The 56,236-nt window shown below is 65.6% G+C and carries 52 protein-coding genes (1 of these 52 cut by a window edge); 26 read left to right on the top strand and 26 right to left on the bottom strand.

Annotated features, from left to right (window positions below; translation table 11 throughout):
* Nucleotides 1-232: 232 nt before the first annotated feature.
* The 14 genes from ROZ37_RS16045 to ROZ37_RS16110 all read left to right on the top strand — a co-directional run bounded on the left by ROZ37_RS16045 (nt 233) and on the right by ROZ37_RS16110 (nt 17,918).
* Entirely contained in the window at nt 233-2,296 is a 2,064-nt protein-coding gene (locus ROZ37_RS16045; RefSeq protein WP_312660820.1) for a hydantoinase/oxoprolinase family protein, read from the top strand.
* 2 nt (nt 2,297-2,298) lie between these two features.
* Nucleotides 2,299-4,059, top strand: a complete 1,761-nt coding sequence (locus tag ROZ37_RS16050) for a hydantoinase B/oxoprolinase family protein (RefSeq protein WP_312660821.1) — start codon at nt 2,299-2,301, stop codon at nt 4,057-4,059.
* A gap of 51 nt (nt 4,060-4,110) precedes the next feature.
* Complete coding sequence (locus tag ROZ37_RS16055; protein ID WP_312660822.1) at nt 4,111-5,304, top strand: AMP-binding protein; 1,194 nt, start codon at nt 4,111-4,113, stop codon at nt 5,302-5,304.
* Between the two features lie 125 nt (nt 5,305-5,429).
* Nucleotides 5,430-7,811, top strand: coding sequence for a 3-hydroxyacyl-CoA dehydrogenase NAD-binding domain-containing protein (locus ROZ37_RS16060; RefSeq protein WP_312660824.1), 2,382 nt, complete (start codon nt 5,430-5,432; stop codon nt 7,809-7,811).
* A gap of 13 nt (nt 7,812-7,824) precedes the next feature.
* On the top strand, nt 7,825-9,021 hold the full coding sequence (locus ROZ37_RS16065) for an acetyl-CoA C-acyltransferase (RefSeq protein ID WP_312660826.1): 1,197 nt from the start codon (nt 7,825-7,827) through the stop codon (nt 9,019-9,021).
* A gap of 3 nt (nt 9,022-9,024) precedes the next feature.
* Complete coding sequence (locus tag ROZ37_RS16070; RefSeq protein WP_312660827.1) at nt 9,025-9,909, top strand: electron transfer flavoprotein subunit beta/FixA family protein; 885 nt, start codon at nt 9,025-9,027, stop codon at nt 9,907-9,909.
* Complete coding sequence (locus ROZ37_RS16075; protein ID WP_312660828.1) at nt 9,906-11,009, top strand: electron transfer flavoprotein subunit alpha/FixB family protein; 1,104 nt, start codon at nt 9,906-9,908, stop codon at nt 11,007-11,009. The genes ROZ37_RS16070 and ROZ37_RS16075 overlap by 4 nt, the downstream gene beginning before the upstream one ends.
* The gene (locus ROZ37_RS16080) at nt 11,006-12,310 is read left to right on the top strand and encodes an FAD-dependent oxidoreductase (RefSeq protein WP_312660829.1); all 1,305 of its coding nucleotides are present in this window, start codon (nt 11,006-11,008) and stop codon (nt 12,308-12,310) included. Before ROZ37_RS16075 ends, ROZ37_RS16080 begins: the two co-directional genes overlap by 4 nt.
* Entirely contained in the window at nt 12,307-12,624 is a 318-nt protein-coding gene (locus tag ROZ37_RS16085) for a ferredoxin family protein (protein WP_312660831.1), read from the top strand. Before ROZ37_RS16080 ends, ROZ37_RS16085 begins: the two co-directional genes overlap by 4 nt.
* Before the next feature lie 206 nt (nt 12,625-12,830).
* Complete coding sequence (locus ROZ37_RS16090) at nt 12,831-13,436, top strand: UbiX family flavin prenyltransferase (protein ID WP_312660832.1); 606 nt, start codon at nt 12,831-12,833, stop codon at nt 13,434-13,436.
* 230 nt (nt 13,437-13,666) lie between these two features.
* On the top strand, nt 13,667-14,065 hold the full coding sequence (locus tag ROZ37_RS16095; RefSeq protein WP_312660833.1) for a thioesterase, FlK family: 399 nt from the start codon (nt 13,667-13,669) through the stop codon (nt 14,063-14,065).
* Between the two features lie 59 nt (nt 14,066-14,124).
* Entirely contained in the window at nt 14,125-15,021 is an 897-nt protein-coding gene (locus tag ROZ37_RS16100; protein ID WP_312660984.1) for a xanthine dehydrogenase family protein subunit M, read from the top strand.
* A 33-nt stretch (nt 15,022-15,054) separates the two neighbouring features.
* Nucleotides 15,055-15,510, top strand: coding sequence for a 2Fe-2S iron-sulfur cluster-binding protein (locus ROZ37_RS16105; RefSeq protein ID WP_312660835.1), 456 nt, complete (start codon nt 15,055-15,057; stop codon nt 15,508-15,510).
* Between the two features lie 2 nt (nt 15,511-15,512).
* On the top strand, nt 15,513-17,918 hold the full coding sequence (locus tag ROZ37_RS16110; protein ID WP_312660837.1) for a molybdopterin cofactor-binding domain-containing protein: 2,406 nt from the start codon (nt 15,513-15,515) through the stop codon (nt 17,916-17,918).
* A gap of 221 nt (nt 17,919-18,139) precedes the next feature.
* Here the strand turns inward: ROZ37_RS16110 and ROZ37_RS16115 are convergent, their stop codons facing one another.
* The 3 genes from ROZ37_RS16115 to ROZ37_RS16125 form a co-directional block, all read right to left on the bottom strand.
* On the bottom strand, nt 18,140-21,019 hold the full coding sequence (locus ROZ37_RS16115; RefSeq protein ID WP_312660838.1) for an adenosylcobalamin-dependent ribonucleoside-diphosphate reductase: 2,880 nt from the start codon (nt 21,017-21,019) through the stop codon (nt 18,140-18,142).
* A 423-nt stretch (nt 21,020-21,442) separates the two neighbouring features.
* On the bottom strand, nt 21,443-22,294 hold the full coding sequence (locus tag ROZ37_RS16120; protein ID WP_312660840.1) for an HDOD domain-containing protein: 852 nt from the start codon (nt 22,292-22,294) through the stop codon (nt 21,443-21,445).
* Complete coding sequence (locus ROZ37_RS16125) at nt 22,294-23,346, bottom strand: cation diffusion facilitator family transporter (protein ID WP_312660841.1); 1,053 nt, start codon at nt 23,344-23,346, stop codon at nt 22,294-22,296. The genes ROZ37_RS16120 and ROZ37_RS16125 overlap by 1 nt, the downstream gene beginning before the upstream one ends.
* A gap of 77 nt (nt 23,347-23,423) precedes the next feature.
* On the opposite strand from ROZ37_RS16125, the gene ROZ37_RS16130 reads away from it, so the two are divergent.
* Nucleotides 23,424-24,275: an endonuclease/exonuclease/phosphatase family protein gene (locus ROZ37_RS16130; RefSeq protein ID WP_312660843.1), complete on the top strand. Its 852-nt coding sequence runs from the start codon at nt 23,424-23,426 to the stop codon at nt 24,273-24,275.
* A 118-nt stretch (nt 24,276-24,393) separates the two neighbouring features.
* On the opposite strand, the gene ROZ37_RS16135 is transcribed toward ROZ37_RS16130, so the two are convergent.
* From ROZ37_RS16135 to ROZ37_RS16150, 4 genes are all read right to left on the bottom strand, one after another.
* Nucleotides 24,394-25,194 (bottom strand): DUF2189 domain-containing protein, encoded by an 801-nt coding sequence (locus ROZ37_RS16135; RefSeq protein ID WP_312660845.1) that lies wholly within the window; start codon nt 25,192-25,194, stop codon nt 24,394-24,396.
* A gap of 64 nt (nt 25,195-25,258) precedes the next feature.
* A complete protein-coding gene (locus ROZ37_RS16140; protein WP_312660846.1) occupies nt 25,259-26,068 on the bottom strand; it encodes an alpha/beta hydrolase in 810 nt (269 codons plus the stop codon).
* A 2-nt stretch (nt 26,069-26,070) separates the two neighbouring features.
* The gene (locus ROZ37_RS16145) at nt 26,071-27,375 is read right to left on the bottom strand and encodes an O-acetylhomoserine aminocarboxypropyltransferase (RefSeq protein ID WP_312660847.1); all 1,305 of its coding nucleotides are present in this window, start codon (nt 27,373-27,375) and stop codon (nt 26,071-26,073) included.
* Nucleotides 27,376-27,402: 27 nt separating this feature from the next.
* On the bottom strand, nt 27,403-27,618 hold the full coding sequence (locus tag ROZ37_RS16150) for a DUF465 domain-containing protein (RefSeq protein WP_312660848.1): 216 nt from the start codon (nt 27,616-27,618) through the stop codon (nt 27,403-27,405).
* 233 nt (nt 27,619-27,851) lie between these two features.
* Between ROZ37_RS16150 and greB the strand changes: the two genes are divergently transcribed.
* The 3 genes from greB (at nt 27,852) to ROZ37_RS16165 (ending at nt 31,718) form a co-directional block, all read left to right on the top strand.
* Nucleotides 27,852-28,406, top strand: coding sequence for a transcription elongation factor GreB (gene greB / locus ROZ37_RS16155; protein WP_312660849.1), 555 nt, complete (start codon nt 27,852-27,854; stop codon nt 28,404-28,406).
* 98 nt (nt 28,407-28,504) lie between these two features.
* The gene (gene htpG, locus ROZ37_RS16160; RefSeq protein WP_312660850.1) at nt 28,505-30,451 is read left to right on the top strand and encodes a molecular chaperone HtpG; all 1,947 of its coding nucleotides are present in this window, start codon (nt 28,505-28,507) and stop codon (nt 30,449-30,451) included.
* Nucleotides 30,452-31,202: 751 nt separating this feature from the next.
* On the top strand, nt 31,203-31,718 hold the full coding sequence (locus tag ROZ37_RS16165; protein ID WP_312660852.1) for a MarR family winged helix-turn-helix transcriptional regulator: 516 nt from the start codon (nt 31,203-31,205) through the stop codon (nt 31,716-31,718).
* Between the two features lie 87 nt (nt 31,719-31,805).
* Here the strand turns inward: ROZ37_RS16165 and ROZ37_RS16170 are convergent, their stop codons facing one another.
* Genes ROZ37_RS16170 through ROZ37_RS16180 form a run of 3 tightly spaced genes read right to left on the bottom strand, consistent with a single transcriptional unit; the run spans nt 31,806 to nt 35,231 of the window.
* A complete protein-coding gene (locus tag ROZ37_RS16170; RefSeq protein ID WP_312660854.1) occupies nt 31,806-32,984 on the bottom strand; it encodes a VWA domain-containing protein in 1,179 nt (392 codons plus the stop codon).
* Complete coding sequence (locus ROZ37_RS16175; RefSeq protein WP_312660855.1) at nt 32,978-34,381, bottom strand: HDOD domain-containing protein; 1,404 nt, start codon at nt 34,379-34,381, stop codon at nt 32,978-32,980. The genes ROZ37_RS16170 and ROZ37_RS16175 overlap by 7 nt, the downstream gene beginning before the upstream one ends.
* Before the next feature lie 7 nt (nt 34,382-34,388).
* The gene (locus tag ROZ37_RS16180; protein WP_312660858.1) at nt 34,389-35,231 is read right to left on the bottom strand and encodes a MoxR family ATPase; all 843 of its coding nucleotides are present in this window, start codon (nt 35,229-35,231) and stop codon (nt 34,389-34,391) included.
* Between the two features lie 178 nt (nt 35,232-35,409).
* Between ROZ37_RS16180 and ROZ37_RS16185 the strand changes: the two genes are divergently transcribed.
* The gene (locus tag ROZ37_RS16185) at nt 35,410-35,751 is read left to right on the top strand and encodes a cytochrome c (protein ID WP_312660860.1); all 342 of its coding nucleotides are present in this window, start codon (nt 35,410-35,412) and stop codon (nt 35,749-35,751) included.
* Complete coding sequence (locus ROZ37_RS16190) at nt 35,748-36,077, top strand: cytochrome c (protein WP_312660863.1); 330 nt, start codon at nt 35,748-35,750, stop codon at nt 36,075-36,077. Before ROZ37_RS16185 ends, ROZ37_RS16190 begins: the two co-directional genes overlap by 4 nt.
* Before the next feature lie 67 nt (nt 36,078-36,144).
* Here ROZ37_RS16190 and ROZ37_RS16195 read toward each other — a convergent pair whose 3' ends face one another.
* From ROZ37_RS16195 to ROZ37_RS16250, 12 genes are all read right to left on the bottom strand, one after another.
* On the bottom strand, nt 36,145-36,576 hold the full coding sequence (locus ROZ37_RS16195) for a DUF1841 family protein (protein ID WP_312660866.1): 432 nt from the start codon (nt 36,574-36,576) through the stop codon (nt 36,145-36,147).
* A gap of 14 nt (nt 36,577-36,590) precedes the next feature.
* A complete protein-coding gene (gene nth / locus ROZ37_RS16200; RefSeq protein ID WP_312660868.1) occupies nt 36,591-37,223 on the bottom strand; it encodes an endonuclease III in 633 nt (210 codons plus the stop codon).
* A gap of 9 nt (nt 37,224-37,232) precedes the next feature.
* Nucleotides 37,233-37,931 (bottom strand): electron transport complex subunit E, encoded by a 699-nt coding sequence (locus ROZ37_RS16205; RefSeq protein WP_312660870.1) that lies wholly within the window; start codon nt 37,929-37,931, stop codon nt 37,233-37,235.
* 15 nt (nt 37,932-37,946) lie between these two features.
* Nucleotides 37,947-38,609: an RnfABCDGE type electron transport complex subunit G gene (locus ROZ37_RS16210; RefSeq protein WP_312660872.1), complete on the bottom strand. Its 663-nt coding sequence runs from the start codon at nt 38,607-38,609 to the stop codon at nt 37,947-37,949.
* Complete coding sequence (locus tag ROZ37_RS16215) at nt 38,609-39,616, bottom strand: RnfABCDGE type electron transport complex subunit D (RefSeq protein ID WP_312660874.1); 1,008 nt, start codon at nt 39,614-39,616, stop codon at nt 38,609-38,611. Before ROZ37_RS16215 ends, ROZ37_RS16210 begins: the two co-directional genes overlap by 1 nt.
* Nucleotide 39,617: 1 nt before the next feature.
* Nucleotides 39,618-41,261 carry an electron transport complex subunit RsxC gene (gene rsxC, locus ROZ37_RS16220; RefSeq protein WP_312660876.1) on the bottom strand — a complete coding sequence of 548 codons (1,644 nt, stop codon included), beginning with the start codon at nt 41,259-41,261 and terminating at the stop codon, nt 39,618-39,620.
* Nucleotides 41,258-41,809 (bottom strand): electron transport complex subunit RsxB, encoded by a 552-nt coding sequence (rsxB, locus tag ROZ37_RS16225; protein WP_312660878.1) that lies wholly within the window; start codon nt 41,807-41,809, stop codon nt 41,258-41,260. The genes rsxC and rsxB overlap by 4 nt, the downstream gene beginning before the upstream one ends.
* A gap of 92 nt (nt 41,810-41,901) precedes the next feature.
* Nucleotides 41,902-42,486, bottom strand: a complete 585-nt coding sequence (gene rsxA / locus ROZ37_RS16230) for an electron transport complex subunit RsxA (protein ID WP_312660880.1) — start codon at nt 42,484-42,486, stop codon at nt 41,902-41,904.
* Nucleotides 42,487-42,589: 103 nt separating this feature from the next.
* A complete protein-coding gene (locus ROZ37_RS16235; RefSeq protein WP_312660883.1) occupies nt 42,590-43,645 on the bottom strand; it encodes a quinone-dependent dihydroorotate dehydrogenase in 1,056 nt (351 codons plus the stop codon).
* A gap of 92 nt (nt 43,646-43,737) precedes the next feature.
* Nucleotides 43,738-44,478, bottom strand: a complete 741-nt coding sequence (locus ROZ37_RS16240) for an arginyltransferase (protein ID WP_312660884.1) — start codon at nt 44,476-44,478, stop codon at nt 43,738-43,740.
* A 22-nt stretch (nt 44,479-44,500) separates the two neighbouring features.
* Nucleotides 44,501-45,199: a leucyl/phenylalanyl-tRNA--protein transferase gene (aat, locus tag ROZ37_RS16245; protein ID WP_312660885.1), complete on the bottom strand. Its 699-nt coding sequence runs from the start codon at nt 45,197-45,199 to the stop codon at nt 44,501-44,503.
* On the bottom strand, nt 45,196-46,314 hold the full coding sequence (locus ROZ37_RS16250) for an ABC transporter ATP-binding protein (RefSeq protein ID WP_312660887.1): 1,119 nt from the start codon (nt 46,312-46,314) through the stop codon (nt 45,196-45,198). The genes aat and ROZ37_RS16250 overlap by 4 nt, the downstream gene beginning before the upstream one ends.
* A gap of 128 nt (nt 46,315-46,442) precedes the next feature.
* Here ROZ37_RS16250 and ROZ37_RS16255 point away from each other — a divergent pair, with 128 nt between their 5' ends.
* Entirely contained in the window at nt 46,443-48,125 is a 1,683-nt protein-coding gene (locus tag ROZ37_RS16255) for an iron ABC transporter permease (RefSeq protein ID WP_312660889.1), read from the top strand.
* Between the two features lie 47 nt (nt 48,126-48,172).
* Nucleotides 48,173-48,484 carry a hypothetical protein gene (locus ROZ37_RS16260; RefSeq protein WP_312660890.1) on the top strand — a complete coding sequence of 104 codons (312 nt, stop codon included), beginning with the start codon at nt 48,173-48,175 and terminating at the stop codon, nt 48,482-48,484.
* Between the two features lie 633 nt (nt 48,485-49,117).
* Here the strand turns inward: ROZ37_RS16260 and ROZ37_RS16265 are convergent.
* The gene (locus ROZ37_RS16265) at nt 49,118-50,137 is read right to left on the bottom strand and encodes a Fe(3+) ABC transporter substrate-binding protein (RefSeq protein ID WP_312660891.1); all 1,020 of its coding nucleotides are present in this window, start codon (nt 50,135-50,137) and stop codon (nt 49,118-49,120) included.
* Nucleotides 50,138-50,258: 121 nt separating this feature from the next.
* Between ROZ37_RS16265 and ROZ37_RS16270 the strand changes: the two genes are divergently transcribed.
* Together ROZ37_RS16270 and ROZ37_RS16275 are read left to right on the top strand one after the other, a co-directional pair.
* Entirely contained in the window at nt 50,259-50,588 is a 330-nt protein-coding gene (locus tag ROZ37_RS16270) for a DUF2325 domain-containing protein (RefSeq protein WP_312660892.1), read from the top strand.
* Between the two features lie 48 nt (nt 50,589-50,636).
* Nucleotides 50,637-51,515, top strand: a complete 879-nt coding sequence (locus ROZ37_RS16275) for an alpha/beta hydrolase (RefSeq protein WP_312660894.1) — start codon at nt 50,637-50,639, stop codon at nt 51,513-51,515.
* A 49-nt stretch (nt 51,516-51,564) separates the two neighbouring features.
* Here the strand turns inward: ROZ37_RS16275 and ROZ37_RS16280 are convergent, their stop codons facing one another.
* The 3 genes from ROZ37_RS16280 to ROZ37_RS16290 are packed head-to-tail and all read right to left on the bottom strand — an operon-like array spanning nt 51,565 to nt 54,670.
* Nucleotides 51,565-52,134, bottom strand: coding sequence for a C40 family peptidase (locus tag ROZ37_RS16280; protein ID WP_312660896.1), 570 nt, complete (start codon nt 52,132-52,134; stop codon nt 51,565-51,567).
* Nucleotides 52,131-52,775, bottom strand: coding sequence for a 3'-5' exonuclease (locus ROZ37_RS16285; RefSeq protein ID WP_312660898.1), 645 nt, complete (start codon nt 52,773-52,775; stop codon nt 52,131-52,133). The genes ROZ37_RS16280 and ROZ37_RS16285 overlap by 4 nt, the downstream gene beginning before the upstream one ends.
* Nucleotides 52,772-54,670: a DUF294 nucleotidyltransferase-like domain-containing protein gene (locus ROZ37_RS16290; protein ID WP_312660900.1), complete on the bottom strand. Its 1,899-nt coding sequence runs from the start codon at nt 54,668-54,670 to the stop codon at nt 52,772-52,774. The genes ROZ37_RS16285 and ROZ37_RS16290 overlap by 4 nt, the downstream gene beginning before the upstream one ends.
* 238 nt (nt 54,671-54,908) lie before the next feature.
* Here ROZ37_RS16290 and ROZ37_RS16295 point away from each other — a divergent pair, with 238 nt between their 5' ends.
* Both ROZ37_RS16295 and ROZ37_RS16300 read left to right on the top strand, forming a co-directional pair.
* The gene (locus tag ROZ37_RS16295) at nt 54,909-55,424 is read left to right on the top strand and encodes a PilZ domain-containing protein (protein ID WP_312660902.1); all 516 of its coding nucleotides are present in this window, start codon (nt 54,909-54,911) and stop codon (nt 55,422-55,424) included.
* Between the two features lie 108 nt (nt 55,425-55,532).
* Nucleotides 55,533-56,236, top strand: the 5' portion of a protein-coding gene (locus ROZ37_RS16300) for a flagellin (protein WP_312660903.1). The gene runs 124 nt beyond the window's last position; only the first 704 of its 828 coding nucleotides appear in the window; it begins with the start codon at nt 55,533-55,535; the stop codon falls past the right edge of the window.

Genomic DNA, 56,236 nt, shown 5'->3' on the forward strand with positions numbered 1-56,236 from the left:
CCGCTGCGACGTCAATCCGCAGATGGGCCGCGAGAAATACAACCCCGATTACCTGCTCAAGGAAGGCTTCCGCGGCCCGGCGATGCTGCCTCACGTGCTGAGGAAGTAAGCCGACGTCCGTACCGTTGTCCGGAGTGCCGCCGCCAGCAGGGGGAGACAACCCTGCGGTTGCGGAACCTGAAGTGCGTCCGTCCAGAGACGCACCAAAAGAAGGAAGGTAGGAGACAACAGAATGTTCAAGGTATGCGTCGATATCGGCGGGACCTTCACCGACTGCGTCGTTTGCGACGACCAGGGCCGGCTGCGCCAGTTCAAAGCGCCGAGCACTCCGAAGGACTTCGCGCAGGGCGTCATGGACGTGCTCCGGGAGGCGGCTCCCGCGTACGGCCGTTCGACCGAAAAATTCATTGGCGAGATCGACCTGATCATGCACGGCTCGACCGTCGCCACGAACGCGGTCGTCACGCGCAATCTGTCGAAGACGGCCCTGATCACGACCAAGGGCTTCCGCGACATCCTCGAGATGCGCCGCGCGAACAAGATCGAGACCCGTTCGATGTACGAGGCGCAGATCCCGCCGTACGAGCCGATCGTTCCGCGCTACCTGCGCTTCGTGCTCGAAGAGGAAACGCGCCCGACCGGCGAGGTCGTCAAGCCGATCAACCGCGGCGAACTGAAGCTCGTCATCGAGCAGTTGAAGCGCGAGAAGGTCGAGTCGCTGGTCATCTGCTTCATCAACTCGTACGCCAACCCGGAAAACGAGCGCCTGACCGCCGAGCTGTGCCGCAAGTACCTCGATGAGGACGTCTTCATCACCTATTCGGCGGACATCGTGCCGACGATGGGCGAGTACGCGCGGCTCAGCACCGCGGTGATCAGCGGCTGCATCGGGCCAATCGTGTCGCGTTACATGACGCGGCTGGAGAACGGGCTGAAGGCGGCGGGTTTCGGTGGCCAGCTGCTGATCATGCAGGCCAACCAGTTCGCGCAGTCGGTGGAGGCGCTCAAGCGCAAGCCGGTGTACCTGATCGGTTCGGGACCGTCCGCGGCGCCGGCCGGCGGCGCCTTCCTCGGCAGCATGATCGACGAATCGAACTTCATCACCGCCGACATGGGCGGCACGACCCTCGACGCGAGCCTGGTGCGCAAGGGCGAGGTGTCGCTGACCGCGAACGAATGGCTCGGCGACGAGCTGATGGGCATCAAGGTGGTGGACGTCAAGTCCGTCGGCGCGGGCGGCGGCAGCATCGCTTGGATCGATTCGCTGGGCCTGTTGCGCGTCGGCCCGCAGAGCGCGGGCGCGGACCCCGGGCCGTGCTGCTTCAACAAGGGCGGCACCTTGCCGACCGTCACCGACGCCGCCGTCGTGCTCGGCTACATCCCGACCGGAAACTTCTGGGAAGGCAAGATGGCGCTCGATGTCGAGCTGTCGAAGGCGGCGATCCAGCCGCTCGCGGACAAGCTGAACATGACGCTGGAAGCGACCTCGCAGGCGATCTTCACGACGGTCAATTCGAACATGGCCGATGCGATCACCGAGATCTCGACGCGCAAGGGCTTCGACGTCCGTGATTTCAGCATGATGGCGTTCGGTGGCGCGACGCCGCTGTGCGCGGCCTTCATGGCCGACCTGCTGAACATGAACAAGGTCGTGATTCCCAACTACGCCGCCACCTTCAGCGCGTGGAGCATGTTCTCGCTCGACATCGGCCGCGACTTCGTGCGTTCGTACATCTGTCCGCTGAGCGGGGCCAATCCTGCCGACATCAACCGGCTGTACGACGACATGCTCGCCGAGGCGCTGACGGACTTTGCCGCGCTGGGCGTGACGCGGGGCGATCTGACGCTGGTCAAGTCCGCGGACGTGCGCTACGTCGGGCAGTACCACGAGGTGGAGCTGAACCTCCCCGAAGGCGAAATCTCCGCGAGCGACATCCAGTCGCTGGCCGAGGAGTTCCACGAGCGGCACAAGGAGTTGTACACGTTCTCGCTGCCGTGGGTCACCGTCGAGTTCCGCAATGTGCGCCTGATCGCGAAGGTCAAGGGGCAGAAGATCGACATGTCCCGCATCGACGAAGGCGGCAGCGATTCGGCCGCGGCGCTGAAGGGGACGCGGCAATGCTACTTCGGCAGCGGCTACCGACGGACGCCGATCTACGACGGCGACCGCCTGCTCGCGAACAACACCGTCGCCGGGCCCGCGGTCATCGAAGAGCCGCTGACCACGCTGGTGATTCCCGAGAACTTCAACTGCTCGATCGACGCCTACGGCAACTACCTTATCGAGAGGGTGTGACGATGACTCAGATTGATCCCATCACCGTTGCGACGACCTGGCACGCCCTGCAGCGCATCTGCAAGGAGATGCGCCAGACGATCGAGCGGACGGCTACCAACGTCCTGGCGACCACGCTGCACGATCTGGCCTACGGCATCTGGGACGCCAAGGGGCAGGCGATCGCGATTCCCGAAGGCTTCCCGTGCCGGCTGGTGTCGAGCTCGTTCCAGATCAAGGCGGTGCAGAAGCAGTTCGGCGACAAGATCTATCCGGGCGACGTGTTCCTGACCAACCACCCGTTCGACGCCGGCGCGGTGCACCTGCCGGACTGGGTCTTCGTGCGGCCGATCTTCTACGGCAACGAACTCGTGCTCTTCACCTGCATGGGCACCCACGTGCCGGACAGCGGCGGGGCGATGCCGGGCGCGTACTTCCTCGCGCACGATTCGATCGCCGAGGGCCTGAACATTCCGCCGGTGAAGCTCGTCGAGCGCGGCGAGGTGCGCGAGGACGTGCTCGGCCTGCTGCTCGCGAACAACCGCCTGCCGGACATGATGCGCCGGGAAATCCGTTCGCTCGTCGGCAGTACCGCGCTGGCCGAGAAGCGCGCGGTCGAGCTCTTCGACCGCTATGGCCGGGACACCGTCTTCGCCTGCCTCGACGAGATGATCCGGCGCACCGAGAAAGCGGTCCGCTCGGAGATCACGAAGTGGCCGGACGGCTCGTGGTACGCCGAGGCGCAGACCGACGACGACGGCGCCGAGATCGGCAAACCGGTGACGGTCCGCTGCCGGCTGACCATCAAGGGCGACGAGGCGACGTTCGACTTTTCCGACAGCGACGAGCAGGTCAAGGGTTATGCCAACGTCGGGTACTCGGTCACGCAGAGCATGGCGCTCGCGACGGCGTTCATGTTCCTCGATCCGGCGCTCGCGGCGTATCACAACGAAGGCACCTTGCGGCCGTTCAACATCGTGGCCGCCGAAGGCACGGTGACGAACTGCCGTCGTGGCAGCCTCGTGGCGGCAGCGCCGTCGCTCGTCGGTCACAAGATCATCGAGTGCGTGCTCGCGACCCTGTCACAGGCCTTGCCGCAGCGCGCGCTGGCAGCCTACCCGGGGCCGTTCGAGCTGATGTTCCTCGGCAACGACCCGCGCACGAACGAGTTCTACGTCTATGTCTCGTTCTGCCCGGACGCCGGCGCCGGTGCGGTGTATGGGCACGACGGCTACCAGTGCTTCGCGTGCGGCCCGACGCTGGGCGTCGCGGCCAAGGCGGACGCCGAGGAAGAGATGGTGCGGTTCCCGTGGCGGGTCACGCGTTACGAGTTCATGACCGATTCGCACGGGGCCGGCAAGTGGCGCAGCGCGCCCGGCGTCATCTGGGAAGGGGTCAATGAGGGCTCGGACTGCGTGTCGAACCTCGGCCCCGCCGATGGCTGGCATACGCAGGGCCAAGGGCAGCAGGGCGGGTCGCCGAGCGTCCTGAACAAGGGCTACATCGTGCGGGGCGAGGACCACATCGAGATCAAGGAGCCGCACGTCGGGCAGCAGCTGAAGACCGGCGACGTCTTCGTCGCGAAGGCCGGCGGCGGTGCCGGGGTCGGACGTCCGGAGGAGCGGGATCCCGAGGCGGTGCGGATGGACGTCAAGAACGAGCTCGTCTCGATCGAGATGGCGCGCAACGTCTACAAGGTCGTGCTGGACCCGGGGACCTTCGAGATCTACGAGAGCGCGACCGCGAAGCTCCGGGCTTCCGCGGCTGCCGGCCAGGCCGTCTGAGCCGTCCGTTGCCGTCTGCCGATAGATACGTAAATGGCGTCCATACAGAAAATGAAACGTGCCGAACTGAAGCAATGGGTTCTGACGACCGGCCGCGCAGAGGAACACGGCGGCATCCTGTTCCTCTGTGATCCCGGCTGGAGTGCCGCGGAGAAATCACAGGTCGCCGAGTTGCAGTGCCGCGCGAGCGAAGACGGTGATGGCGGCAATGGCGAGACCGGCTGGCTGTGCCTGCCGACCGGCGGGACCAGCGGCAGCATCCGCTTCGCCCGCCACGACGAGCACACCTTGAGCGCGTCGCTCGCCGGGTTCTGCGCGCACTTCGGCGTCGCTCAGGTGAATGCGCTCGATGTCCTGCCGGCGTCCCACGTCAGCGGCCTGATGGCGCGCATCCGCTGCGCAGCGACCGGCGGCGAGCACGTCGCGTGGTCGTGGAAGCAGCTCGAGGCCGGTGAATGGCCCGAGCTCGCCGACAAGCCCGACGCGTGGTTCATCTCGCTGGTGCCGACGCAGTTGCAGCGACTGCTGCGCAGCGAAGCCGCCGTCGATCGGCTGCGGCGGTTCCGCGCGGTCTTCGTCGGCGGCGGGCCCTTCTGGCCAGAACTGGCGGAGTCCGCAGCCGCAGCCGGCGTGCCGGTCGTGACCGCCTACGGCATGACCGAGACGGGGGCGATGGTGGTCGCCCAGCTGCCGTCCGACTTTGCCGCCGGCGACCGCAGTTGCGGCCGGCCGATGCCGCACGCGCGGGTCGAGATCGTCGATGACGTGTCGGGCGAGGTCCTGCCGCAAGGCGCGACGGGGCTCGTGCGCATCACCGGCGACAGCCTGTTCCACGGCTACTGGCCGGAGCGACGGCCGACGCAATCCGTGCTGACCGACGATCTCGGCTGCTTCGATGCGCAGGGAAGGCTGACGATCCTCGGTCGACGCGATGCCGTCATCATCACGGGCGGCAAGAAGGTGCATCCGGCCGAGGTCGAAGCGGCGTTGCGGTCGAGCGGCGAGTTCTCCGACGTCGCGGTCGTCGGCGTGCCCGATACCGACTGGGGCAGCGTAGTCGTCGCCTGTCATCCGCGGGATGCCGGAACGCCGGATCGACGAAAGGTCGATTCGGCGCTGGCCGGACTCGCCGCATACAAGCGGCCGAAGAAGATCCTCGGCATTTCGCCCTGGCCGGTCAACGCGGTCGGAAAGCTCAACCGAGCGGCCCTCCTCGCGTCCGCATCCGCCGGAATCAATCACTGATCACGGGAGCGGGGCGGCAGTTCGCGTCCCGCGTCGCACACACCACCGGTCCCGGCCTGTCGCCGGGCCCGCAGGGCCCGTGCGCCCATCCCGAGCGTCGCTTTATCAAACTTCAGGAGGCATCGTTGATGAATCTCATCATTCGCAAAGCCGCCGTCCTCGGCGCGGGGGTCATGGGCCGGCAGATCGGCGCCCATCTGGCAGCCTGCGGCGTGCCGGTGGTCCTGTTCGACCTTCGCGCCGACAAGGGCGACCCACGCGGCATCGCCAGGAAGGCGATCGACGAGCTGGTGCGTGCGCGGCCCGCACCGCTGCTCGGCAAGGGGCTCGCCCCCTACATGGAGCCGGCCAACTACGACGACGACCTGGCGCGCCTGCGCGACTGCGACCTCGTCATCGAGGCGATCGCGGAACGCAGCGACTGGAAGCGTTCGCTCTACGAGCGCGTCGTGCCGTATCTCGACGAGAAGGCGGTCCTCGCGAGCAACACCTCCGGACTGTCGATCGACTTGCTTGCGCAGGTGCTGCCGGCGGAACGCCGCGCGCGCTTCTGCGGCATGCATTTCTTCAACCCGCCGCGGCTGATGCGGCTCGTCGAACTGATTCCCGCGCGCGACACGGCCCCGGCGCTGCTCGACGCGCTCGAAAGCTTCGTCACGTCGCGCCTCGGCAAAGGCGTCGTGCGGGCGAAGGACACGCCGAACTTCATCGCGAACCGCGTCGGCACGTTCGCGTTCGCCGCGGCGATGTATCACACGCGCCGCCTCGGCTTGAGTTTCGACGAAGTCGATGCGCTGACCGGCCCGCTGATCGGGCGCCCCGGCAGCGCGACCTATCGCACGCTCGACCTGATCGGCCTCGACACGCTGCGCCACGTGCTCGGCGGCCTGCCGCAACTGCTCGCGGACGATCCGTGGCACGAGCACTTCGGCGTGCCGGCGTGGATGGACGTTCTCGTCGAACGCGGCGCGCTCGGACAGAAGACCCGGTGCGGCATCTACCGCAAGGACGCGCAGGGGAACAGCGTGTTCGACCTCGACGCGCAGGACTACCGCCCCGTGGCGGGCCGCGTGGATGCCGCCCTGCAGAAGATCCTGAAGATCGCGGCGCCCGGAGATCGCCTCGCCGCACTCCGCGCGTGCGATCACCCGCAGGCGCAGTTCCTCTGGAGCGTGCAACGCGATCTGTGGCACTACTGCGCGGTTCATCTCGGGAACATCAGCCCGAGCGCCCGGGAAGTGGACCTCGCGATGCGCTGGGGCTACGGCTGGGAGCAGGGGCCGTTCGAGAGCTGGCAGGCGGCCGGGTGGTCCGACGTCGCCGCGGCGATCGGCGACGACATCCGGGCCGGCAAGACGATGGCCGATGTGCCGCTGCCCGCGTGGGTGTCCGACGGGCGCAGCGGCGTGCATGGCGCGGGCGGCTCCTACTCGGCGCTCGACGAACGGGACAGCCCGCGCAGCGCGCTGCCGGTCTACCGCAAGCAGCCGTATGCGTTGCGCCTGCTCGGCGAGCCGGCCGCGGACGACGGGGTGACGCTGTTCGAGAGCAATTCGGTGCGCCTGTGGCATCGCGCCGGGGACGTCGACATCGCGATCCTGAGCTTGAACGGCAAGGGCGCGACGCTCTCCCCCCAGGTCGTCGAAAGCATGCAGGAAGCGGTGGCGCGCGCCGAGCGCGGCTGCAAGGCGCTGGTCATCTGGCGGCCGCAGTCCGACTTCTCCTTCGGCGCCGACCTCAAGGCGCTGTGGGCGAGGATGGACGCTAAGGATTGGCCAGGCGTCGAGGGGATGCTCAAGCAGTTCCAGACGCTGACCGGCGCAATCAAGCATGCCGGCGTGCCGGTCGTCGCCGCGGTCGCGGGCAGGGCGCTCGGCGGCGGCTGCGAACTCGTGATGCACTGCGCCGCGGTGGTCGCCGCGATGGAAAGCCAGCCCGGGCTCGTCGAAGCGGGCGTCGGACTGATTCCCTCCGGTGGCGGTTGCAAGGAGCTCGCGCTGCGGGCGAGCCGCCGCGCGCTGCGGGCGCTGCAGAACGAGCCACTGCCGTTCATCCAGCCCGCGTTCCAGACCGTCGCCGGCGCCATCACGGCCGACAACGCGCTGGATGCGAAGCGCCTCGGTTACCTCGCGCGGCGCGACGTCGTCGTGCCGCACTCGGACGAAGTGCTCCATGTCGCGCTGGCCCACGCCCGCGCGCTGGCCGAGTCCTGGCAGCCGCCGCTGCCCGCGCGCGACATCCAGGTCGCCGGACGCGGCGGCATCGCGACGCTCGAAGCCGGCCTCCTCAACCTGAGGGACGGGGGAATCATCTCCGCGCACGATTTCCGCGTCGGACGCGCGCTCGCGGTCGCGGTGTGCGGCGGTGAGATCGAAGGCGGCGTGACCGTCGATGAACAGTGGCTGCTCGACGTCGAGCGGCACGAATTCCTCGAACTGCTGAAAACCGAGGCGACCCGGCAACGCATCGTGCAGATGCTGGAAACCGGCAAGCCGCTTCGCAACTGAACCGGAGACAGACATGGGGAAACAGATTCAGGAAGCCTATATCGTCGCGGCGCTGCGCACTCCGGTCGCGAAACGGCGCGGCATGTTCCGCTACGTGCGTCCCGACGACATGCTCGCGCACGTCATCGCCGGCGTCGTCGCGCAGGTGCCGGGGCTCGATACCGCCGAGATTGCCGAAGTCGTCACCGGCTGCGCTAACCCGGAAGCCGAGCAGGGTTTCAACGTTTCGCGCGTGGGCAGCCTGATAGCCGGCCTGCCGGTCGGCGTTCCGGCCTACACCGTCAATCGCTTCTGCTCGTCCGGCCTGCAGGCGGTCGCGCTCGCGGCCGATCGCATCCGGCTCGGCGAAGCGGATGTCGTCCTCGCCTGCGGCACCGAATCGATGTCGGTCATGCCGACGATGATCGGCAACAAGACGGTCCAGAACCCGGCGATCGTCGGGCAGGATCACCTCGTCCCGGTGGCCTGGGGCATGGGACTGACGGCCGAGCGGGTCGCGACGCGCTGGAACGTGTCGCGCGACGCGCAGGATGCGTTCGCCGCCGCGTCGCACGAAAAAGCCGTCGCCGCCATCGCCGCCGGAAGTTTTCGCGACGAAATCCTGCCCTACGCGGTGCGCGACCACCTCCCGGGCGAGGGCGGCGCGGTTCGCGTCGTCGAGCGGCTGTGCGACACTGACGAAGGGCCGCGGCCCGGCACGACCGCCGAAGCGCTCGCCCGGCTCAAGCCGGTTTTCGCGATGGGCGGCAGCGTGACCGCGGGCAACTCGTCGCAGATGTCGGACGGCGCCGGCGCGGTGATGCTGATGAGCGAAGCGGCGCTGCGGCGCTACGGCGTGCAGCCGATTGCCCGCTTCGTCTCCTACGCGGTCGCCGGCGTCGAGCCGGAAGTGATGGGCGTCGGGCCGATCGAGGCGATTCCGCGGGCGCTCCAGCGGGGCGGGCTGAAGCTCGACGACGTCGACTGGATCGAGCTCAACGAGGCGTTCGCCGCCCAGGCGCTCGCCGTCATCGATACGCTCGGCATCGACGGCAAGCGGGTGAACCCGCTCGGCGGAGCGATCGCCCTCGGCCATCCGCTCGGCGCGACCGGCGCGATCCGCACCGCGACGATCATGAACGCGATGCGCCGCGGCGACGCGAAGCTCGGCATGGTCACGATGTGCATCGGCACCGGCATGGGCGCCGCCGGCATTTTCGAGCGGGTGTAAGCCATGTCCCGCGCACTCGACTCGATGCCGATGCACATCGTCGTCTGCATCAAGCAGGTGCCCGACAGCGCGCAGATCCGCGTGCATCCGGTCACCAACACGATCATGCGCCAGGGGGTGCCGGCGATCATCAACCCCTACGACCTCTTCGCGCTCGAACAGGCGCTGCGGATCAAGGACAGCGCGGACGCGCGCGTGACGGTGCTGTCGATGGGCCCGTTCCAGGCCGAGGAGGCGCTGAAGAAGTGTCTGTCCTACGGCGCGGACGACGCGATCCTCGTCACCGACAAGAGTTTCGCCGGGGCCGACACGCTGGCGACGACCTACGCGCTGGCGGCGGCGATTCGTCAGCTCGACCGGCAGCATCCGGTCGATATCGTCTTCACCGGTAAGCAGACGATCGATGGCGACACCGCGCAGGTCGGCCCCGGCATCGCGGTGCGGCTCGGGTGGCAGCTCCTGACCTACGTGTCCCGCTTGCGCGAATTCGACGCCGCGGCGAAGACGATCACCGTCGAGCGCCGCGCCGAAGGTGGCGTCCAGGTGCTCGAATCGCGCCTGCCGTGCGTCATCACGATGCTCGAAGACACGAACGAAATGCGCTTCGCCGACATGGCCGGGATGTTCCGCGCGGAGCGTTACGAGGTGCCGCGCTGGGACCGCAGCGCCGCCGGCATCGAGGACGTCTCGCGGATCGGGCTGAAGGGTTCGCCGACGGTCGTCGCGCAGGTCTTCGCGCCGAAGCCGAAGGACGTGCGGGCGGTGACGATCGAAGGCGAGACGCCGCGGGACAAGGCCGATCGCCTGCTCGATCGGCTGTTTGCCGACAACCCCGCACTCGAGGCCACGCTGCTGGACCATCTCGAAACCGTGGAGACCGCGAAATGAGCGATGCCCCCGATACGGCCAGGCAGATCAAGAAGCCCAAGCGCGCCCTCGATCCCAAGTACGCGAACTATCGCGGCGTCTGGGTGTATGTCGAGCACGAGCACGGCTACGTCCATCCAGTGAGCTGGGAACTGCTCGGCAAGGGGCGGCAGCTCGCCGACAAGCTGCAGGTCCCGCTCGCCGGGATCGTGCTCGGCGGCACGGACGCCGGGATCCGCGCGCTATGCGACGAGGCCGCGCGGCATGGCGCGGATCTCTGCTATCTCGTGCAGGACGACGTGCTGCACGACTACCGCAATCAGGCCTACACGAAGGGCATGGCGGACCTCGTCGAGCGCTTCCAGCCCGAAGTGCTGCTGCTCGGTGCGACGACGCAGGGACGCGATCTGGCCGGATCGCTCGCCTCGACCTTGCTGACCGGGCTGACCGCCGACTGCACCGGACTGGACATCGACGCCTCCGACCGCACGCTGCTGTCGTCGCGCCCGACGTTCGGCGGCAGCCTGATGTGCACGATCGTCAATATGGCGACGCGCCCGCAGATGGCGACCGTGCGTCCGCGCGTGATGCCGATGCCGCAGCGCGACCCCGCGCGGACCGGGGAAGTCATCGAGCACGCGCTCGGCTTGAGCGAAGCCGAGGTCGTCACGAAGGTCGTCGACTTCATCCCCGACGCCCAGGCCGACAAGCCGCAGCTCGCGTTCGCCGATTTCATCGTTGCCGGCGGCCGCGGCATGGCGAAGCCGGAGAACTTCGGCCTGCTGTTCGACCTGGCGAAGGAACTCGGCGCGGAGGTCGGCGCATCCCGGCCTGCCGCGCACGCGAAGTGGGTCGAAGCGGATCGACAGGTCGGGCAATCGGGCAAGACCGTTCGACCCAAGCTGTATATCGCGGCCGGCATTTCCGGCGCGGTGCAGCACCGGGTGGGGATGGAGGGGGCCGACATCATCGTCGCGATCAACAACGACGAGAAGGCGCCGATCCTCGATTTCTCCAATTACGCGCTGATCGGCAACGCGATGGAGCTGCTGCCGGCACTGACCGAAGCCTTCCGCGAGCGTATCGCCGCCGCCAAAGCGAAGAGGGGAGTGGTCGCATGAGCGAAAAATTCGACGTCATCGTCGTCGGCGCCGGCCCGTCGGGCAACGCCGCCGCCTACACGCTGGCCCGCGCGGGCCTGTCGGTGCTGCAGCTGGAGCGCGGTGAAAGCCCCGGGACGAAGAACGTCCAGGGCGCAATCCTCTACGCGCACGCGCTGGAGAAGATCATTCCCGATTTCCGCGACCACGCGCCGCTCGAGCGCCACGTCGTCGAACAGCGGATGTGGCTGATGGACGAGGCGCAGGCCTGTAGCGGCATGACCTACCGCGACGAACAGTTCGCGCAGCCGCCGCATTACCGCTACACGATCGTCCGCGCGCGCTTCGATCGCTGGTTCTCCGAGCAGGTGCGCGAAGCGGGCGCGACGGTCATCAACGAGACGACCGTCACCGGCCTGTTGAAGGACAAGAACGGCAAGGTCGTCGGCGTGCAGACCGAGCGCGACGGCGGCGAGATCCGCGCGGACGCGGTGATCCTCGCCGACGGCGTGAATTCGCTCGTCGCGCAACGCGCGGGTCTGCGCGAGGACATCCGCGCGGAACACGCCGCGCTCGCGGTCAAGGAAATGCTGTTCCTGCCGCGGGAAACGATCGAGCAGCGCTTCGGCATCGGCGAAGAGCAGGGCGTCGTCATCGAGATCGCCGGCCGGATCACGCACGGCATGGTCGGCACCGGCTTCCTGTACACGAACCATGATTCGCTCGCGATCGGCATCGGCTGCATGCTTTCGGACCTGCGCCGGCAGCAGCTCTCGCCGTACCAGCTGCTCGAAGGGTTGAAGCGCCATCCATCGATCCGGCCGCTGATCGAGGGCGCCGAGATGAAGGAGTACGCGGCGCACGTGATCCCCGAAGGCGGCTACAAGGCGCTGCCGCGACTGTACGGCGACGGCTGGATGATCGTTGGCGACTCGGCCGGCTTCGTCAATGCGGTGCATCGCGAGGGGTCGAACCTCGCAATGACCTCGGGCCGCCTCGCCGCCGAAACGCTGATCGCGCTGAAGACGCGGGACAAGCCTTTTACCGCGTCGAACCTGTCCGCGTACAAGGCGGCGCTCGACGGCAGCTTCGTGATGAAGGACCTGAAGAAGTACGCCGAAGTGCCGAGCTTCCTGCACGGCAACCCGCACATGCTCGGCACGTATCCGAGCCTGCTCAACACCGCCGCGCGCGAGATGCTGATGGTCGATGGCACCGACAAGCGCACGAAGCAGCGCCGGATCTTCGCCGAAGTGCGCGAGAAGCGCTCGCTGCTCGGCTTGGTCGGTGACTCCTATCGTTTCTGGAGGGCTTTCAAATGAGCGCCGCGAACAATGCGCCCGCAGCGACGCCTCCGGGGATCAACGTCGAGGAGAAGCTGTTCCAGAACCGTTACCGCGTCGATCCCGGCCGGTCCCACATCCGCATCAAGGATCCGGTCGCCTGCGACGGTTGCGCGCCGAAACCCTGCGTCGTCTGCTGTCCGGCGGGCGCGTGGCGGCTGGAGGAGGGGAAGGTCGATCTCGTCGTCGACGGCTGCCTCGAATGCGGCAGCTGCCGCATCGTCTGCGACCGCGACAACGTCGATTGGAATTACCCGCGCGGGGGCTTCGGCATCCTGTTCAAGTTTGGCTGAAACGGCAATGACGCGTTTCCCTGGACGTGCACCAAAACCGCAATTGCATGCGGAGTCCGGCTCCTCCCCTTTACCCGTCCCGATTCTCCTTGGGTAAAGGTTTTTCCCCCGCTCGACGGAGCGGGGGATTTTCTGCCGGCGATTTCAGTGCCTGACGAGGAGCGTGCCGGTCCCGAGTAGTTCATTAAAACGCTGGAGGAGGAGTCATGAAACTGGTCGTCGGCATTTCGGGCGCAAGCGGCGCGATCTATGGAATTCGCATCCTCGAGGTACTGAAGAAGGCGGGCGTGGAAACCCACCTCGTGATCTCCGATTCGGCAAAACGGACGGTCGCCTACGAGACCGATTACAGCATCGAGGCGATCAAGGATCTCGCTTCCTGCGTTCATGACATCAACGACGTCGGCGCCTGCATCGCGAGCGGCTCGTTCAAGCATGCGGGCATGGTGATCGCGCCGTGCTCGATCAAGACGCTTTCGGCGATCGCGAACTCCTTCGACACGAACCTGCTGATCCGCGCCGCCGACGTGACGCTGAAGGAGCGGCGCAAGCTCGTGCTGATGATCCGCGAGACGCCGCTCCATCTCGGGCACCTGCGGCTGATGACCCAGGTCACCGAAACCGGCGCGGTGCTCGTGCCGCCGATGCCCGCGTTCTATCACCGTCCGCAGACGATCGAAGACATCGTGATGCAGACGGTCAACAAGGCGCTCGACCAGTTCGACCTGAATCTCGATCTCTTCAACCGCTGGACAGGGAACGAGGAGCGCGAGGTGCTGAAGCAGCGCGCGCGGCAGAAGCTGCCAGCGTAAGGCTCGCCGGCCGACTGCGATCGGCGCGGATTTACGACCGTATTTTCGACCGGTCGCTCTCCGCGTGCGCCGGCTACGCGCGACGGCCGGGCGAAGAACGATCGAAGCAGCGCGGGGGTGACTTCGACGACGCCCCGCGCAATGTCGAACACATCCTTCGGACCGTTCGCGCCACCGGCCGCGCGATCGATGTCGTTCCCGATGATTGGCCGGTCAATAGGCGGAGAACCATGAAAAGAACGCTTCAACCGGGACTCGTCGCGAATCGGCGCGTCACCGTGGACCGCGCACGCACGATCGATTTTCTCGGCGAATCGCTGCGCGTCTACGCGACGCCCCGTCTGATCGAAGATTTCGAGAGCACCTGCCGCGACTTCCTGCTGCAGTACGTCGATGCCGGAGAGGATTCGGTCGGCACCGAAGTGAGCGTCACCCACAGCGGAGCGACCTTGCTCGGGATGGCGGTCGATATCTCCGTGACCATCGCCGAGGTCAACGGGCGCCATGTCGCCTTCGAACTTGTCGCGTGGGATGCTGCGGAAGAGATCAGCCGAGGTCGACACAGCCGCTTCGTTGTCGGCATCGCGAAACTGCGCGAACGAGTCGCCGCCAAGGCGCAAAGCCTTTAAGACACGACGAACTGTTCACCGGCACCCCATCCGGTTCATCTCAACACGGAGATTCGCCGATGTCTTTACCGAAGTTCACTTACGTCGCTCCCGCGAGTCTCGATGAAGCGGTGACGCTTGCTGCGGATCTGGGCGACAAGTGCGTATTCATCGCGGGCGGAACGGACATATTGGTCGCGATGAAAGATCGCGTGATCACGCCCGAATGGGTCATCGATCTCAAAGGCATCCCCGGAATGGACGAGCTCTCGTACATCCCGGGTGAAGGACTGAAAGTCGGAGCGCTCGCAAAACTCCGTGCGATCGAAACCTCGGAGATCGTTCTGGAGAAATATCTCGCCGTTGCCGACGCAGCGCATTCCATGGCGTGCAGGCAGATCCGCGCGAAGGGAACGATGGCCGGCAATCTCTGCAACGCATCGCCTTGCGCCGACATGACGCCGATCCTTCTGGCGCTGAACGCTTCGGTGAAAACATTCCGAAAACATCCCGAATGCGGGCGGACGATTCCCCTCCAAGACTTCTTCATAGGTTTGAAGAAGACAGCCCTCACGCGCGACGAGATCGTGACGCAAATCGAAATCCCGGAGCCGGGCCCGCGGGAATGCGCCGCCTACGTCAAACATACCTTCAGGAAAGCAATGGACATCGGGATCGTCGGCGCGGCTGCGTGGCTGAAGATGGACGGCGAGACTTGCGTCGACTGTCGTATCGCGCTCGGCGGCGCCGGGCCGACTGCAATCCGCGCCTATGGCGCCGAGGCGTTGCTCGTCGGGCAAAGACTCACCGGTGCACTGATCGATGAAGTCGGTGTTCGGGCCGCCGAGTGCTGCTCCCCGCGCCGCGACGTCGGACCGCGCCGATACCACCGGGTCCACCCCGAATACCGAAAAGACATGATCAGGGTGTTTACCGTGCGCTCGATCAGAAGGGCCCTCGAACGCAGAGGCATCTAAATCGACAGGGGTGACACGATGCGCATCATTCGGATGAAGCTGAACGACGAGCAGATCGAAGCGCTGGTCCAGGAAAACTGCACCTTGCTGGATTTTCTACGCAATCAATTGGGCGCGACCGGGACCAAGAAAGGTTGCGAGGAAGGCGAATGCGGCGCCTGCACGGTGCTGATCAATGGCGTGCCGATGAATTCCTGTCTGATGCTGGCGGTCGAGGCCGACGGACAGGAAATCACGACCATCGAAGGCATTGCAAGGAACGGGGAGCTCAGCCCGCTGCAAAAGGCCTTTATCGAGAAGTGGGGGCTTCAGTGCGGGTTTTGCACGCCGGGCATGATCATGTCCGCCACGGCCCTGCTCAAGGAAAACCCCAGTCCCACCGAATTCGAGATCAGGGAGGCCATTGCCGGAAATCTTTGCCGTTGCACGGGCTATGCAAAGATCGTCGAAGCGATCTCGGCAGCGGCCGACGCGATCAAGGAGGCCTGAAGATGTCGACGGAAAGGTCCGAGAACCTGAAGTACTACGACGGTCTCAGGAAGATCTACAAGAAGCCCGAAGACTACGAATTCGTCGGCAAGAGCTATAACCGAATCGATGCCGAGGACAAGGTCACCGGAAGGGCCAAATGCACGGCGGATATCTACCTGCCCGGAATGCTCTACGGCAAGCTCAAACGCAGCCCGTTCGCTCACGCGAAAATCATCAGCATCGATACCTCCAGAGCCGAGGCGCTTCCGGGAGTGAAATGCGTCATTACCGGCAAGGATTTCCGCGGCGGCAAGCTCGGTAATCCCGAGGCATTCAAGGAACTGGCCGACAAGGAATCCCTTTGCAAAGACAAGGTCCGGTTCGTCGGCGACGAGGTCGCTGCGGTGGCCGCGGTCGACGAAGAGACTGCAATAGAAGCAGTTGAACTCATCGACGTGGTCTACGAGGAGTTCCCCTGCGCGCTCGATCCGGTCGAAGCGATGAAAGAGGACGCTTCGGTCATCCACGAACCGGGCACGCAAAATCTCAGCATGCTCACGACGATGCAGAGCGGTGACTGCGACAAGGCTTTTTCCGAGGCGGATTACACCGACAAGCATCGGTACAGCACGCAGATGATGGTACACGCGGCACTGGAGCCGCATGGCGCGGTGGCGACGTGGGAGAACAACGAGATCACGATCTGGACGACGACTCAGGGGGCTCACGTCAGCCGCTTCTGGATCGCACACGGTCTCGGTATTCCTCAAAGCCAGGTCAGGGTCATCAAGCCGTATCTGGGTGGCGGCTTCGGCGGCAAGCTGGATGTTTTTCCCCACGAGCTGTGCGCGTGCCTGATGTCGATGAAAACGGGGCGACCGGTAAAGATCATCCTCGACAGGAAGGAGGTTTTTTACGGCACCAGAACCCGCCACCCGATGGAACTCGAGATCGAGACCGCGTTCAGGAAGGACGGCACGATGCTCGCGAAGCGCTGTCGCCACGTACTGGACGGCGGCGCGTATGGCGGATCGGGCGTCGCGGCCAATGTCCTGTCACTCATTTGGGCGACGCTCCCGTACAAGGTCGCCAACATAGACATGATGGCCCGCCGGCCTTATACCAATAAGCCCGCGGCGGGCGCGATGCGTGGCTATGCCGCGTCCCAGGTCCATTTTGCGAATGAAGTCCATATGGACGAAGTCGCCGAGGAGCTCGGTATCGATCCGGTCGAGCTTCGTCGCATCAACGCTTGCGTTCCGGGCTATGAAGGACCGACGGGGCTACAGGTTACGAGCTGCGCTTTCAAGGAGACGCTCGACAAGGCGGCGGAGGCGATCGGTTGGGAGGAGCGAAAGAACGGCCTGAAGCGCGGAGAAGGCATCGGCTTTGCGGGAAGCGGCTTCGTCTCCGGCACCGGGTTTCCAGTGCTGGAGACGCCCAAATACCATTCCGCGAGCACGACGGTCAGACTGAACCGCGAGGGTTACGCGACGATATTCACCGGCGCGAACGATATCGGTCAGGGCTCCGATACGGTCATGACGATGATCGTCGCCGAGGAACTCGGTCTGAAAATGGATGAGGTCAAGATCGTTCAGTCGGATACCACGCTCACGCCTTTCGACTCGGGTTCGTTCGGCAGCCGCGTGACCTTTCTCGCCGGCAATGCTGCTCGCCGAGCCGTGGGTGACGCAAAGCTCAGCTTGCTGGAGGTTGTCGCCGAAAACTGGAACTGCCAGCCTGAAGATATCGTCATGAAGGATCACCGCGTATTCAAAAGGGGCGATTCAACGAACGATATTTCCTTCAGTGAAGCGGTCTGGATGTACGAGGAAAAGCATTACGGTAAATCCGTTGTCGGCGTCGGTTCATTCGCGCACGACGGCGACAAGGAGATTTACAAGAAGAACCGCGGCAATTATGCGGCCGCCTACAGTTTCAGTACCGGTGCAGCGAGCGTCGAGGTCGATGAAGAAACCGGCTGCATCGATTTATCGGAACTCGTTCTTGCACATGATTGCGGCCAGCCGCTCAACCTCCGTGCGGTCGAGGGGCAGGTGGAAGGATCCGTCCATATGGGGCTCGGGTTCGCGTTGTTCGAAGAGTGCCGGTTCGACGAAACCGGAAAAATGCTGAACCCGACCTTCCTCGACTATCGCTTTCCGACCGCTCTCGACATGCCGCGGATTCGAACCATCACTTGCGGACAACCCGACGAGGAAGGCCCGTTCGGCGCAAAGGAGGCCGGAGAGGGCAGCACGCCGCCTGTTGCACCGGCGATCGTCAACGCGATCAACCGAGCGACCGGGCTCAAGTTTCACGATTTGCCGATCACTCCCGAAAAGGTATGGCGAGCGCTGAAGGCAAGAAAGGCCGCAGAAGCTGCCGGCGTTCAAGAGGGACGAAACTGCGGTAAGCCTTGACCAAGGCTTGGGGGAGGCGCAGGCCGCTCGCGTAGCGACGCGGTGCGTTCGATGGCGTTTGGCGAAGTCCCGTACGAGGCGGCCGCGCGGGTCTTGTGCCGCCTTGCAGCGGGGGCGGGCGTTTTTGCAGGGCGGCGATTTCCGGCCGGTGACATACAGCCGGTCCGAAAATCCCCGCGCGCTTCACTCCCGGTGGTGCTCTTACGTGTGTGCCCTGGCGCTCACCCGCAGGTGCCGACCGCGCCGCAGGCGGTGCAGAAGTCGCAGCCGTCCTTGCGGATCACCGAGTAATTGCCGCATTCGGTGCACAGCGCGCCCTGCATCACTTTCGGGTCGCTGGTTTCGCGCGGAGCTTCGAGGATCCCCATTTCACGCACCGGGTATCCCTTTTCGTCCAGTACGCCGAGCATCGCGTAGCGGTGGATGATCAGTTGCGCCATGTACGCGACGGTGCTCGGGTAGTTCTGCTGGCGCTTCGTGCCCGGGACGAACGCCATGAAATCGCCGAGCGGTTCCGGGTAGTTCAGCAGCTTGCGCAGCTTCATGCCGACCCACGCCGGATCCATCACGCGCATGTCGAGCGACAGGATGCGGGTGAGTCCGTCGAGCGCCCGCGGGTAGTTGCCGGACAGCCACACCGAGTACGGGCGCGTCATGCCGACCGAGAAGCCGTCCTGCGCGGGCAGGGTGATTTCCTTCAGGCCGAGCACGAAGTCTTCGCCGGTGGCGGGGTTCTGGATATCCACTGTCCAGGACAGCGTGCCGTCGGTGCCGGTCTTCGGTTCCTGCAAGCTGAACAGCGTGTCCAGAACCGGCGTCGCGCCGCCGTCGGTCAGCGCGCCGAGCTTCTCGCAGCGGTAGCGGACGACCTGGGCGAAAGCGGAGACGGTGCCGGGGAAGAGCGTCTTCTCGCCGTGCGGCGGGAAGGGCATCTCGAAGGACTTCTCGCCGATCGTCTTCGCGAGCGTCTCGAGCTTGAGCTTGAGCCAGCCCTGGTCGTTCGCGCGCATGTCCATCGACAGCGTCTTCGCGACCGCGCCGAGGCCGCGCGGCTGGTCCGCGCCGTTGACCCACACCTCGAACGGGAAGTTGCCGTGGCCGTTGTTCTCGATGTGGCCGACGAACAGCGCGAAGTCGCCCTGCGGCGTGTCGAGCATGTAGGTCCAGGCGAGGTTGCCGTCGGGCAGTTCCGGGCGGCCCGGCCAGCGCAGGCTGGACAGGACCGGCGCCGGAAGACTCTTGATCGCGAGACGCTTGTTCGGGCCGGACAGTTCGACGTCCTGCGGTTGCTTCTGTTCGTTCGTCGGCGTGACCGACAGGACCGCGCCGAGCACCGAGTTCGGGCGGTAGGTCGCGAGCCCCTTCAGCCCGGCCTTCCATGCGGTGAGGTAGAGGTCCTCGAATTCCGCGTACGGGTAGTCCTCGGGGACGTTCACCGTCTTGGAGATCGACGTGTCGACGTACGGCGCCACCGCGGCAACCATGTCCTTGTGCGCCTGCGCGGAGATTTCGAGCGCGGTCACGAAATACGTCGGCAGCTTGTCGACGTTGCCGCCGATGTGGCGATACAGCCGCCACGCGTAATCCTCGACTGCGTATTCCTTGTACGTGCCGTCGGCCATGCGCTTGCGGCGCGTGTAGGTGTACGAGAACGGCGGTTCGATGCCGTTCGACGCGTTGTCGGCGAACGCGAGCGAGATCGTGCCGGTCGGCGCGATCGACAGCAGGTGCGAGTTGCGCAGGCCGTGCTTGCGGATCTTGTCCTTGACCTCGGCGGGCAGCCGCGACGCGAAGTTGCTGCCCGACAGGTACAGGTCGGCATTGAACAGCGGGAAGGCGCCGCGCTCGCGCGCGAGTTCGGCCGACGCGAGATAGGCGCGGTCGCGCATGTATTCGGAGATTTTCGCCGCGACGGTGCGCGCCTCGGCGGTGTCATAGCGCTTGCACAGCATGATCAGCGCATCGCCGAGGCCGGTGAAGCCGAGGCCGACGCGGCGCTTCGACTGCGCTTCGTTCTCCTGCTGCTCCAGCGGCCAGTGCGTGACGTCGAGTACGTTGTCGAGCATGCGGATCGCGACGTCGACGACTTTGCCGAACGCGGCGTAATCGAACTCCGCCTTGTCGGTGAACGGCTGCTTCACGAACGGCGTCAGGTTGATCGAACCGAGGTCGCAGCAGCCGTACGGCGGCAGCGGCTGCTCGGCGCATGGGTTCGTCGCCTCGATCGTCTCGCAGTAGTACAGGTTGTTGTCCTGGTTCATGCGGTCGAGGAACAGGATGCCCGGCTCGGCGTGGTTGTACGTCGAGCGCATGATCTGGTCCCACAGCTCGCGCGCCGGCAGCTTGCGGTACACCCACAGCCCGTCGTCGCGCTGGTAGGCGCCGCCCGCCTTGAGTTCGTCGATCGGCTCGGCCTTGTGCGTGAGTTCGACGTCGGTGTTCGAGTCGACCGCCTTCATGAACGCGTCGGTGACGCCGACCGAGATGTTGAAGTTGGTGAGGTCGCCGTGGTCCTTCGCGTGGATGAATTCCTCGATGTCCGGATGGTCGCAACGCAGCACGCCCATCTGCGCCCCGCGGCGCGCGCCGGCGGACTCGACGGTCTCGCACGAGCGGTCGAACACCCGCATGTACGACACCGGGCCGGACGCGTTCGACAGCGTTCCCTTGACCAGCGCGCCCTTGGGACGAATGCTCGAAAAGTCGTAGCCGACGCCGCCGCCGCGGCGCATCGTCTCCGCGGCTTGCGCGAGCGCGGTGTAGATTCCCGGCCGGCCATCGACCGCTTCGGTCACCGAGTCGCCGACCGGTTGCACGAAGCAATTGATCAGCGTCGCCTGGAGGTTCGTGCCGGCAGCGCTGTTGATGCGCCCGGCCGGGACGAAGCCGCGCTCCTGGGCCTCGAGGAACTTCGCCTCCCAATGGGCGCGCTTGTCCTCTGCTTCGACGGCAGCGAGCGCGCGGGCCACCCGGGCGCGCACTTGCGCCACGCTCTGCTCGTCGCCCTTGGCGTATTTCTCGACGAGAACTTCACCGGAGATTTCCTGCGCCGCCAGCGTCGATGCGTCCTTCTTGCCCTTTGCCTGGATCGTCGAGTTCATGTCTTCTTGTCGTCCGTCGTGGGTGTTTGCGATGTCGCGAAGCATAGCTGCGAGCGCAGGTTTGTGCAAAAAAATAAAAATTAAGAAAAACAGATAGTTAATATTTAATTCGGTGTGTCAATAGCTTGATGGGCACAACATCTAGTAGCCTGAAGAGACCCTCCAAAGCGTGAAAAGCCAGGCAGGGTAAGGGGTTCACGGTAGAAACCCGGAGTGCCGGGAGGATCGCAAAAAAAATTTAATATCTCGCCCGGTTCGATGGACCCCCGGCGCGACGCGGACAGCGAGGAGGTGCGAGGGGACGAATGGAACGGCCGGGACGGTGCCCGACGAGTCGGCGGTATTGCGCCGAAGACGGCGAACGCACACTCACGCCCCCGCCGCGGCAGGCGGCTGGAAGCCGCCCGGCGGATCGAAGCGCCGTCAGTGCAGCTCGGGGAAAAACAGCGCGACGTACGCCGCGAGGTTCAACTCCGCGTCCTCGCGGACCTTGGCCAGCGCTTCCGGAGCCATATCGAGCTGGGACCAGATCACCGGGTCGATCCCTGCGAGGGCCGTCTCGGCCGTGTCGCCGTTCAGGTCGGCCGCAGCGAGGTGAGCGGCAACATGGACGATCGCGGCTTCATAGGCGTGTTCGCCGCCGAGCCGCGGATTGAACTGCGCGCCGGTGATTTGCGCGAAAGCCCCCGGCAGCTTCCATCGCTCCATCAGCGCGGCGCCGACCTCGGCGGAATCGCAGCCGACGATACGGCGTTCCGCGTCGTGAAGGCGCTCGCCGCTTTCTTCGCTCGCCGCCCGCGATGCGCTGGCCGCGTCGGGCGCGGCCTGGTACATCACGAGGTGGCCGAGGTCGCTGAGCAGTCCGATGACGAAGAGCCGTTCGGCGGACGGGAGTCCGCAGGCTCGTCCGATCGCTCTCGCGGCGAGCCCGCGCATCACGCTGCCGCGCCAGAAGCGGGAGAGATCCACGTGGGCCGGGTCGAGCTGCGCGAACGTCGCGCCGAGCGACATCGCGAGAACCAGATCGTGCACCTGCTGCAAGCCGAGCAGCACGACCGCCCGTTCGGCAGTCTCGATCGGCCTGCCGTAGCCGTAGAACGCGCTGTTGACGACGTGCAGCAGCCGCGCCGTCGTCGCCGGATCACCGGAGATCGCCGTGGCGACTGCGGTGAGGGAGCCGTCCGGAGCGTCGAGTTCCTCACGGATGCGCAGATACACCGCCGGCAGCGATGCGAGCGTGGCGAGGCCGGTGACGAGTTCTGGGGCGGAAGGCATTAGGCGTGTCCTTGTCCTGGAAGGTCTGCCGCCCTTGCCGGCGGGCGGGCAGTGAAAGTGACGACCTGGCCGGGAAGTGATTCGGGCTGGAGTGTGACGTGCGAGATGCCGAACCGTTCGTCCAGCAGATTTTGCAGGCGCGCGAGCGTGTCCGGCCAGTTCCGGCCGGTGCGCAGGATCACGTGGGCCGAGAGGGCCGCGTGGTTGGAGTCGAGACTCCAGACATGGAGGTCGTGAATCGAATGGACGCCGTCGACGCCGGCCATCGTGCGGCCGATTTCGGACAGCGAAAGGTCGTCGGGGACCCCTTCGAGCAGCGTATGCGCCGCGGTGCGGAGCAGCTTGAGCGTCGACGCGAGAATCAGGCCGCAGATCAGCATCGACAGCAGCGGGTCGACCGGGAACCACCCCGTATAGGTGATGACGACCCCGGAGATGAGGGCCGCCACCGAGCCGAGCACGTCGCCCATCACGTGCAGCAGCGCGCCTCGCGTGTTCAGGTCGTCCTCCCCGTGCGACAGAAGCCACGCCACGAGGAGATTGATCGCGAGGCCGATTGCCGCGACGAGCGTCACCGCCGCACCGGCGACCGGCCGCGGGTCGAGCAGCCGTTCGACCGCGTGCCAGCCGATCAGAACCACGAGAATCAGCATGAACAGCCCGTTGAGCAGGCCGGCAAGCGTCTCGAATCGGCGCAGACCGTACGAGTGTCGCTCACTGGCCGGGCGACGGGAAACGACGGTCGCGACGGTCGCGAGCGCGAGCGCGAGGCTGTCGGTGAGCATGTGGCCGGCGTCGCCGACCAGCGCGAGGGATCCCGACCACCAGCCTGCGACCGCTTCGACCGCCGCGAAGGTCAGCGTCATCGCGAGTGCCCACGGGAGCGCACGCCCCGCGCCGTGCGCGTGGCCGTGGTGAGAGCGGGTAGAGTGGGCGTGGCCGTGGTGCGAATGGCCGGGGTTTGGGTGATCGTGGGAGTGCGGCGAAGCCATCGTCGTCGTCAGAAGGGGCGGAAGGAAGCGCCCATTCGGCCGGTGGAGCACGACGGGCATTGGAATTGCCGGAATCCGGGGGCACGCGGTGGCAGCGTGCCGAGGGGCCGGTTTGCTATCGAGGCGGAGACTACACCATGCGTATCATCAGCTGGAACATTCAATGGGGTCGCGGCGCCGACGGTCGGGTCGATCTCGGATGGACGATTGCGGCGATCGGCGAGGCCGGCGGCGCCGATGTGATTTGTCTGCAGGAAGTCGCGCAGAGTTTCCCGGGCCTCCCGGGGGGACACGGCGAAGACGACATCGCGATACTCTCGGAGGCGTTTCCGGATCACGAGGTCGTCTTCGGACCGGCGCTCGATGTCGCAAACGGTGGGCGGGCGCGGGCGCGTTTCGGCAATCTGATCCTGTCGTCCCTGCCGGTCGAGCAAGTCTTCCGGCACCTGCTGCCATGTCCGGCCGACCCCCGTGTCCCCGGAATGCAGCGCAGCTGCGTCGAAGTGGTGCTGAGCGCACCGTTCGGGCCGCTCCGCGTTCTCACGACGCATCTCGAGTATTACTCGCAGCGACAACGCGCCGCGCAGATCCGCGCGCTCGGTGCGCTGCAGGACGAGGTCGTCGGCCACGCTGGGGCGCACACGACGGGCAAGGAGGCAAACCCGGTTTTCGCCCCGCGTCCCCGTCCGGCCAGCGCGGTCGTGTGCGGCGATTTCAATTGCGAACCGGGGTCCGCCGAATACCTGCTGATGAGCGCCGGTGCGGAGGGCGCCGAGGCACGCTGGCGGGACGCGTGGGGTGTCGTGCACGGTGCCATCGCGCACGCGCCGACGGTCGGGCTGCACGGCGCCGAGTGGCCCGACCGGCAGTACTGCTGCGACTACGTGTGGGTGACGGAGGATCTCACGCCGCGCGTGCTCGACTTCGGAGTCGCGACCGCGACCGCCGCGTCCGATCATCAGCCGATCTGGCTCGAACTGCGCGACTGAAGGGGAGCCTGCCTTCGTGGCTCCCGCAACCTTTTCGCGGGTCTCGGCTAGTGCGCGCCAACGGGCAGCGCCGCCGGCGGTCAAGGCGACTGCCGACAGCAAGTCGGGCTGGAACGCTTCAGCTTCGCACCGACGACGGCAGCGGTTCGACGAGGTCGCGGTACGCGTGCCACGTGGCGTGCCCGACGATAGGCATCAGCACGACCAGTCCGAGGTGGAAGCTCAGGAATCCGATCACCGTCAGCATGACGATGATGAGCGCCCAGACGATCATCGCGGCCGGATTGCGCGCGACGGCGCCTATGCTCCCGAGCATCGACGAAACCGCGTCCTGGTTCCGGTCGAGCATCAATGGAACGGAGATCACGCTGACGGCGAACACGACCGCCGAAAACAGCAGTCCGACGCCGAAATAGACGAGCAGGAATTCGAGGTTTTCGAGCGCGAACAGCTGTGTCAGGAAGCCCGAGAGATTCGGCATCTCGTTCGTGTAGAACAGCGCGAAGACGACGAGCGAGGCGCGCGCCCAGACGAGAAACACGATTCCCAGCACGACTGCGAAGATGCCGATGTTGCCGGCGTTGTGCTTCCAGACGGTGAGCGTCGGCGCGAGCGCGCAGCGGCTGCCCTGTTCGCGGCGACGGCTGATGTCATAGAGCCCCATCGCGAGGAAAGGGCCGAGCAGCAAGAAGCCGGAAGTCAGCGCCGCGGTGTATTGGTAGGCGTGCTCGAACACGAACGTGATCAACAGGCCCATCGCCGAGAAGCAGAAGCCGTAGAACAGGCTCGGCACCGGGCAGGCCGCGAAATCCGCGAATCCTTTGCGGATCCAGCTCAAGGGCGCGATGGCCCGTACGTCGCGGACGGTCGGAAAGACCGGTTCGTCCACGGCGAGTTTGGCATCGTTGGGCTGGGACATGTCTCTCTCCTGGGGTCGTTATTGTCCGTACAGCGCAGGCTTGCCGCCTTCTTGTCGTTATTCGTTATTTTTCGTCGAGCATTCTCCGCATCGCAGCGCCGACGGCCCCCGGCGCCTCGGCCATCATCGCGTGTCCGGCCCGGGGGATGATGGCCACGCGGGCACCTCCCGGCACTTTCGCCAGCGCCTCCTGCAAGGGTTTGACCGCCCGCCGTGGCGTCATCTGGTCGCGCTCGCCGCACAGCAGGAGCGTCGGGCAGACGACTTCCGCTGCCGCGTCGAAGCCGCGGTGGTAGCCATTGCACGCAGCCAGATCGTTTGCGAGCACGCCTTCGGGCTGGCGCGCCATCAGGCGCAGGTTCATCGCGGTCAGCCGAACGCCGGGAGAGGCGCTCGCGCCGAGTTGGGATGCCGGCGTATACGACCACTGGTTGATCATCGCGTGGGCGAGGTCCGGCGTTTCACGCGCGGCGCGGAGCAGCGGGTCGGCCACCGGCATCGGTACGACACTGCCGATCAGGATCAGCCGGCTGACGCGTGAGGGCATCTGCGCCGCGGCATGGAGGGCGACGAGCGAGCCCATGCTGTGGCCGACGAGGGCCGCGCGCTCGACGCCGAGCGCATCGAGCAGCGCACCGACCCAGTCGGCGAGCGCTTCCACCGACGCGAGCGGAAGCCCGCGCGAGCGGCCATGGCCCGGCAGATCCGGCGCAACGGCCGAAAAACCGTGATGGGCGAGCTGGCGCGCCTGGAAATTCCACACGCTGTGGTCATGACCGGCGCCGTGGATCATCACGACGACCGGCAGCGCGGGGTCGAACGGGCGTCCGCCGGTATAGACGAAGACCGAAGACGAGGCGATCGCGATTTCCATCGCTATCTCTGCATCGCCCGTTCCGCGGCGTACAGCCCGCGATTCAGGTCTTCGATCAGGTCGTCGAGGTTTTCGAGGCCGACCGACAGGCGAACCGTGCCTTCTCCGATTCCTGCCGCTTCCAGGTCCTGTGCCGACATCCGGAAGTGGGTCGTGCTCGCCGGGTGGATCACGAGCGATTTCGCGTCGCCGACGTTTGCGAGGTGCGAAATGACTCGCACGCCTTCGATGAAGGCACGGCCGGCGATCCGCCCGCCGCGCAGGTCGAAGGACAGCACGGCGCCGGCGCCATCCGGCAGCAGGCGGGCGGCGAGTTCGTGGTCGGGATGCGTGACGAGACCCGGATATGCCACACGCTCGACGAGCGCGTGACTGGCGAGATGCTCGGCCACGGTGCGAGCGTTCGCGACGTGGGCGCGCATGCGCAGCGGCAGGGTTTCCATCCCCTGCAGGATCTGGAACGCGTTCATCGGCGACAGGCATGCGCCGAAATCGCGCAGACCTTCGCGTCGCGCGCGAAGCAGGAAGGCGGCGACCGGAGACTCCTCAGCGAAATCCATGCCGTGAAAGCCGTCCCAGGGCTCGGTGAGCGTCGGAAAAGCCGCCGACGCTTCCCAGTCGAACCGGCCCCCGTCCACGAGCAGCCCACCGACGGCGACGCCGTGGCCGCCGAGGAATTTCGTCGCCGAATGCAGCACGAGGTCGGCGCCCAGCGACAGCGGACGCTGCAGCGCTGGCGTGACGAGGGTCGCGTCGACGAGAAGCGGAATGCGATGTTCGTGCGCGATGTCGGCGACGACCGGGATGTCGAGGACTTCGAGGCCGGGATTGCCGAGCGATTCGCCGAACAGCAGCCGCGTTTCGGGCCGCAGCGCTGCGCGCCACTCGTCCGGCTGGCGCGGATCGACGAAGGTGGTTTCGATGCCGAAACGCGGCAGCGTGTAGCGGAGGAGGTTGTGCGAGCCGCCGTACAGCGAGCGCGAGGCGACGATGTGACCGCCGGCGCCCATCAGCGTCGTGATCGCGAGATGCAGTGCCGCCTGACCGCTCGCAACCGCGACCGCGCCAACGCCGCCATCGAGGGCGGCGATCCGCTCTTCGAGCACCGCATTCGTCGGATTCGAAAGGCGGGAATACGCGTGGCCCGGGCGTTCGAGATTGAAAAGCGCGGCCGCGTGCTCCGTGTCCGAAAACACGTAGCTGGTCGTGAAATAGATCGGCGCCGCGCGTGCGCCGAAGTCCGAATCCGGGGACTGACCCGCGTGCAGCGCGAGGGTTTCGGGGCCGAAAGTCCGGGGTTGTGTCATCGGCGAATGGCGTTTTGCGGGTCGTGGTCAGGCTGGTTCATCGGGCTCGAGCATGCGCTCGATCATCGAAATGCGGTCCTTCAGCGCGAGCTTGCGTTTCTTGAGTCGGCGCAGCAGCAGTTCGTCGTCCTGCGGCGCCCCCGTGAGGCGGGCGATCGCGTCGTCGAGATCCCGGTGCTCCGCCCTGAGCTCCGCCAGGCGCGCCTGAAGACTGGTTACGTCGTCGAATGCTTCCTCGCTCATCTCGGACCTGTGCGGCTGGGCGACGGGCGCGCCGTTAAAGGGGAAATCGGTGCTGTATGGTATGCGCCGACGCCGGGAATGACAATTGGCCCGGCGGTTTTGGCGGGAACCCCAGGAGCGGGCGGCGTCCAATGTCGGGTTGCAGATCGGTTTATGATCGGCCTTTCCGCGTTCAGCCGGGCCAGCACAGCGCCGGCCCGTCCCGAGAAACTTTCTGAAAGCAAGAGCACATAGTGAATAAGGCGTTTGTCAAGGAAGGTGACGGTTCCGACGAAGACGACGAGGTGCCCGCAGGCGTCCGCCTGCCGCCCGGCACCCGGAACTACATGACTCGCCGCGGCTACGAAGCGCTGCGGAGCGAACTCGACCTCCTCGTGCGGACGGAGCGACCGAAGATGGTCGAGACCGTCGCGTGGGCCGCGTCGAACGGCGACCGCTCGGAGAACGGCGACTACATCTACGGCAAGAAGCGGCTGCGCGAAATCGACCGGCGCATCCGCTTCCTGATCAAGCGCATCGAGTCCGCCGAGGTCGTCGATCCCGCGGACCAGCGCGGCATCGAGCAGGTGTTCTTCGGCGCCACGGTGACGATCGCCGACGTCGAAGACGGCGACGAGCAGACCTGGCAGATCGTCGGCGTCGACGAAGCGGACGCGAGCGCGGGGCGAATCAGCTGGATTTCGCCGCTGGCGCGCGCGCTGCTGAAAGCGCGCGAAGGCGACGCGGTGCGCTTCGTGAGCCCGGCCGGGCCGCGTGAAGTCGAGGTCGTCGAGGTGCGCTACGTCTGACGGAGGCGGTCCGTCGTCGCGCGATTCGTCCTGCCACTTGAAATTCGGCCCGACCGCTCCCATTTGCGGCCAGTTGATCAGCAAACGGAGTTGCATCCATGACGAACGAGCACGCCGCCGGCGCTCAGACCCTCAATTTCCAGGCCGAGGTGAAGCAGCTGCTTCACCTGATGATCCACTCGCTGTATTCGAACCGCGAGATCTTCCTGCGCGAGTTGATCTCGAACGCGTCGGACGCGTGCGACAAGCTGCGCTTCGAGGCGCTCGACAAGCCTGAACTCTTCGAAGGCGACAGCGAGCTCGCGATCCGGGTGTCGTTCGATTCGGACGCGAAGACCGTCACGGTTGCGGACAACGGCATCGGCATGAGCCGCGACGAGACGGTCGCGCACCTCGGCACGATCGCGAAGTCCGGCACGAAGGAATTCTTCTCGCAGCTCACCGGCGACCAGAAGAAGGACGCGCACCTGATCGGCCAGTTCGGCGTCGGTTTCTACTCGGCCTTCATCGTCGCCGACAAGGTCACCGTCGTGACGCGTCGCGCCGGCCTGCCGGCGGCCGAAGGCGTGAAGTGGGAATGCTCGATGGTCGGCGACGCGGCCGGCGAATATACCGTCGAGCCGGTCGAGAAGGCCAGCCGCGGGACCGAGATCACGCTGCACCTGCGCGACGACCAGGAAGATCTGCTCTCCGGCTGGAAGCTGCGCAGCCTGATCCGCAAGTACTCCGACCACATCGTCCAGCCGATCCTGATGAAGAAGGAGGAGTGGGACAAGGACAAGAACGAGCAGGTCACGACCGACGACGAGACCGTCAACCAGGCCAACGCGCTGTGGACGCGCTCGAAGAGCGACATCACCGAGGACGAGTACAAGGCGTTCTACAAGCACGTCGGCCACGACTTCGACGAGCCGCTCGCGTGGTCACACGCCCGCGTCGAAGGCCGCCACGAATACACGCAGCTGCTCTACGTCCCGTCGCACGCGCCGTTCGACATGTGGGACCGCAACGCGCGCCACGGCATCAAGCTGTACGTGAAGCGCGTGTTCATCATGGACGACGCCGAGAAGCTGATGCCGACTTACCTGCGCTTCGTGCGCGGCGTCGTCGACTCCGCCGACCTGCCGCTCAACGTGTCGCGCGAGATCCTGCAGGAAAGCAAGGACATCGACACCATCCGCGCCGGCTGCACAAAGAAGGTGCTGGGCCTGCTCGAAGATCTCGCGACCAGCGAGGACGCCGCCGAGCGTGAGAAGTACGCGACTTTCTGGAAGGAATTCGGCAAGGTTCTGAAGGAAGGTGTCGGCGAGGACTTCGCGAACAAGGACAAGATCGCGGGCCTGCTGCGTTTCGCCTCGACGCACAACGACACGCCGGACGAGACGGTGTCGCTCGCCGACTACATCGGTCGCATGAAGGAAGGTCAGGACAAGATCTACTTCGTGACCGCCGAAACCTTCAACGCCGCGAAGAACAGCCCCCATCTCGAGATCTTCCGCAAGAAGGGCATCGAGGTGCTGCTGCTCTCCGACCGCGTTGACGAGTGGGTGATCGGCAACCTCACAGAGTTCGACGGCAAGCCGCTCGTCTCCGTCGCCAAGGGTGGCCTCGATCTCGGCACGCTCGAGGATGAAGCCGAGAAGAAGGAAGCCGAGAAGGCCGCCGACGAGTACAAGGATCTGCTCGAGAAGATGAAGACGAGCCTCGGCGAGCGCGTCAAGGAAGTACGCGTCACGCACCGGCTCACCGATTCGCCCGCCTGCCTCGTCGCCGACGAGCACGACATGGGGATGAACCTCGCGCGCATCCTCAAGGCGGCCGGACAGAACGCGCCGGCGTCGAAGCCGATCCTCGAGATCAACCCGCAGCACCCCGCGGTGATGCGGCTGAAGTACGAGGACAAGCAGTTCGACGACTGGGCCGCGGTGCTGTTCGACCAGGCGCTGCTCGCCGAAGGCGGCACGCTCGACGACCCCGCGACCTTCGTCAAGCGCATCAATCAGCTGATGATGGCGATGAGCGGCGGAGCCGCGAACGCAAGCTGACTCGCACCGTCCATACGATGATGACGCCAGGCCATGTGCCTGGCGTTTTTTTATCGTTTCGGATGACTTGGTGCGAGGCGGAGGCCTTCCTGGCCCGACCGGCGTTGTGACGTGGCGCAGCGAGAGCATCGCGATTAGCGTCGTGCTGTTCCCGCGAAAGGGGCGATCGCGGCGCAACTCCTCGATCGCGAACATGATGCCGCCGAGCTGCGTGTTGAACGCGCTCAGTCCCCACGCTGCTGACGCCCAAGATCAGATCCCGGCTCGACGCGATCCGTCCCTTCTATTACCCGCCAGCCGGGGCAATCAGCAGCGGAAGCCGCGGAGAGACTTCCTTCACGCTGCGGCGTGTGCCGATTGCGATTTTCGCGCCGATCGCCAGCACAATCGCGATGAATCCGGCGAGCAGCGCGGCGAGGACGAGCAAAATCTGCTGGCGCCAGCGGCGGATCGAGAGCCAGGGCGGCGTGTCGCGGCGGGGCCTCGTGCCGCCTCCGGAGCGTGCGCTCGGGAGGCTTCGCTTCGTCGAATCGAAATGCGCTGCACCTTGTCGGCGGCGAGGAGGATCAGCGAATTGTCGGTGGCAGGCGTGGTTCGATCGGTTTACCGCGTGTCATGTGGAGACGGGGACCGCTGCGTACCCCGAATGCCATACGCCCGCTGCAGCGTTGCGCTACGATGCGCGAGTGCACGGCAACGTGTTAATGTTTTAATAAATATTTTTCAGCAAATATAGTTGGAGCCCTGATTCATGTCGCAAGAGCAGTCCTCGGCCTTGGCTAAATCGTCGGATCGCAAGCCATCTACTTCGCCGTTGTCGGTCTTGCAGCGTTTTCGGGTGCTCATCCGCACCGCCCAGCGGCACTCGCAATGGATCGAGCGGCAAAGCGGCGTCACCGGGGCACAGCTTTGGGCGCTGCAGGAGCTGAAGGAAGTTTCGGGCTTGCGCGTCGGGGAGCTCGCCGGAAGGATGGCGCTGCACCAATCGACCGCGTCGAACATGGTGGACAAGCTCGAATCGGCCAAGCTGATCCGCAAGGAACGGACGAGCGTCGATCAGCGGGTCGTGCGCCTTTATCTCACCGAGGCCGGCGTGGAACTCCTCAAGCGTTCGCCGTCGCCGGCGCGCGGCATCTTGCCGGAAGCCTTGCGCCTTCTGGACGAAGAGGCGCTGATGCGTCTGCAACGCGAGCTCGACGTGCTGCTGCGGCAGATCAAGGATCTGGACGAAGGTTTTGGCATGCAGCCCTTGCCCTTCACCGAATAGCACACCGCGCCGGCGGTCCGTCCGGACCGCATTCGACAAGCAAGTGCTGCGGATAGCAGCTGAAAGCGGCCTCCTGGCCGCTTCTTTTTATTGTTTCTTCGACAACTGCTGCATCGCGCGCTCGAGGCCGCCGAGCGTCATCGGATACATTCGCCCGCCCATGATTTGCTGCAGGATTTCGATCGACCGGCGGTAGGGCCACAAGCGCTCCGGCTCCGGATTGAGCCAGGCCGCGGCAGGCCACGCATCGAGCAGGCGGCGAATCCAGGCTGCGCCCGGTTCGGTGTTCATGTGTTCGATCGAGCCGTGCTGATGCAGGATCTCGTACGGACTCATCGTCGCGTCGCCGACGAAGATCAGCTTGTAGTCGGGGCCGTAGCGGTGGATCAGGTCGACCAGCGGGATGTTCTCGGCGTGGCGGCGGTGGCTGTCGCGCCACACCCGCTCGTAGACGCAGTTGTGGAAATAGAAATATTCGAGGTGCTTGAACTCGCTGCGGCACGCCGAGAACAGCTCCTCGCAGACTTTCACGTGGTCGTCCATCGAGCCGCCGACGTCGAGGAACAGCAGCACTTTCACCGCATTGTGGCGCTCGGGGCGCATCATCAGGTCGAGCCACCCGGCGTTGCGCGCAGTCGCCGCGATCGTGCCGTCGAGATCGAGCTCATCCGCCGCGCCTTCGCGCGCGAAACGCCGCAGCCGCCGCAGTGCGACCTTGATGTTGCGCGTGCCGAGTTCGACCGAATCGTCGAGGTTGCGGTATTCGCGCTTCTCCCACACCTTGATCGCGGTGCGGTTGCCGGCCGACTCGCCGCCGACGCGGATGCCTTCGGGGTGGTAGCCGTTGTTGCCGAACGGCGACTTTCCGCCGGTGCCGATCCATTTCGAACCGCCCTGGTGGCGCTCCTTCTGCTCGTCGAGACGCTTGCGGAATTCTTCCATCAGCTTGTCCCAGCCGAGCTTTTCGAGCTTCGCCTTGTCCTCGGGCGACAGGTGGCGCTTCATCATCGCCCGCAGCCAGTCTTCGGGCAGTTCGGCCTCGAGCCCCGGGATCTCCGTGACGCCCTTGAAATAGGCGCCGAAGGCCGAGTCGAAGCGGTCATAAAACGACTCGTCCTTGACGAGACAGGTGCGCGCGTAGAAGTAGAAGTCTTCCATCGAATGGCCGCAGACGCCGTCTCGCAGGCCTTCGAGGAGGGTCAGGAACTCGCGTGTCGACACCTTGAGCTTGCTGGCCTTCAAGTGCAGGAAAAAATCGATCAGCATTGTTCCTCTCCGTTGCCCGCAGCGGGTGGGGCGGTGACTTCGAGTGCCCACGCGAAGGCTTCGAGGTGGCGCCGGTTCGCGATCGCGGGCGTGACGTCGCAGCGTTGCGCGAGCACGTCGAGCGCGGTCGCGTCGCCGGTCTCGCACGCGATCACGAGCGCCAGAAGATCGCCGAACGGTCCCTCGCCGCGCAGGACCGCGGCCTCGACTGCGGGGGCCGTTGCGATCGCAGCGATCGCCTCGCTCATCGGCACCTCCAGCGCGACGTCGACGAGTGACAGCAGGCCCACGAGGAACAGCGTGTCCCGCTCCGCAACTGGACGACCTTCGCCGAGAAGCTCCATCAGGCGCGCCCGCACGAGAGCGTTCTCGAGGATGGCGGCGGAACGTGCCGAGCCCTTGTCGGCACCGTACAACAGCAGCATCAGCCAGCGGTAGAGTCGGTCGCGTCCGAGTTGCATCACCGCCTGCTCGATGGACGAGAGCTCACCGTGCATGCCGATAGCGGCGGAATTCATGTAGCGCATCAAGCGCAGTGACAGCGCGCCGTCCTGCTTGAGGAGTTCAACGAGTTCGTCGGTGTCGGCTTCGCGGCGCAGGCGCGCGAGCAATTCGGCGATTTTCGCGGTGTTCGGCCCGAGCTTGTTGCCGTGCCAGTCTTCGCGCCTCGTGATGAACGGCCCCTGGAACAGCTCGGCGCCGAGGCTCCGACAGAGCTGCAAATCGTCCTGGCTCGGAAGTCCACGAGCGATCAATACGGCTTCGGAGCCGGCCGCTCGCAAGCGTTCGACGTCGTCCTTCTGACGCGTGGGATCCGCGTGCTCGGCAGCGAGCATCGCGTAATCGACCTCGGGCTGCAGGAAGGAGAGGGTGCCGAGCAGGTCGGGACACGCGACGGCGATTCCGAAGCCGGATTCCCGAAGGCGCCGGACCTCCCCGAGCAAATCGGCCGTCAGCGGCGTCCCGTCGTCCTCGAGCATCGTGACGACCAGCACGGTATTTTGTGGCGGAAGCGTCGCGATCGACGCGTGGCCGAGAAAGGAGTCCGGCACGTCGAGAAACGCCTTGCAATGAGCGAGCAAGCGCGCCGCGTCGATGCGGGCGACGTTGCGCACGAGGACTTCCGCGTAGACGTGGTGAATGCGTCGGCTTCCGCTGCGAATGCGGCTGCGCGCGCCTTCGCGCAGCATGAACTGGTAGCCGGCGACGCGCTGATCCACGCCGAGGACGGCCTCGCGACAGAGGAAGCCTTCGGGCGTGCCAGCGGACGCGAGCTCGCTATCCCGCACCGGGGCGTGGCGCTCGAGCATCTCGAAATCCGCGCGGTCTCCCTGTGCCGGGGTTGTCGGCTTGCGGAACAGGCCGCCGAAATACGGCGCGATTAAGTCCAGCAACATCGCCTGCTCAACGATTATGGCGCGCCATGAACACCAAACGTTCGAACAGATGCAGGTCCTGCTCGTTCTTCAGCAGCGCTCCGGCGAGCGGCGGCACTGCCACCTCGTTGTCCTTCGAGCGTAGCGCTTCGGCCGGAATTTCCTCGGCGACGAGGAGTTTCAGCCAGTCGATGAGCTCGGAGGTCGACGGCTTCTTCTTCAGGCCGGGCACGTCCCGCAGACCGAAGAACACTTCGAGCGCCTCGCGCAGCAGGTCGCGCTTGATCGACGGGAAATGCACGTCGACGATGCGCTGCATCGTGTCGCGGTCCGGGAAGCGAATGTAGTGGAAGAAGCAGCGACGCAGGAAGGCGTCCGGCAACTCCTTTTCGTTGTTCGACGTGATGAAGACGATGGGGCGGTGACGCGCGCGCACCGTTTCGCGCGTCTCATAGACGTGGAACTCCATGCGATCGAGCTCGCGCAACAAATCGTTCGGAAACTCGATGTCGGCCTTGTCGATCTCGTCGATCAGCACGACCGTCGGCGTCTCGGCGTCGAACGCCTGCCACAGCACGCCCTTGACGATGTAATTCGCGATGTCCTTGACTCGGTTGTCACCGAGTTGCGAATCGCGCAGGCGCGACACCGCGTCGTATTCGTACAGACCCTGCTGCGCTTTCGTCGTCGACTTGATGTGCCATTGCAAAAGCGGCACGCCGAGCGCGGCGGCGACTTCTTCGGCCAGCATCGTCTTGCCCGTGCCGGGTTCGCCCTTGATCAGCAAGGGGCGCTGCAACTTGATCGCGGCATTGACCGCGAGCATCAGGTCTGGGGTGGCGACATAGTCCTTGGAACCTTCGAAACGCATCGGGGAATCCTCTGATTAAGCTCCGACGATTATAGGGCTAGGCTGTGCTGCGGCAGCCTTTTGCATCCGTACTTTTACTGAGTTTTGCGAAGAATCGACGGTATTTGCAACCCGGATGGCGGCACGTAGAATTTTGGCCGTCGTCCGGCCGAAACCAAAAACGAATCGAGGAGACAACATGCTGCGACGCCATTTCCTGATCGCCGCCTGTCTTGCGTTGTCCGGGCCTTCTGCATTCGCGCTGGAAGGCGATCCGCAGGCAGCCAGGAACAAGACTTCGATGTGCATCGGCTGCCACGGCATTCCCGGCTACCGGACGTCGTTCCCCGAGGTGTATCCCGTGCCGAAGCTCGGTGGCCAGCACGCCGCATACATCGTCCGCGCACTGCAGGCCTACCGTGACGGCGAGCGCACCCACCCGTCGATGCGCGCGATCGCGACGAGTCTCTCCGACCAGGACATGGCGGATCTCGCCGCCTATTACAGTGCGAACCCTGCAGCAGCGGAGGCGGCGAAATGACGATGCGGAAAATTGCCGGCGCGGCGCTCGCGCTTCTGTCGCTCGCAGCCTTGCCGGCGATTGCTGCCGGCGATCCCGCCGTCGGCAAGGAAAAGTCGACCGTGTGTGCCGCCTGCCACGGACCGGACGGCAACAGTCCGTCTCCCGAATTCCCGCGCATCGGCGGCCAGTACGAGGAGTACCTGTACCAGGCCTTGCTCGCCTACAAGGCCGGCAAGCGGAAGAACCCGATCATGATGGCGCAGGTCGAGAAACTTTCTCCGGCCGACCTCGGCGATCTCGCTGCGTACTTCGCGAGCCAGAAAGGGCTGTATCAGAAACGCTGACGGCGGTCGCGGCGAACTGGGGCCGCCGCCCGGCGGCAACGTTAGCCCCTGCGGCAGGCTTGCGCTGTTAGCTGGAGCGAGCCCGCCGCATGACGCAGGCGACATATGCTGCTCCGTCGGGAGGGGCATTGTTCCGCTGCGCGTCGAACAGGGTTTCACCGAGGCATTCGAGCACGTCGTGCAGCGCGTCGTGCCGATTGCCGTGGCGGTTCTGCGATGCCTCGAATGCCGCTCGCAGACCCGGCGGCTGGTCGATCGAAAGCTGCTCCTCGACCGCCAGATGCAGCGCCAGGTGCAGGAAGGGATTGATCTGTCCGGCGTCGGGCAGGAAGTCGCGGTCGACCGAGTCGGGGTCTTCGAGCAGCGCCTGGTACTCGGGGTGTTGCAGCACGAGATCGGCGGCCATGTGCTCGAGTGGCGTGAGCACTTCCTTTTCCCGGTATTTGCGCCAGCTTCCGGTGAAGAAGCTGCGGACTTCGTCGCGTGAGGGGTTGAACATTCGAGTCTCTTGAGTTAGGCGGTCTTGTCGCGGTAGTCGCACAGGTCGCGCACGCGGCATTCGCCGCATTTCGGCTTGCGTGCGACGCAGACGTAGCGGCCGTGCAGAATCAGCCAGTGGTGGGCGTTCGTCAGGTATTCCTTCGGCACCCGGCGCATCAGCGCGTTCTCGACGGCGAGCACGTCCTTGCCCGGCGCAAGCCCGGTGCGATTCGCGACGCGGAAAATATGCGTGTCGACCGCCATCACCGGTTCTCCGAACACGGTGTTCAGCACGACGTTCGCCGTTTTCCGTCCGACCCCGGGCAGCGCTTCGAGTGCCGCACGGCTGCGGGGGACTTCGCCGCCGTGCCGTTCCAGCAACAGGCGCGACAACGCGACCGTGTTTCTCGCCTTGTTGCGGTACAGGCCGATGGTCCGGATATGCGCAGCGACGCCTTCTTCGCCGAGCGTCAGCATTGCCTCGGGCGTCGGCGCGGCCGCGAAAAGTCCGCGTGTCGCGAGATTCACGCCCTTGTCCGTCGCTTGTGCGGACAGCACGACCGCGACGAGCAACTGGAACGGCGTCGCGTATTCGAGCTCGGTCGACGGTTCGGGGTTCGCTTCGGCCAGCCGTTGGAAGAACTCGCGGATCGCGTCGCGCTTCATCCGGACTGGTCAGGACTGCGCGGAAGCGGCCGCGGGTTCATCGACGACTGCGGCCGGGCGCGTCGGCTTGCGGGCGCCGGCGCGGCTGCGCATCCAGTTCGACAGCGCGATCAGGCAGCCCAGCGCGAAGAAGGCGCCCGGCGGCAGGATGCCGAGCAGGAAGCCGGGATAGTCTTCCCCGAAAACGAGGATCGGAGACGTGCCGGGAACGATCATCTCGATGCCGGAAAGGAGCGTGCCGTTGCCGACGAGTTCGCGAATGCCGCCGAGCACCGCGAGCACGCAGACTAGCCCGAGGCCCATCATGATGCCGTCAACCGTCGACGATACCGGGTCGTTCTTCGCCGCGTAGGCCTCGACGCGGGCGAGCACGATGCAGTTCGTGACGATCAGCGGAATGAAGATCCCGAGCACGAGGTAAAGGTCGTGCAGATACGCGTTGAACGCGAGGTCCACGACGGTGGTCAGCGCGGCGATGATCAGGACGAACACCGGAATGCGGATTTCGTACGGGATGAAATTGCGCAACGACGCGACCGCGAAGTTCGATACCGCCATGACGACGACGGTGGCGAGGCCGAGGCTGACGGCGTTCACCACGCTGGTGCTGACCGCGAGGATCGGGCACAGGCCGAGCAGCTGCACGAGGCCCGTGTTCTGCTTCCAGAGACCGTTCCAGGCGGTCTCGCGAAAGGTCTGGAGATTCATCTGCTGGTTCTTCCGTCAGATCCGGCCGCCGTTCGGCGCCGCGAACAACGTATCGCGGTTCGTCGTTGCGTACTCAATCGCACGCCCGGTTGCGTTGATCACCGCCCGCGCGCTGATCGTCGCGCCGACGCGGTAACCGAACACGCCGTCGTCGCGCTTGACCTTCCACTGAGCCGGCGCGACGTCCCCGAGCGAGACGCCCGTGAACTGGCCGATCCAGGGCTGGCTCTTGTTGCGATCCTTCTTCGGATCGATGTAGTCGCCGAGTCCCGGCGTTTCCTTGTGGCTGGTCACGCGTACGCCGCCGAGACGTCCGTCGGTGCCCACCGCGATCACGAGCTGAATCTTTCCCGCGTAACCGTCGGGTGCCGCCGCTTCCAGCACCAACGCAGCCGGAGCCCCGGCAAGGCGGGCGCGATAGACGCGACCGCCGCGATCGAGGCCGAGCTGTGGGGTCGGGCCCACGGTGACGAAGTCATCGAGGAGCACGTTGTCGTAAGTTCCGGGCGGGAGCACGTCGTTGATCAGCCGCATCTTCTCGTCCTGGGCCGATGCTTCGATCTGCGGACGGGTCATGCGGTAGGTCTGCGACATCAGCGCGGTGAACGCGAGCGTGAAGACCACCATGATTCCGGCCGTGCGCAGCGAAATCCGGGCGGCGCTGTAGCGGGCGCTCATCACGGCCGTCCTCCGCGGTGGCCGAACACCGGCGGCTGGGTCTTCATGTCGATCACCGGCACGCAGATGTTCATCAGCAGCACCGCGAACGCGATCCCTTCGGGAAATGCGCCGAACACGCGGATCAGATAGGCGATCACGGCAATGCCGGCCGCGAAGATCAGCTTGCCGCGCGGCGTCGTCGCGCCCGTGATCGGATCGGTGACGATGAAGAAGGCGGCGAGCATCGCACCCCCGGTTGCGAGGTGGAACCACGGCGGCGCGAACTGAGCCGGGTCCGCGAGCCAGAACACCGTCGAGATCAGCGCCAGCGCCGCGAGGAATGCGACCGGCATGTGCCAGGTGACGATGCGGCGAGCGAGCAGATACAGGCCGCCAGCGAGGTAGCCGAGCGGGAGCCACTCCCAACCGCGCCCGCCGACCGCACCGAAGGCGCCGGCCTGTTGCAGCACGGTTTCGACGCTCGCCCCGCCAGCGCGAAGGCCCGTGCGCATCGCATCGAGCGCCGTCGCCCCGGTAATCGCATCGAGTTGGCGCGCGCTGCCAAGGACGAGATCGAGCTGTGTCTGGAAGTCGAGTTGCCCGGCCGGCGGCCACTGGGACATCAGCGACGGAAACGCGACGATCATCGCGCAGTACGCGACCATCGCCGGGTTGAACGGATTTTGTCCGAGCCCCCCGTACAGATGCTTGACGGCGACGATCGCAATCAGCACGCCGAGCACGGTGACCCACCACGGCAGGATCGGCGGAAAGCACAGCACGACGAGCCACGCGGTGACGACCGCGGACAGGTCCGACAGTGCCGGCGCGATCGGACGCCTGCGCGCCGCGAGCATCAGCGCTTCGGCCGCGAGCGCGGTGACGGTCGCGATCAGCAGATTGACGACGACGACTTCGGCGACCTGCCAGACGTAGGCGGCGATGCCGGGAAGCAGCGCGAGCAGCACGGCGAGCATCACGCTCTGGACGCTCGCCGGCTTGCGGATGTAGGGGGAGTGGATCATGTCAGGATGTCGCGTCGCTGCCTTCGAGTTTCGCCTTGTCGCGCCGCGCGTCGCTCGTCGCGGACACGTCGCCGCTCGCCTGGGCGGTCGATTCCGCGATTGCGGCCTTCTGCTGTTTCGCACGCGCAAGGGCCGCGGCGATCAATGCCTTTTTCGGGTCTTCGTCCGCGGCGGCCGTCGCGGTGTCGCCGCTTTCGGCCGTGTCGGACAGCTTCGCCCGCGTTTCGGCGGCTTTCGCCGCGAGCCTCGCCGCCTTTTCTTCCTTCTCCCGCTCCTGGCGGAAGTTGCGGAACTCGAAGCGGTCGCGTGCCTGGTCGGCCGCCGTCACTTCACGCTCGCGCGCCCAGATCTCGCTCTTCGAGAAGCGGAAGTAATCGACGAGCGGGATATGCGACGGGCACACGAAGGCGCAGCAGCCGCATTCGATGCAGTCGAAGAGGTGATATTCCTGCGCCTTGCCGAAGTTCTTCGCGCGCGAAAACCAGTACAGCTCGAAAGGCTGCAGACTGGCGGGGCAGGCCCGCGCACACGAGCCGCAACGGATGCACGGAAGTTCCGGCGGCGGCGGCGGGAACAGTGCGGGTGACGCCGCGATGATGCAGTTGCTGCCTTTCGTCGCTGGCACCGAGAGATCGCCGAGCGCGATGCCCATCATCGGGCCGCCCATCAGGTAGCGGTCGGTGCCGGGCTTCGGGCCGGCGAGCGGCAAAAGCGCGTCGACCGGCGTGCCGATCAGGACTTCGTGGTTGCCGGGGCGCTCGACGTTGCCGGTCAGCGTGACGACGCGCGAGACGAGCGGCTCACCGTGCCGGATCGCGCGGTGGACCGCATACGCGGTGCCGACGTTGAAGCACTGCACGCCGAACTCGATGCCGAGTTTGCCTTGTGCGATCTCGATACCGGTCAACACCCGGATCAGCTGTTTTTCGCCGCCCGCCGGATAGAGCGTCGGCACGGGGACGATCTCGATCGGTTCGGACAGCTTGGCCGCGCTATCGCGCATCGCGGTGATCGCTTCCGGCTTGTTGTCCTCGATGCCGACGAGCACGCGGGCGGCGCCGATCAGCTCGCGCAGAATCGCGACCCCGGACAGGATTTCCGCCGCGCGCTCGCGCATCAGCCGGTCATCGCAGGTGATCCACGGCTCGCATTCGGCGCCGTTGATGACGAGCGTGTCGATGCCGCGTCCGCTGCCGAGTTTGACATGGGTCGGGAAAGTCGCGCCGCCCATGCCGACGATGCCCTGGTCGCGCAGATATTTCAGGGCCGCATCGCGTGGAACCGAGCGGTGGTCGAAGGGACCGTGCTCGATCCATTCGTCGACGCCATCCGGTTCGATGACGACCGACAGCGTGTCGAGGCCGGAAGCGTGCGCCATCGGATGAGGCGCGATCTCGGCGACCGTGCCGGACGTCGAGGCGTGTACCGCGGTGCCGAGAAAGCCTTCGCCTTCGCCGATGCGCTCGCCCTTGCGGACTTTCTGCCCGACTTCGACGACGCAGCGCGCCGCGGAGCGGGCGCTCTGGCGCAGCGGGATCACGAGACGCGGCGGCAGCACGACGGGCAAAATCGGCGTCGTCGCGGACTCGTTTTTGTGCGAATCCGGCTTCACACCGCCGCGGAAATTGAACAGGCGGGCGATCATGCGGCGGACCTCAGCTCGTGCACCGGGTATTTCCATTTCCAGGTTTCGATGGTTTCCCCGACCGGCACCATCGTGATGCAGTCCACCGGACACGGCGCGATGCACAGCTCGCAGCCGGTGCACAGTGGCGTGACCACGGTGTGCATCTGCTTGGCCGCGCCAACGATGGCGTCGACCGGACAGGCCTGAATACACAACGTGCAGCCGATGCAGCTCTGCTCGTTGATCGCCGCGACCGACTTCGCTTTTTCGGCGCCGTGTTCTTCGGACAACGGCTTGAATTCGCGCCCCAACAGGTCCGCTAGCTTGCGGATGCCTTCCTCGCCGCCCGGCGGGCACTGGTTGATGTCCGCCTCGCCGTTCGAGATCGCCTGCGCGTACGGTTTGCAGCCCGGGTAGCCGCATTGCCCGCATTGCGTCTGCGGCAGGATCGCGTCGATCTTCTCGACCAGCGGGTCGCCTTCGACCTTGAAGCGGATCGAGGCAAAGCCGAGTGCCGCGCCGAGCGCGACGGCGATGCCGGTCATGACGAGGAGGGCGGTCAACATTTCGGGATGTCCGTTCGCGGGACGGGGCAGCGTAGGCGAAGCGCCTCGGTCGTGCCTTGGGCCATGTCAGGAGTCGGAGGACGGAACTGCAATTACTGGAACCGGTCGAGACCGGCGAACCCCATGAACGCGAGGCTCATGAATCCGGCGGTGATCATCGCGATCGCGGTGCCCTTGAACGGCGCCGGAACGTCGGCGCCATCGAGTCGCTCGCGGATGCCCGCGAACAGGACCAGTGCGAGCGTGAAGCCGACCGAGGAGCCGAAACCGAACAGCAGCGACTCGAGCAGGTTGTGGTCGAGCGCGACGTTGAGCAGCGGCACGCCGAGCACGGCGCAGTTCGTCGTGATCAGCGGCAGGTAGATGCCGAGAACCTGATGCAGCAGCGGGCTCGTTTTCTGGATGATGAGCTCGGTGAGCTGCACGATCGCCGCGATGACGACGATGAACGACAGCGTGCGCAGGTATGCGACGTCGTTCGGCTGCAGCAGGTAGTGGTCGATCAGATAGCTCGTGCCGGACGCGAGCGTGAGCACGAACGTCGTCGCGGCGCCCATGCCGATCGCCGTCTCGAGCTTCTTGGACACGCCCATGAAGGGGCACAGTCCGAGGATGCGCACGAAGACGACGTTGTTGACCAGGACTGCGCCGATGACGATGAATATGTAACTGCTCATGATCGGGACCGGATGGAATCGCGGGATTATCGCGCGCTGCGCTGCCGCCGCTCAACCCTGAAGCGGTTATAGACTTATTCCTGTTCGCGCCGCGTCCGGGATTTCAGGCGGCTCGCGCCGGTCCGGAAGGGTGGGGTGCCGCGGAATGTCGGTGATCGGCGGTCGCGCGAACGCATTCTCCGACGAGTCCCGGGCCGCGATAGATGAGTCCGCTGTAGACCTGCACGAGTCCCGCCCCGGCGTCGAGCTTCGCTCGTGCGGCGCGCCCGTCGAGGACGCCGCCGGCGGCGATGATCGGCAGTTCGCCGGCGAGCGCGTGTGCGAGTTGCGCGACGACCGCAGTCGACGCTTCGAACACCGGCGCGCCCGAAAGCCCCCCCTGCTGTTCCGCGTAGCGGACGCCCTGCACCTTGTCGCGCGAGATCGTCGTGTTCGTCGCGATCACGCCGTCGATGCGGTGGCGACGCAGCGCGTCGGCGATTGTGGTCACCTGTTCCGGTTCGAGGTCCGGCGCGATCTTGAGCGTGAGCGGCACGTAGCGTCCGTGCGTCTCGGTGAGCTGCTGCTGACGCGCCTTCAACCGGCCGAGCAGGTCGTCGAGCTCGGATTCGCCCTGCAGTTGCCGCAGGTTCTTCGTGTTCGGCGAGGAGATATTGACCGTGACGTAGCTCGCGAGCGGGTAGACCTTGTCGAGGCAGGCGAGATAGTCGTCGGCGGCCTGCTCGATCGGCGTATCGAAATTCTTGCCGATGTTGATGCCGAGGATGCCGCGGTATTTGGCCGCCTTCACGTTCGCGACCAGCACTTCCACGCCGTGATTGTTGAACCCCATGCGATTGATGATCCCCCGCACTTCGGGCAGGCGGAACATCCGGGGGCGCGGATTGCCCGGCTGCGGGCGCGGGGTGACGGTGCCGATCTCGATGAAGCCGAAGCCGAAGCGGGCGAGCCCGTCGATGGCTTCGCCGTTCTTGTCGAGGCCGGCTGCCAGGCCGATCCGGTTCGGGAAGCTGAGGCCCATGAGTTGCACGGGATCCGACTCGGCCGGCTTTCCGGCGGGAAGGAAACGGCCGAGGACATGGAGCGACGCGAGGGAGAATTCGTGCGCGGTTTCCGGGTCGAGCGAAAACAGCAGCGGGCGGATGGTTTCGTAGAGCATCGCGGGATTTTACCGCTTCAATACCCGCGGCGCGTCGCGGTTTTCACGGTTTCGGCCCGCGAACGTCCCGCCGAGCCGGAAAAACGCCGCTATTACTCCGACGCCCGGTCCTTCAGCGGATCGAGTTCGCGCCATTCCCCGCGCACCCGGCCTTCGAGCGGATGGAAGCGGACCTTGTAGGCCATCTTGCGGCTCTCCTTGATCCAGTATCCGAGGTAAAGGTAGGGCAGCTGCATGCGGCGGCAGACTTCGATCTGCCACAGGATGCCGTAGGTGCCGTAGCTCGCGCGCTCGACGTCGGGGTCGTAGAAGGTGTAGACGCTCGAAAGCCCGTCGGTGAGGCGGTCGATCACGCTGACCATGCGCAACACGCCGTCCTCGCGGAACTCGACGAGGCGGGTGTCGACATGGCTCTGCAACAGAAAGTGCGAATACTGCTCGCGGTTGTCCTGATCCATGCCGCCGCCGGCGTGACGTGCCATCTGGTAGCGCTGGTAAAGCGCGTAATGCTCTTCCGAATACGCGAGTTCCTGCTCGCTCGCTCGCAAGTCCCGATGCTGATTCCACGCGCGCCGCTGGCTGCGGTCCGCTTCGAAGCGGTTGACCGGCACCCGTACGGGCACGCAGGCGCGGCAATGATCGCAGTACGGGCGGTAGGTGAACATTCCGCTGCGGCGGAAGCCGTTGCGGACGAGTTCGCTGTACACGGGGGTGTCGATCAGGTGGCCGGGCGTGGCGACCTGCGATCGGGCGACCCGGTCCGGAAGGTACGAACAGGCGTAAGGCGCGGTGGCGTAAAACTGGATCAGTGCGTAGGGATAGTCCTTCTGCATGGCCGGCCCGTCATCATTTATTTCAAAAAACCTCCGCCCCACCGACTTGTGTCCAGCGCTGGGGCGGCCGGTCTTCTCGTGTCCATGAGGCGAGGCCGGTGCAAAAATCGCGCCGGCTCATTTCCTCCGCGCCGAGCGACAGCAGGTGAGGTGTCGTCATCTGGCAGTCGATCACCGCGAAATCCTGCTGCTTCAGGTACTGGGCGAGGTGCGCGAGCGCGACCTTCGAAGCGTCGGACCTGCGGCTGAACATCGACTCACCGAAGAATGCCCGACCGAGGGCGATTCCGTACAGCCCCCCGACCAGTTCGTCGCCGGCCCAGGATTCGACACTGTGCGCATATCCGAGTTCGTGCATGCGCTGGTAGGCCTCCTGCATCTCGACGGTGATCCACGTGCCGGGGTCGGTCCCGCGGGGCGCGGCGCAACTGGCGACGACGTCGCGGAAAGCCGTGTCGAAGCGGACTTCATAGCGGCCCTGGCGCAAGGTCCTGCGCAGCGAACGGCTGATCCGCATCTTCGGGGGAAACAGAACGAGGCGCGGGTCGGGGCTCCACCACAGGATCGGCTGGTCCGCGCTGTACCACGGGAAGATGCCGCGCCGGTAAGCGGCGAGCAGCCACTCCGGGGACAGTTGGCCACCGACCGCCAGGAGGCCGTTCGGCTCGCTCAACGCGCTTTCGACCGGCGGAAATCCCGGCCCTTCGAGCCACGGGATCATTGCACCGGCTGCGTGAGCCGCTGATCCTGCTGAGCGTGCGCGGCGTCGTCCGAGTTCTCGTGGAAGGTCACGACATGGTCGACGTCGAGCCGGATCCCGATCTTCTCGCCGATCGCGTGGTTGTGGTGGCTCGGCACCAGGGATAGCACGCGAGCGCCGCTGGCGAGCCGCAGCGTGTACAGAATGTCGGCGCCGCGGAATGCCTTGTGCACGACTTCCGCCTTCAGGTCGCTCGCGTCGTCGTGGACGATGTCGTCGGGCCGCAGCAGGACCTCGACGGGGCAGTTGCGGGCGCACTCGCTGCAGCCGATTCCGCACTCCGCGGGGATCGCGCTGTTCAGCCTGCCGAGTTCGACTTCCACTTGCTCGTCATTCACGACGTGCCCCGGCAGGAACACCCCCTGTCCGATGAAATCCGCGACGAAGCGGTTCGCGGGGCGATGGTAGAGGTTGTACGGCGTGTCCCATTGCTGGATTCGCCCTTCGTTCATGATGCCGATTTCGTCGGCGACCGCGAACGCTTCGTTCTGGTCGTGCGTGACCAGGATCGCCGTCGTGCGCGTGGCCTTGATGATGTCGCGCACTTCGTGCGACAGGCGCTCGCGCAGTTCGACGTCGAGGTTGGAGAACGGCTCGTCGAGCAGCAGCAAGTGCGGACGCGGCGCGAGCGCGCGGGCGAGGGCGACCCGCTGCTGCTGGCCGCCCGACATCTCGTGCGGATACTTGTTGCCCTGGTCGGCGAGGCCGACGATGCGCAGCAGCTCGGCAACGCGTTCGCGTTTTTGCGTCGCATTGAGTCCGCGCAGGCCGAAACCGATGTTCTCGGCGACGGACAGGTGCGGAAACAGCGCGTAATCCTGGAACACCATCCCGATCCGACGCCGCTCGGGCGGCAAATGCTTGCCGTGACCACTGACGACCTGGCCGTCGAGCCGGATCTCGCCGGCGGCGACCGGTTCGAAGCCCGCGATGCACCGCAGGACGGTGGTTTTGCCGCAGCCGGACGGCCCGAGCAGGCAGCCGATCTCGCCCTCTTCGAGGCACAACGAGAGCTTGCGGACGACGCGATTTCGGCCGAATGCGAGATCGATGTCGACGAGTTCGAGAAGGGACATGACGAGTCGGTGCGGACGTATTCGGAAAGGCCGATTATTGCACTCGGGCAATCCAAATGCGATCAATTATAATTTGCGCCGCTTTGCCGCGCGGAAGGGGTCCGGCGGTACGAAATACCGGGAGTGAGATGAAAGAGAAAGGGGGGAAGCACCCGCTCGGGCGCGACGGCTCGTCGTTGACGCTCGGCGCACTGGTGATCGCCATGCTGATCGCGATGCCGGTGATCTCGGTGTTCTCGAACGTTTTCGTCGGCGGCACGTCGGGCACGTGGGAACACCTCGCCGACACGGTCTTGCCGGAGTTCATCCGCAACACGGTGATCCTCTGCATCGGCGTCGGCCTGGGCGTGTCGAGCATCGGTATCACGACCGCGTGGCTCACGACGATGCTCGACTTCCCCGGCCGACGATTCTTCCAGTGGGCGCTGGTCCTCCCGCTCGCAGTTCCGGCTTACGTGATGGCCTACGTGTATACGGATTTCCTCCAGTTCGTCGGGCCGGTGCAGAGCTGGCTGCGGGAGACCTTCGGGTGGCGCGCCGGCGACTACTGGTTTCCGGACGTGCGCACGGTCGGCGGCGCGGTGGCGATGTTCATGTTCGTGCTCTATCCGTACGTCTACCTGCTCGCGCGCACCGCCTTCCTCGAGCGCGCCGGCGGGATGCTGGAAGCCGGACGGTCACTCGGTCTCGGCCCCTGGCGCTGCTTCTTCAAGGTTTCGCTCCCGCTCGCGCGGCCTGCGCTCGTCGCCGGCAGCGCACTCGCGCTGATGGAGACGCTCGCCGACTTCGGCACGGTCGCGTATTTCGGCGTCCAGACCTTCACGACCGGCATCTACCGCGCGTGGTTCTCGCTCGGCGACCGGATCGCCGCGGCCCAGTTGTCGGCCGCACTGCTCGCGTTCGTCGTGATCGTGCTGGTGCTCGAACATGCGAGCCGCGGCCGCGCGCGTTTCAACAACACGTCGCGTCAGCAGCGCGAACCCGTGCGGATCCGGCTGTCCCCGCTCGCGGGCTTGGTCGCCGCGCTTGCGTGCTTCATGCCGCTGTTGCTCGGATTCCTGCTGCCGGCCGGCCTGTTGCTCGAGATGGCGTTCAACGAGGGCGACGCGCAGTTCGGTGCGCGGTTCGTCGATCTCGCGCGGAACAGCTTCGTGCTCGCTTCGGTCACCGCGGTGCTGGCGGTCGCGCTCGCGCTGATCCTCGCCTATGCGGCGCGCCTCGCCCGCTCGCGGCTGCCGCCGGCGCTCAATCGTGTGGTCGGACTCGGCTACGCCGTCCCCGGCTCGGTCATCGCGGTCGGCGTGCTGATTCCGGTGACCCGGCTCGACGCGTACCTCGCTTCGGTGTGGCAGGAAGCGTTCGGCGTCAATCCGGGGCTGATACTGACCGGCGGCATCGCGGCTCTGGTGTATGCCTACCTCAGCCGCTTCCTCGCAGTTGCGCTGCACACCGTCGATTCGAGCCTGGGCAAGATCACGTCGAGCATGGACGATGCCTCGCGCTGTCTCGGTCTCGGCACCTGGGGAACCTTGCGCCGTGTCCACGTGCCGATCCTGCGCGGCAGTCTACTCACCGCGGGACTGCTCGTTTTTGTCGACGTCATGAAGGAGCTGCCGGCGACGCTCGTGATCCGGCCGTTCAACTTCGACACGCTGGCTACGCAGGCATATACGCTCGCGTCGGACGAGCGGCTCGCCGAAGCCTCGACCGCCGCGCTTACGATCGTCGTCGTCGGCCTGCTGCCGATGTTCGTCATTTCCCGCCAGATCGTGCGCGGGCGACGCAGAACGTACGAAGAGGCGGATGTGTAGGCGGTGCCGGGTTAAACTGATGGGAATCCAAGTATCGGAAAGCTGACATGAAGATCCTGCTGTGGTGCCACGACCTGATGAACCGGATGCGACTCGAGTCGGCCTGGAAGGCCGTCGGCGTGACGATGCTGAAGCGGAACTCCGCCGAAGTGCCCGATTGCATCGTGGTCGACCTCGCCAACAGTCGGGCCCTTGAACAGATTCGCGAGCTGCGCGAGGTGCATCCGCAGGTCGACATCATCGCCTTCGGAGCGCAGATGGACAGCGATACCTTCAGGCAGGCGCAGGAGGCCGGCGCGACCGAGATCGCCGCGTCCGGCTCGATCGAGCACCGCGTCACGCGCCGTTTGTCGAACTGAAAAAACGGAGCGTGCGGGACGTTCTTCCGCATCGTCGCCCTGTGAGCAGATCGAATGGCAGGAAAAGCCCGAACAATGGGATAATGCCGCGATGAATTCCCCGCAACCGATATCCCCGCGTCGTCGCCTGCAGGAGCTGCTGGCCATCCCGGACAGTCAGCGCACCGACGCCGAGTGGGACGAACTCAACGAACTCGAAATCTCGCTCGCCCCGGGCAATCGCGCCGGGGCGCCGGATCCGGTCGTGCGTCGCACGGGCCAGACGCCGAGCGGAGCGCAGCGCAAGTCGCCGCGCGGCCCGAGAACCGACCGTCCGCCGAGACCTTCCGGCGGTACGCCGAAACCCGCCTCCGCTCAGGCGAAACCAGCGGAAGACGGGCAGCCGCGAAAGCCGGCACGAAAATTCCGCAAGCGCCCGCCGAAGCCGCCGGCTGAGCAATAAGAGACTAGCAACGCGGCGGAGCGCGCGTCTCACGTCCAGTCGCCGTGACTGCTGTTCCGCGGCCACTCCGCAAAGGCGGCCCTAGCGCTAATTACTTCCGGTCCGTACTCCTGTCGCCCGCGCGGCCACCAAACGAATTCGAAACGAAAAAAGCCGCCCGAAGGCGGCTTGTCGTTTGCCGCTCGCGCTGATCAGCGGAAACCGGCGCGGTCGAACACCCGCTGGGCTTCGGCGGCGCTCTTCGCGAGGTTGCCGATCGGCTGCGTGTCGGCCTTGAACTCGCCGAGCTTGTCCAGGGCGGGGTTCGACACCTTGACGCTCTCGACCACCGGCCATTCGTTGTTGCCGTTCGCGAAGTACTTCTGCGCGTCGTCGGACGCGAGGTACTCGAGGAACTTGACCGCCGCACCCTTGTTCGGCGCGCTCTTCAGCATGCCCGCGCCCGATACGTTGATGTGCGTGCCCCAGGTTTTCTGGTTCGGCCACACCGCCCCGATCTTCGCGACGACGGCCTTGTCTTCGTCCTTCGTCGAATTCATCAGGCGGGCGAGGTAGTAGCTGTTCGCGATCGCGACGCCGCATTCGCCCGCGGCGACGGCCTTGATCTGATCGGTGTCGCCGCCCTTCGGCGCGCGCGCGAAGTTCGCGACGAGATCGCGGGCCCACTTTTCGGTGGCTTCGACGCCGTCGTGATTGATCATCGCCGCGCCGAGCGAGATGTTGTACGGGTGGCTGCCCGAGCGCGTGCACACCTTGCCCTTAAGCGCCGGGTCCGCGAGGCTTTCGTAGGTCTGGACCTGCTCGGGTTTCACGGTGTCCTTGTTGTAGACGATCAGGCGTGCGCGCGTCGAATAGGAATACCAGTTGTCGGTGCGCAGGTGACTGGGGATCCGCTCTTCGAGCACCTTGGACTTCACCGGCGCGAAAATTCCCATTTCGTCGGCCTTTGCGAGGCGCGACGCATCGACCGTGATGAAGACGTCCGCCGGGCTGTTTGCGCCTTCGTTGCGGATGCGTTCGAGCAGCTCGTCTTCCTTCGCCTCGATGCGGTTGATCTTGATCCCCGTCTGCTTCGTGAAGTTCGAATACAGCGCCTCGTCCGTCTGGTAGTGGCGCGCCGAATAGAGGTTCAATTCGTTGTCCGCGGCTTGGACGTGCAGGGCAGAAAGACCGAGGCCGATCAGGGCGGAGGCAATGATGCTCTTCTTCATGACGTGATGCCTTTCAGGTGTGGTTGGTCATGGCGGCATACTAACGATAACAATTCGCAGTTGCAATCGATTCGTATTGGCTTCATCATGGATGCGAACGATTCGCAATAAGGAGATTTTCATGAACGCCCTGATCGTCGGCGCCGACCGCCTCGGCAACATTCCCGATGTGTTGGCCGGCTTCGGAATCAGCATCGCCGCGCATGTGAGCGGCCGCGACAGTTCGCACCAGCGCCGGGGTGCGGCGCTCCCGGCCGGGATCCAGCTCGTGATCCTGTTCACCGACTTCCTTGGGCACAACGTCATGCAGCGCTTTCGCGACGCAGCCAGCCGCGAGGGCGTGATGCTCGTCTGCTGCCGTCGCTCGGTCTGCGCCCTTCAGCAGGCGCTGGGTCGCAAGATCAGCCGCGACGACTGCGCGGGCTGCGTGGGGGCATGCCGGAAGAAGTGAAGAGGGCGGAGGCCTGCGATTCGCGAGGCTGCTGCTACCATTAGTCGCATGAAACAGTACCTCGAATCGCGATGCGAGCAGCTCGATGTGCGCGGGCTGCGCTACAACGTACGACACTGGGGCGAGCCCGACGCGCCGCCGGTGTTCTTTTTCCACGGCTGGATGGATAGCTCGGCAACGTTCCAGTTCGTCGTCGATGCGCTCGAGCGGGAATGGCACGTGATCGCGCCGGACTGGCGCGGCTTCGGGGCGACGCAATGGCTCGGAACGACGTATCAGTTTGCCGACTATTACGGCGATCTCGACGCGCTACTGGCCCACTATTCGTCCGATCGCCCGGCGCGCCTCGTCGGCCACAGCATGGGTGCGAACATCGCGAGCATTTATGCGTCGGTGCGTCCGGAGCGGGTGTCGCAGGTCGTGCTGCTCGACTTTCTCGGGTTGCCCGAAGCGGACGCCGCCGACGCGCCGGCGCAATTGCGGAAATGGCTCGACGGGGTCGCGCACGGCCCGGGACGCCGGGCGTATCCCGACCACGACGCGTTCGCTCGCCGGCTCATGCAGGCGAATCCGCGCCTGTCGCAGGAGCGCGCGGACTTCCTCGCGCGAAATATCGGTCGTCGGCGCGACGACGGACAAGTCGAGATCGCGGCGGACCCGTGGCACAAGGTGCGATCGGCGAAGCCGTACCGGCTCGACGAAGCCATGGCGTGCTGGCGCGCGATCGAGGCGCCGGCGCTGATGCTGATCGCCGATCGCGGCTACATCCACGACCGATTTGACAGCATCCCGGGGGAGTGTCAACGGCGGCTGGAGTGTTTCGCACAGGCGCGTGTCGTCACGATCCGCGATGCCGGGCACAACATCCAACACGATCAGCCGGAGCAGGTCGCGGCGGCCCTCGAGGAGTTTCTGTCGCGCGACTGATTTCCGCCCGACCCGCAGTCTTTGCGCGCCGGACGGACAGAAAGCGGATTTACGGCAGCGCCGGCAAGGTCGCTTCGGCCTCGGGCAGCAGTCTGCGGGCGCCGTTGAAGCGCTTGGTCCAGTACGCGGTGTCCATTTCCTCGATGCGCACCTTGCCGCCCCGGGACGGCGCGTGCAGGAAGCGGCCTTCACCCATATAGATGCCGACGTGCGAGAAGGCGCGACGCATCGTGTTGAAGAACACCAGATCCCCCGGCTTCAGGTCGTCCATTCCGACCTTGTCGCCGAGCCGGGCCATGTCGCGCGCGGTGCGCGGGAGGTCGAGCCCGAGCGCGTTGCGGAACACGTTCTGCACCAGACCGCTGCAGTCGAGCCCGGTCTCGGGCGAATTGCCGCCGAAGCGGTAACGGATGCCGAGATACTCCATGCCCTGGTTGACCAGATCCTGCGCCGCGGTGCCGTAGCGTTCGAGCAGGTGGCTTTCGTCGCTTTCCGGTTGCTGGAGGCTTTCCGACGCATTGAGCGGCGGGACGGCGGCGAGGAAAAGGGCGGTGGCGAATGCGGCGAAACGGACCGTGTTGCAGGTCGCGCCGGTAAGTGTGCTGCGGGAAAACGTCATCCGTGAGGCCTCAAGTGGCGGTGCGAGCGTTCCAGCTCGGCAAGGCTGCGCGGGGTGTTCAGGCCGAGCGAGACGGCCCGGGGTTGTGCGGCGAGCATCAGCTGGGCGATCGCCCAGGCATCGCCTAGGGCGTGATGGCGCTGGAAGGTTTCGATGCCGAACGCCTTCATCCAGTCGGCGAGGCGCGCCGGACCGGCGATCCGCTCGCCGTAAAGCGCCGGCAGAAGCCAGTACAGGTCGATCCAGAGCCATTCGAGCTCGACCGCGAGGTGCTGCGCGAGTGCGCGTTCGAGCATGTCCTTATTGACGCCGGAGTTATACACGACGACCGGGCCGGCCCCCGCGAACGTCAGCAGGTTCGCGAGTGCGGTCGAGGGGTCGGGGTCGAGCTTTGCGTAGAAGCTTTCCCGCGGCGACAGCAGGCCACCGTCGATGGCGACCGCCCCGACGGCAAGTACATGGTCGATGTCGGGGTCGAACCCGCTCGCCTCGGTATTGACGACGACGTAACGCGATTCGAAATGCTGCAGGCCGGGGCTGGGCGTCGGCAGCGCCCGCCAGTGCGCGAGCGCTTCGCGCAGCGCAGGATCGAGCGCGTCGGGTTCGTTTCGCGTCGCGAGAAGGCGTGTCAGCCAGCTCACAGCTGATAGTCCAGTTTCAAACGCAACTGGAGCTTGCGTGCCTGTCGGAACGCTTCCTTCAGGATGCGCCGGTCGAGTTCGTTGAGTTCGTCGGGGTCGATCCGGTTGTCGCCCGGGGCGTCGTGCTCGGTGTCGAGGTGTTGCGCGCGCAGGCGCAACAGCTGGATGAAATGGAAGCCGTCGATCAGCGCCGCCGTTTCGTCGGGCTGGATGCCGAGTTTTGCGCCGGCCTGGCGCAGCCGCTGCACGGTGCTGCTCGACGCGATGCCGGTGCGCAGCGCCTGGATGCGCGCGACGTCGACGAAGAGGCGCGCGCCGGATTTCTTCAGGTCCACCGTGCCGTCGTCCTCGACGACGAAGTCGCGGATGCGGCCGAGCGGCGGCGGGACGTCGAGCGCATTGGCGGCCATCATCCGCAGGAAAGTCGCATTACCCTTCACGACGCGATTGAGCCAGACGCGCAACTGGTCGCCGAGGCGCTCGTCGCCGCACAGTACGCGGTAGTCGAAGAAGATCGTCGCGTTGAGCAGGGCCTGTGGGTCGGGCTCGCGGATCCAGTCGCCGAACCGGCCTTTCCACTCGTCGAGCGTCAGGCACAGATCCGGATTGCTCGCCATGATGTTTCCCCGGCACAGCGGAAAACCGCAGGCGGCGAGGTTGTCGTTGATTTCCTTCGCGAACGCAAGGAGCCGCCGCTTCAGCGCCTCCTGGTCCGTCCCCTGCGCGCATTCGTAAATCAGGCCGTTGTCCTGGTCGGAAGACAGCGTCTGTTCGTGTCGCCCTTCGGAGCCGAACGCGAGCCACGCATAGCGGATGCCGTAGATGTCGTGGCGTGCGACGGCGAGTTCGATGACGCGCCGCGTCAGCGCGTCGTTGAGCGCGGAAATGAACAGGGTCAGCTGCTCGGCGCCGACGCCCTGCGCGATGAGATTCAACGCGAGCTGCCGGATGTCGCGGCTTGCCCGCTGCAGCGAATCGATTTCCTCGGCGCCCTCGATGCTCGCGCGCACCTGCTGCAGACCGATCCGTTGCAGCGTGAAGAGATCGCGCTCGGAGACGACGCCGGCGAGTTTGCCGTCGCTGTCGGTGACGAGCAGGTGGCGCACGCCGTGCGTGGCCATTTCGAGCGCCGCGTCGTAAGCCGATGCGGATGCCGGCATCGCATGCGGTCCGTGCGTCATGACCTCACCGATCGGGCGCTGCAGGTCGATTTGCGGCAGCACGACGCGCGGGAGCAGGTCGCTTTGCGTCAGGATGCCGACCGGCCGCTGCTCGGCGTCGGCGACGACGATGCAGCCCACCCGCATTTCCGCCATCCGCTCGCAGGCCGAGCGGATCGTCGCCTCGGGGGCAACGAAAACCGGTGCCTTCTTCACGAGCTGGCCCAGCGGCGTGGTCATCGTCTGCTGCTCGGCGGCGCGCTGCGAAAATGTGGCTTGCAGCTGCTGTCGCGATTGATTCAGCAGGCTGGCGATGTAACGCGTGCAGAAGACATGGAACACCGGGCTCATCTGCATGAGCTCGACGAAATTTTCGGCCGGCAACTGGTAGACGAAGCTGTCTTCGACCGCGACGTAGGCGTTCGTCGATGGCCGCTGCGCCGAAAGCGCGCCGATCGGGAAGCATTCGCCCGGGCCGAGCGTCAACATCGTGTAGTTGGTGACGCTCGCCGGACCGTACTGGCGCGCCTGCACCTTGCCGCGCTGGACGATGTGGAAATACTTTGGCTGGCCGGTTTCAGGCGTCAGGATTTCGCTGCCTTTCGCATGAAAGGCGAGGGCTACGTGCTCCGCGAGGAATTCGAGCGCGTCCGGCTCCATGCCGTTGAACGGCGAGAAGCGCTTGAGAAAATCCAAGCTGGCTCCGACGAGCATCCCGGGCGCGGTTACGGACATCGGCGGTCTGGTCGAAAAAATTGCCGCATTATAGGCGTGCTACCGAGAACTGGGGATCCCAGTCGCCCGGCGCGGGCTTTTTAGCGCCGAACGGTGCGTAGGGAGACCGTTTCCACTGGCGCCGGGCGCGGGACCTTGCTTCGATGCGGTCAGTCGGGCACATTCCGCTCCGCCGAAGCAGGCAACTCGGCCGCCGGTGCGCGTCCTGCCCGCGCCGGAATTTCAGCGAGAGTCGAAGATGAAAGACGGCATTTCCGGAGGCGTCTCCCCAAAAAAAGCGTCATGGTGGTCGAGACTGCTCGGCGACGACGAGGACGAGTGCGTGCCGCAGAGGGCGGCTGCGACGCCGGTCGCATCCGCGCCGGAGTCGTCGCCTACTCCGGCCGAGAATCGACGGGCAACGGTCCGTGTCGAAGCGCCGCTGGGGCAGCAGGACACGGTGCGCTTCTCGGTGCGCGGCAAGCCGTACGACGCGCCGATCCACGACCTGTCGCTCGGCGGTGTCAGCTTCTGGCTGCCGCGCGGCGAGTTCGCGCTGCTGACGCCGGGCATGAAGCTCGCGCAAGCGACCGTCGAGCGCGGCGAGCACCGCTTCGTCGCCGACCTCGAAGTGCGCGGAACGCGCAAGGTCAAAAGCTTCCTCGGCGGCGAGCAGCTCCACGTCGGCTGCCGATTCGAGCCGCTCGACGTCGATGCGAAGGCGGCGCTCGAGGCGGTGCTCGCCGAGCTCGGCGGCGGGCGCCCGCTGAAGTGATCCGAAAAAATTTTCGAACGCGCTTAAGTCGGTGCACACACGCGTCGCCCTGTACGGTTGAGGCCACCGAAACCGGCCGCAATGCATCAACCTACAGGAGTAGTACAAATGCTTAGCCTGCACACCAACGCAGCCGCCCTCTCGACCCAGAACGCCCTCGGCGGCACGCAGAAGGCGCTGACGACGTCGATGTCCCGCCTCGGCACCGGCTTCCGCATCAACTCGGCGATGGACGACGCGGCCGGCCTGCAGATCGCGACGCGCCTGAACGCGCAGAGCCGCGGCATGGCGGTTGCACAGCGCAACACGCAGAACGGCATCTCGATGTTGCAGACCGCGGAAGGCGCGCTGAACGAAGTGTCGAACATGGTGCTGCGGATGAAGGATCTCGCGACCGAGGCCGCGAACGGCACGACCAGCGCGTCGGACCGCACCGCGCTCGAAGCCGAGTTCACCGAGCTCGGCAACGAGATCACGAACATCATGACCAACACGAAGTTCGGTGGCCAAGTCCTGCTGACGGGAGGCAAGCTCGCCGCTGCCGTGAATTTCCAAATCGGCTCGGCCGCCGTGGAAACCTACGCGTTCGACGCGTCGACTCAGCTGGGCGCCCTCGACACCGCGATCACCGCGCTGAAGGGCGGCGACCTCGACGCGGCCGCCAATGCGGCGATCACCCTGGCCGAGACGACTGTCGACGCCATCGGCACGCTGCGTTCGAAGCTCGGTTCCGGCGCCAACCGCCTCGACCACGTCTATAACAACCTCGCGAACATCCGCACGAACACCGAGCAGGCGAAGGGCCGCATCAT

This window comes from Aromatoleum sp. (assembly GCF_032027225.1).
In the GTDB taxonomy this organism is placed as follows: domain Bacteria; phylum Pseudomonadota; class Gammaproteobacteria; order Burkholderiales; family Rhodocyclaceae; genus Aromatoleum.

Coding starts and splice junctions, on each gene's coding strand:
- ROZ37_RS16115 (WP_312660838.1), bottom strand. CDS start 21,019: ATGAACTCGACGATCCAGGCAAAGGGCAAGAAGGACGCATCGACGCTG.
- ROZ37_RS16050 (WP_312660821.1), top strand. CDS start 2,299: ATGACTCAGATTGATCCCATCACCGTTGCGACGACCTGGCACGCCCTG.
- ROZ37_RS16055 (WP_312660822.1), top strand. CDS start 4,111: ATGAAACGTGCCGAACTGAAGCAATGGGTTCTGACGACCGGCCGCGCA.
- rsxB (WP_312660878.1), bottom strand. CDS start 41,809: ATGTTGACCGCCCTCCTCGTCATGACCGGCATCGCCGTCGCGCTCGGC.
- ROZ37_RS16240 (WP_312660884.1), bottom strand. CDS start 44,478: ATGCAGAAGGACTATCCCTACGCACTGATCCAGTTTTACGCCACCGCG.
- nth (WP_312660868.1), bottom strand. CDS start 37,223: ATGAAGCGCGACGCGATCCGCGAGTTCTTCCAACGGCTGGCCGAAGCG.
- ROZ37_RS16100 (WP_312660984.1), top strand. CDS start 14,125: ATGTCTTTACCGAAGTTCACTTACGTCGCTCCCGCGAGTCTCGATGAA.
- aat (WP_312660885.1), bottom strand. CDS start 45,199: ATGATCCCGTGGCTCGAAGGGCCGGGATTTCCGCCGGTCGAAAGCGCG.
- ROZ37_RS16185 (WP_312660860.1), top strand. CDS start 35,410: ATGCTGCGACGCCATTTCCTGATCGCCGCCTGTCTTGCGTTGTCCGGG.
- ROZ37_RS16085 (WP_312660831.1), top strand. CDS start 12,307: ATGAGCGCCGCGAACAATGCGCCCGCAGCGACGCCTCCGGGGATCAAC.
- ROZ37_RS16265 (WP_312660891.1), bottom strand. CDS start 50,137: ATGAAGAAGAGCATCATTGCCTCCGCCCTGATCGGCCTCGGTCTTTCT.
- ROZ37_RS16210 (WP_312660872.1), bottom strand. CDS start 38,609: ATGAGCGCCCGCTACAGCGCCGCCCGGATTTCGCTGCGCACGGCCGGA.
- htpG (WP_312660850.1), top strand. CDS start 28,505: ATGACGAACGAGCACGCCGCCGGCGCTCAGACCCTCAATTTCCAGGCC.
- ROZ37_RS16180 (WP_312660858.1), bottom strand. CDS start 35,231: ATGCGTTTCGAAGGTTCCAAGGACTATGTCGCCACCCCAGACCTGATG.
- ROZ37_RS16255 (WP_312660889.1), top strand. CDS start 46,443: ATGAAAGAGAAAGGGGGGAAGCACCCGCTCGGGCGCGACGGCTCGTCG.
- ROZ37_RS16130 (WP_312660843.1), top strand. CDS start 23,424: ATGCGTATCATCAGCTGGAACATTCAATGGGGTCGCGGCGCCGACGGT.
- ROZ37_RS16105 (WP_312660835.1), top strand. CDS start 15,055: ATGAAGCTGAACGACGAGCAGATCGAAGCGCTGGTCCAGGAAAACTGC.
- ROZ37_RS16120 (WP_312660840.1), bottom strand. CDS start 22,294: ATGCCTTCCGCCCCAGAACTCGTCACCGGCCTCGCCACGCTCGCATCG.
- ROZ37_RS16215 (WP_312660874.1), bottom strand. CDS start 39,616: ATGATCCACTCCCCCTACATCCGCAAGCCGGCGAGCGTCCAGAGCGTG.
- ROZ37_RS16110 (WP_312660837.1), top strand. CDS start 15,513: ATGTCGACGGAAAGGTCCGAGAACCTGAAGTACTACGACGGTCTCAGG.
- ROZ37_RS16295 (WP_312660902.1), top strand. CDS start 54,909: ATGAAAGACGGCATTTCCGGAGGCGTCTCCCCAAAAAAAGCGTCATGG.
- ROZ37_RS16125 (WP_312660841.1), bottom strand. CDS start 23,346: ATGCCCGTCGTGCTCCACCGGCCGAATGGGCGCTTCCTTCCGCCCCTT.
- ROZ37_RS16070 (WP_312660827.1), top strand. CDS start 9,025: ATGTCCCGCGCACTCGACTCGATGCCGATGCACATCGTCGTCTGCATC.
- ROZ37_RS16290 (WP_312660900.1), bottom strand. CDS start 54,670: ATGTCCGTAACCGCGCCCGGGATGCTCGTCGGAGCCAGCTTGGATTTT.
- ROZ37_RS16075 (WP_312660828.1), top strand. CDS start 9,906: ATGAGCGATGCCCCCGATACGGCCAGGCAGATCAAGAAGCCCAAGCGC.
- ROZ37_RS16140 (WP_312660846.1), bottom strand. CDS start 26,068: ATGGAAATCGCGATCGCCTCGTCTTCGGTCTTCGTCTATACCGGCGGA.
- ROZ37_RS16235 (WP_312660883.1), bottom strand. CDS start 43,645: ATGCTCTACGAAACCATCCGCCCGCTGCTGTTTTCGCTCGACCCGGAA.
- ROZ37_RS16165 (WP_312660852.1), top strand. CDS start 31,203: ATGTCGCAAGAGCAGTCCTCGGCCTTGGCTAAATCGTCGGATCGCAAG.
- ROZ37_RS16205 (WP_312660870.1), bottom strand. CDS start 37,931: ATGAATCTCCAGACCTTTCGCGAGACCGCCTGGAACGGTCTCTGGAAG.
- ROZ37_RS16150 (WP_312660848.1), bottom strand. CDS start 27,618: ATGAGCGAGGAAGCATTCGACGACGTAACCAGTCTTCAGGCGCGCCTG.
- ROZ37_RS16090 (WP_312660832.1), top strand. CDS start 12,831: ATGAAACTGGTCGTCGGCATTTCGGGCGCAAGCGGCGCGATCTATGGA.
- ROZ37_RS16045 (WP_312660820.1), top strand. CDS start 233: ATGTTCAAGGTATGCGTCGATATCGGCGGGACCTTCACCGACTGCGTC.
- ROZ37_RS16175 (WP_312660855.1), bottom strand. CDS start 34,381: ATGTTGCTGGACTTAATCGCGCCGTATTTCGGCGGCCTGTTCCGCAAG.
- ROZ37_RS16080 (WP_312660829.1), top strand. CDS start 11,006: ATGAGCGAAAAATTCGACGTCATCGTCGTCGGCGCCGGCCCGTCGGGC.
- ROZ37_RS16250 (WP_312660887.1), bottom strand. CDS start 46,314: ATGTCCCTTCTCGAACTCGTCGACATCGATCTCGCATTCGGCCGAAAT.
- rsxA (WP_312660880.1), bottom strand. CDS start 42,486: ATGAGCAGTTACATATTCATCGTCATCGGCGCAGTCCTGGTCAACAAC.
- ROZ37_RS16270 (WP_312660892.1), top strand. CDS start 50,259: ATGAACGCCCTGATCGTCGGCGCCGACCGCCTCGGCAACATTCCCGAT.
- ROZ37_RS16260 (WP_312660890.1), top strand. CDS start 48,173: ATGAAGATCCTGCTGTGGTGCCACGACCTGATGAACCGGATGCGACTC.
- ROZ37_RS16170 (WP_312660854.1), bottom strand. CDS start 32,984: ATGCTGATCGATTTTTTCCTGCACTTGAAGGCCAGCAAGCTCAAGGTG.
- ROZ37_RS16135 (WP_312660845.1), bottom strand. CDS start 25,194: ATGTCCCAGCCCAACGATGCCAAACTCGCCGTGGACGAACCGGTCTTT.
- ROZ37_RS16095 (WP_312660833.1), top strand. CDS start 13,667: ATGAAAAGAACGCTTCAACCGGGACTCGTCGCGAATCGGCGCGTCACC.
- ROZ37_RS16275 (WP_312660894.1), top strand. CDS start 50,637: ATGAAACAGTACCTCGAATCGCGATGCGAGCAGCTCGATGTGCGCGGG.
- ROZ37_RS16190 (WP_312660863.1), top strand. CDS start 35,748: ATGACGATGCGGAAAATTGCCGGCGCGGCGCTCGCGCTTCTGTCGCTC.
- ROZ37_RS16195 (WP_312660866.1), bottom strand. CDS start 36,576: ATGTTCAACCCCTCACGCGACGAAGTCCGCAGCTTCTTCACCGGAAGC.
- ROZ37_RS16065 (WP_312660826.1), top strand. CDS start 7,825: ATGGGGAAACAGATTCAGGAAGCCTATATCGTCGCGGCGCTGCGCACT.
- ROZ37_RS16145 (WP_312660847.1), bottom strand. CDS start 27,375: ATGACACAACCCCGGACTTTCGGCCCCGAAACCCTCGCGCTGCACGCG.
- ROZ37_RS16280 (WP_312660896.1), bottom strand. CDS start 52,134: ATGACGTTTTCCCGCAGCACACTTACCGGCGCGACCTGCAACACGGTC.
- rsxC (WP_312660876.1), bottom strand. CDS start 41,261: ATGATCGCCCGCCTGTTCAATTTCCGCGGCGGTGTGAAGCCGGATTCG.